Genomic DNA, 55,630 nt, shown 5'->3' with positions numbered 1-55,630 from the left:
GCGCGCCACCATGCCGGTACCGATATTGCCGCCGGCGCCGGGCCGGTTCTCGATCACCACCGGCTGGCCCAGCGCGGCGGCCAGCTTCTCGGTGACGATGCGGGCGATCAGGTCCGGCGACGAGCCCGGCGGGAACGGCACCACCATGCGGATCGGGTGCGCAGGCCACGGTTGCGCCAGCACGCCGGCGGAAGCACCGGCAGCGCAGGCGGCGGCGAGCGCGATCAGCGCGTGTCGGCGGGTAGGCATGCGGAAATTTTCTTCAGGAGGATTGGAGCGCGCGCGGTGTCATTCATCGCGCGCATCGCGCTGGAGCAACTGCGCGACCGCATCGGCGGCACCCAGGCCCTCGAACAGAACGGCGCACACCGCGCGCGCGATCGGCATCTCGACGCCGTGGGCGGCGGCCAGCTCGGCCACGGCCTGCGCGCAGCGCACGCCCTCGGCGACGTGGCCCAGGCCGGCCAGGACCTGGTCCAGGCTCTGCCCGGCGGCCAGTTGCTGCCCGACCTTGCGATTGCGCGACAGGTCGCCGGTCGCGGTCAGGATCAGGTCGCCCACGCCGGCCAGCCCCATGAAGGTCTCGACCCGTCCGCCCAGCGCCAGCCCCAGCCGCGTCATCTCGGCCAGCCCGCGCGTCACCAGCGCGGCCCGCGCGTTCAGGCCGAGGCCAAGCCCGTCGCTGGCCCCGGTGGCGATCGCCAGCACATTCTTGACCGCGCCGCCGACCTCGACGCCGGTCAGGTCGTCGCTGCCGTAGATGCGCATGGCGTGGTGGTGGAAGGCCCGCTGCGCCCGCTCCGCCACCGATGGCACGCTGCCCGCCACCGTCAGCGCGCACGGCAGGCCCTGCGCGACTTCGCGCGCGAAGCTGGGACCGGTCAGCACGCCATAGTCGAAGCCTTCGGTGCGGCCGGCGGCGTCCAGTTCGGCGCGCACCATCTGGTGCGGCAGCAGGTGCGTGCCGGCCTCGAAACCCTTGCACAGCCACAGCATCGACACCGGCCGCGCGCTGCGCGTGGCCAGCCGGCGCGTCATTTCGCGCAGCCCGGAGACCGGCGTGGCCACCACCACGATGCCGTCCGGGTCGTCCGCGGCATGGGCCACCGCTTGCTCGAAATCGGCTTGCACCGCCAGCCGCCCGGACAGCTTCACGCCAGGCAGGTAGGCCGCGTTTTCACGCGTGGCGGCGATGGCCGCCAGTTGCGCGGCATCGCGTCCCCACAGCACCACGTCATTGGTGGCCGCGGCATGGCTGGCGAGGGCAGTGCCCCAGGCACCGGCACCGAGAAAGGTCAGTTTCATGGCAGCTCGATCGGAGAGATATCAGGCGCTGGAACATGCGCACAAACAAAACGGGGCCGCAGCCCCGTTCCGTAGCATGGCGCGGCAGGCCGCTCGCTTAGTGGCGAGCCTGGCTGCCGTCGGGCATCACGATGCCGCTGTTGCCGCCTTCGGCCGCCTGGGCTTCCTGCATGGCCGCCTGCAGGCGTTGCTCGTACAGCGCCTGGAAATTGATTTCCGACAGGTGGATGGCCTGGAAGCCGGCGCGGGTGATCACGTCGGCGATATTGCCGCGCAGGTACGGGTACAGGATGGTCGGGCAGGCAATGCCCAGCAGCGGGTCCAGCTGCTCCACCGGCACGTTGCGGATATCGAAAATGCCGGCCTGGTGCGCTTCCACAAGGAATGCCACCTTGTCCTGCACCTTGGTCGTCACGGTGCCGGTCACGACCACCTCGAAGATGCCTTCCTGCAGCTGCGAAGCGCCGACGTTGACCTGCACTTCCACCGACGGGGCTTCCGATTCCAGGAAGATGCCGGGCGAATTGGGCTGCTCCAGCGACATGTCCTTCAGGTAGACGCGCTGGATGTTGAAGAAGGGTTGATCGTCCTGCTGGGTGTTTTGCTGGTCGCTCATGAAAGGCTTCCGGGAGGATGGGCGTTGGGCGCGGCGGCGGCAGCGCCCGCGAGGCGCAAGGACTGGCCGGTGCCCGGTTGGAAAAGTGGAAAGCGCATATGGTACATGACGCGGGTGGCGATTTCACCCGCGCCGGCGCCCGGCCGGCCAGGAATCAGAGAGTTCTGACCGGCAACGCGATCAGGCCGCCAGCAGCGACACCAGGCCGCCCTTGCGGTCCAGCGCCGAAAGGTCGTCGAAGCCGCCCACATGGGTCTCGTCGATGTAGATCTGCGGCACGGTACGGCGCCCGGTGCGCGACATCATCTCTTCGCGCTTGCCCGGTTCGCGGTCGATCAGGATCTTCTCGATCGTCTCGACCCCGCGGGACTTGAGCAGGCGCTCGGCCATGTTGCAATACGGGCACACCATGGTGCTGTACATGACGACGCGGGCCATGCGGGTTCTCCTTCAATACGAATGCGGCGCGCCTGGCGAACCGGGCGCACTGTGATGGATGCGGCGGAATTGCCTGCGGGATCCGGGGCTTGCTTAGCCGGGCTTACTTGACCAGCGGCAGACCTGCCTGCTGCCAGGCGGCGATGCCGCCCTCGAGCGCATAGATCTCACTGTAACCGGCTTCCTTCAGCGCTGCCTGGGCCTTGCCCGAGCGCTGGCCATTCTGGCATACCACGATGATGGGGGCCGTCTTGTCCTTTGCAAGACCCGCTGCGCGCGACGCCAGGTCGGCCAGCGGGGCGCTCTTGGCCTGCGGCAGGTGGCCCTTGGCATACTCGGCGGGCTCGCGGATGTCGACCACGACGGCGCCACGCTTGTTGATCAGCTGCGTGGCGGCGGCCGTATTGACGGACTTGGCGCCGGTGCTGCGCGAGATCGCAGGCCAGGCCAGCAGGCCGCCGGAGACCACGGCCAGGGCGATCAGGGCGAGGTTGTTGTAGTCGGCAAAGAAATTCACGTTGGCTTTCCGGTAGGTTGGGTCGGCGGCATTATAAAATACGCGGTTTGGCGTCCGGGCCCCTGCCGCAGCGGGCCACCCGTCATTGTCGCCTGTCCGAGACATGGGACACCCATGGAGAACTTCGGCGCACTTCGGACCAGGTGACGGCGCGGACGCACGCAGGTTACCTACTCTCTGGAAGCAGCAGCATGTACAAGCTCGTCCTTATCCGCCACGGCGAATCCACCTGGAACCTTGAAAACCGCTTCACCGGCTGGGTCGACGTCGACCTGACCGAAACCGGCGCCGCCCAGGCCCGCCAGTCCGGCAAGCTGCTCAAGGAAGCCGGCTTCGACTTCGACATCGCTTACACCTCGGTGCTCAAGCGCGCCATCCGCACCCTGTGGCACGTGCAGGACGAAATGGACCTGATGTGGATCCCGGTGCGCAACGAATGGCGCCTGAACGAACGCCACTACGGCGCGCTCGCCGGGCTGAACAAGGCCGAGACCGCCGCCAAGTTCGGCGACGAGCAGGTGCTGGTGTGGCGCCGCAGCTATGACACGCCGCCCCCGGCGCTGGAGCCGGCCGATCCGCGTGCCTCGTTCGACGATCCGCGCTACGCCAATGTGCCGCGCAACGAGATCCCGCTGACCGAGTGCCTGAAGGACACGGTTGCCCGCGTGATGCCGCTGTGGAACGAATCGATCGCTCCCGACATCAAATCCGGCAAGCGTGTGGTCATTGCCGCGCACGGCAACAGCATCCGCGCGCTGGTGAAGTACCTGGACCAGATTTCGGATGACGATATCGTTGGACTCAACATCCCCAACGGCACCCCGCTCGTGTACGAGCTGGACGCCGACCTGCGCCCGATCCGCCACTACTACCTGGGCGACCAGGAAGCCATCGCCGCCTCGCTGGCGGCCGTGGCCAACCAGGGCAAGGCGCGCTGACGCCCGCCCGGGCAGCCGTGCCGGTGCTGGTGCGCCGATGTGCGGCCGCCCACCCTGAACCGGGACGTGGCAGGTCCGTTTCCCCGCACGCCCTTATACTGTCGGACACAGGCGCCCCGCTAACCCGGTCTCCCCGGCGCCGGGCGCCCGCAGCCGGCATAATCCCCATACGTACAATCCGTACACGTTCAGGCAGCCCTCATGCGCAAGACGCTCAAGAACATCAGTCTAGTTTCTGTCGGCCTCGTCGCCGGCGTGCTCGCCACGCTGCAGATCTCGGCGACCGCACAGAACTCATCGGGCCCCCTGCCGCTGGACCAGTTGCGGCTGATGGCCGATATCTTCGGGCAGATCAAGCGCGAATACGTCGAGCCGGTCGATGACAAGAAGCTGCTGACCGAGGCCATCAAGGGCATGGTCGCCAGCCTCGACCCGCATTCGTCCTACCTGGACGAGAAGGATTTCAAGGAACTGCAGGAAGGCACCCGCGGCCGCTTTGCCGGCCTCGGCATCGAGATCTCGCAGGAAGAAGGCCTGGTCAAGGTGATTAACCCGATCGAGGACACGCCCGCGTTCCGCGCCGGCATCCAGCCGGGCGACCTGATCACCCGCATCGACGACAAGCCGGTGCGCGGCCTGCCGCTGGAGCAGGCGGTCAAGCGCATGCGCGGCGAACCGGGCACCAAGGTCACGCTGACCATCTACCGCAAGAGCGAGGAACGTACCTTCCCGGTCTCGATCACGCGCGCCGAGATCCGCGTGCAGTCGGTCAAGGCCAAGATGCTCGACAACAATATCGGCTGGGTGCGCCTGACCAGTTTCCAGGAACGTACCGTTGCCGACCTGTCGCGCAAGCTGGCCGAACTGGCGCAGAAGAACCCCAACATGAAGGGCCTGGTGCTGGACCTGCGCAACAACGGCGGCGGCGTGCTGCAGGGCGCGGTCGGCGTGGCCGCGGCCTTCCTGCCGGAAGACTCCACCGTGGTCTCGACCAACGGCCAGGTGCCCGATGCCAAGCGTACCTACAAGGCGTCGTACAACAACTACCGCCTGTCGTCGCTGGAAGACGATCCGCTCAAGAGCCTGCCCGCGCTGTACAAGAAGATCCCGATGGTGGTGCTGACCAACGCCTACTCGGCCTCGGCTTCCGAGATCGTCGCGGGCGCGCTGCAGGATCACCACCGCGCCCAGATCATGGGCAAGACCACGTTCGGCAAGGGCTCGGTGCAGACCGTGCGGCCGCTGACCAACGACACCGGCATCAAGCTGACCATCGCGTACTACTACACGCCGAGCGGCAAGTCGATCCAGGCCAAGGGCATCCGCCCGGATATCCCGGTCGACCAGAACCCCGAGGGCGATCCGGACGACGCGCTGATCACGCGCGAGATCGACACCGAACGCCACCTGCACAACAAGCAGGAATCGGAAGAGCCGGAAATGACCGAGCGCGAGCAGCGCCGCGTCGAGGAACTGCGCCGCCTGGAAGAAGAGAACGCGAAGAAGTCGCCGGAAGAGCGCGAGAAGGAACGCCGCAAGAAGCCGGTTGAATTCGGCTCCGCCGACGACTTCATGCTGCAGCAGGCGATCGCGCAGCTCAACGGCCAGCCGGTCAAGCGTTCCAAGTCAAAGCTGGAAACCAACCCGCCGGCTGACAACGGCAAGGCGGCGAAGCCGAAGGGCGGCGCCAAGCCGGCCGCCAAACCCGCTGCTCCGGCCCCGGGCAAGCAGCCACCGGCGAGCGCGCCGATCGGCGAGCCGCTGGGGACGCCGACCGGCAAGGCGCCCTAAGGGGGGTTCCTCCCCTCTCCCGCTGAGGGGGAGAGGGAGAACACCTTGCTTAGGCTAGCTCGGGCGGCTTGGGAGCACCCAACACCGCGCTCCTCTTCTGCCTTGTTCCGGATTTCATCATGAGCGACGACGGCCTCAACGACGAACAGCTGCTGCGCTACTCCCGGCACATCCTGCTGGACGAACTCGGCATCGAAGGCCAGCGGCGCCTGCTGGCCGGCCACGCGCTGGTGATCGGCGCCGGCGGCCTGGGCGCCGCCGCGCTGCCCTTCCTGGCCTCGGCCGGCGTGGGCCGCATCACCATCGTCGACAACGACGAGGTCGACCTGACCAACCTGCAGCGCCAGATCATCCATACCACCGCCAACGTCGGCAGGCCCAAGGTCGACTCGGCGCGCGAAGGCATGCTGCGCATCAACCCGGGGCTGGACATTGTCACGGTGCCGGCGCGCGTGGGCGATGCGGAGCTGGAACAGCTGGTCGCCTCGGCCAGCGTGGTGCTGGACTGCTGCGACAACTTTGCCACGCGCCAGGCGGTCAACCGCGCCTGCGTGCACCACAACGTGCCGCTGGTGTCGGGGGCGGCGCTGCGCTTCGACGGCCAGATCAGCGTGTTCGACCGGCGCCAGCCCGAAGCGCCCTGCTACGCCTGCCTGTTCCCGCCGGCAGAGCCCGCGCCCGAAGTGGCCTGCGCCACCATGGGCGTGTTCGCGCCGCTGGTCGGCATGGTCGGCACGGTGCAGGCGGCCGAGGCACTCAAGCTGCTGGCCGGCGTGGGCGAGAGCCTGGCGGGACGGCTGCTGATGGTCAACGCGCTGACGATGGAATGGACCACAATGCGGCTGGCGCGCACGCCGGATTGCCCGGTGTGCGGCGGGCACTGATCGCGCGAATGGGGCTGCCGCTCAGTCTTGCGGCGCCGCGTGCGCGAGCAGCCAGTCGGTGACCGCGGCGCGGTCGCCGCGGAACACGATGCGCGGCTCGCGCTGCGCGCGCTGGTAGGCATACATGGGATCGTAGTAGTCGCGCAGCAGGATCTCGATCCAGCCGCGGTGCAGCGCCACGTCGCCTGACCCGGCCTGCCGCGCCAGCGCCTGCTCCAGCAACGCCGACAACTTGCCGTAGCGCTCACCCCCGAGCCGCGGCGCGATCGCCGCCATGGCTTCGCGCAGGCGGGCGGAATAGGCGTCGAAACCCATGCCGTCGCCATGCCCGGCGACGAATTCCGCCGCCAGGTCCTGCACGTAGTCGCGCAGCACGCGCTCCACGCGTTCCTCGAAAGACGCCTCCAGCCACACCAGCGGACTGGCCTGCATGCGCTGCGCCAGCGCCTGCGGCACATCGCGGCTGCCGATAAAGCGGCCCTCGTCTTCCACCACCAGCGCGCGGAAGCGGGCCTCGATACGGCGCAGCACATCGATCGCCAGCGCGTTCTCGAAGTCCACCTGCGGCGGCTGCGCCTGCGCGCGCCGGCCAAAGGCCGAGCCGCGGTGCCGCGCATGGCCCTCGAGATCGAGCGCGGCCGGCACGTCGGCCAGCACGTCGGTCTTGCCGCTGCCGGTCATGCCGCCCAGCACCAGCCACTGCTGTCCCGCCGCCGCCTCGTCGAGGGTCGCGATCAGGAAGGCGCGCATCGCCTTGTAGCCGCCCGTCACGCGCGGATAGTTGATGCCCGCGTCATGCAGCCATTGCTGCACCAGCTGCGAGCGCAGCCCGCCGCGGAAGCAATACAGGTAGCCGTCCGGATGCGCACGGGCAAAGTCCGACCAGCCGGCGATGCGCGCCGACTTGAGTTCGCCCGACACCAGCTGGTGCCCGAGCTCGATCGCGGCCTCCTGCCCTTTCTGCGCGTAGCACAGGCCGACGGCGTGCCGCTCGGCATCATCCATCAGCGGCAGGTTGACCGCGCCCGGAAAGGCGCCGCGCGCGAACTCCAGCGGCGCCCGCACGTCCAGCATCGGCACGCCGCTGAGAAACAGGCTGCGGAAGTCCGCGGTATCAGCACGCATGTCAGCCGGCCTCACACGACCTCGACGGCCAGCGCCGCACGCGCCACCATTTCGCCGATCGGCGTCAGCGACAGGCCGAGGCGCTGGCATTCGGCTGCGAACTCCGCTTCGCCGGCCAGCTCGACCGCCACCAGCAGCCCGCCACTGGTCTGCGGATCGCACAGCACCGCGCACTGCGCCTCCGTCAGCGGCGTGATGCGGTGGCCGTAGCTGTCGAAATTGCGCTGCGTGCCGCCCGGCACGCAGCCCTGGCCGATGTAGTCGACCACGTCGTCGAGCACCGGCACCGCTGCGTAGTCCAGCCGCGCGGTCAGGCCGCTGCCGTCGGCCATCTCGACCAGGTGGCCGAGCAACCCGAAGCCGGTCACGTCGGTCATCGCGCGCACGCCAGGCAGGCGCCCGAAGGCGCTGCCGGGACGGTTCAGCACGCACATCCAGTCGCGCGCGAGATTGCGGTTGTCGGCCCGCAGCAGGCCCTTTTTCTCGGCCGTGGTCAGCACGCCGATGCCCAGCGGCTTGGTCAGGTAGAGGCGGCAGCCAGGCGTGGCGGTGTCGTTGCGCTTCATGTGGGCACGCTCGACGATGCCGGTAACGGCCAGCCCGAAGATCGGCTCCGGCGCATCGATCGAATGCCCGCCGGCAAGGGGAATGCCGGCGTCGTCGCAGGCGCGGCGCCCGCCCGCCACCACCTCGCGCGCCACCTCGGGCGGCAGCACGTTGACCGGCCAGCCGAGGATGGCGATGGCCATCAGCGGGTCGCCGCCCATTGCATAGATGTCGCTGATCGCATTGGTGGCGGCGATGCGCCCGAAGTCGAACGGGTCGTCGACGATGGGCATGAAAAAGTCCGTCGTCGACACGACGCCCCTGCCGCTATCCGTGCCATCGAGCGCATACACCGCTGCATCGTCGCGCGAGGCGTTGCCGACCCACAGCCGCGGATCGAGATGCTGCGCGCCGCTGCCGGCGAGGATCACATCGAGCACTTTCGGGGAGATCTTGCAGCCGCAGCCAGCGCCGTGGCTGTACTGGGTCAGGCGGATGGGACCGGTGGTCATGGTGGGCTCCGTCGCAGCGCGCCGGCCGGGGAGGAGCCACTACCCGGCCAGGCACGCCTGGATGAAGAAAGGAATTGGAATGAGAAGGGTTACTGCCTACAGCCGAACAACGTGGCAGCGCCGGGTGGCGCCGCGCGGTGGGGCTGGCCGCCCTTGCAGCATACTGCAGCGGCGGCCCGGCCTGTGGGACGGACGGCTTACTGCTCGCCCGGCTCCATCTGCGACTGCAGGTAGTTCTGCAGGCCGACCTTGTCGATCAGGTCCAGCTGCGTTTCCAGGTATTCGATGTGTTCCTCGGTGTCGGTGAGGATATCGACCAGGATTTCGCGGCTGACGTAGTCGCCGACCGATTCGCAGTAGGCGATGCCTTCCTTGACGGTCTGGTGCGCGGTATGCTCCAGCTTCAGGTCGCACTTGAGCATTTCGGGCGTGTCTTCGCCCAGCAGCAGCTTGTGCAGGTCCTGCAGGTTGGGCAGGCCGTCCAGCATCAGGATGCGTTCGATCAGGCGGTCGGCATGCTTCATTTCGCCGATCGACTCCTTGTACTCGACGTCACCGAGCTTTTTCAGGCCCCAGTGGCGATACATGCGAGCGTGGAGGAAATACTGGTTGATCGCGGTCAGCTCGTTCTTGAGCTGGGCGTTCAGATGCTGGATGACCTTCTTGTCACCTTTCATTGGCGGCTCCTGTTGCATCGGGCCCGCGCAAAAACACGAAGCGGCGCCATTGGCGCCGCGAGCAGTCGGTGAGAATAGAAATGCGCAAAACGCGCCGTGAACTGACTTTCAGCTCACATGGGCGCGTTCAGGCAACCATCGCCTTGCGCCGGTCGTTCGCGACTGCCGGGTCCCGAGTGTCCATTATGGTACATGGGCCCGACACGGAACAGGAAGAAATCTCCACAACCTGGATGCTGGCGAGAGAGGCCTTGGTGACGTTGCGCACCGCTGCAACGCCTTCCTGCAACACTTGCTGCGCGCAGTCGCGGCAGCGTCCGCAGCACGTGCCGACGCCAAGCGTCTCGGCCAGTTCGTCGAGGGTCTCGACGCCCAGGTGAGCGGCACCGTGGATCTCACGATCGGTGATCTGGTTGCAGATGCAGACGTACACAAGTCCCTCCGTTGGGGCGCGTGGCACCGGCATGCCACTGCGAATGAACGTCAGAATATCAGAGATCGAAAATGATAACAATTCCCATTAGCGACGTGGGAACGTCTCTGCACATCGGGTGGTAAAACTGCCTAAGGCGCGATAAGAAGGCGGCGAAAGCGGCACTCATTAACAGGCTCAAGTGTCTTTCCTGCCGCCTTGAGGCTCGGAAAACCCTGACGTTGTCAGGGTCTGGCGATCTGGCTCAGCGCGGCCGCGAGGTCCTCGGGGTCGTAGGCATTGAGCACCTCGTCGACCAGCGGCTCCAGGTGCTCGCAATTGGCATGCAGGATCTCCTGCTTGACCCGCAGCAGCTGCGCCGGGTGCATCGAGAACTCGCGCAGGCCCATGCCCAGCAGCAGCCGCGTCATGGAAGGATCGCCTGCCATTTCACCGCACACTGCCACCGGCACGCCGGCGCGGTTGGCCTCGCGGATGGTGCGCGCCACCAGTTGCAGCACGGCCGGGTGCAGCGGATCGAACAGGTGCGCCACGGCATTGTCGGCGCGGTCGATCGCCAGCGTGTACTGGATCAGGTCGTTAGTGCCGATGGACAGGAAATCCATCTTGCGCAGGAACAGCGGCAGCAGCAGCACCGCCGCCGGGATCTCGATCATGGCGCCGACCTTCATGCCGGGGTCGTACGGCTCGCCGCGCTCGTCCAGCTGGCGCTTGGCCTTGGCGATCAGCGCCAGGGTCTGGTCGATCTCGCTGGCGTGCGCCAGCATCGGCACCAGCAGCCGCACCGGACCGAAGGCCGAAGCGCGCAGCAGCGCCCGCAGCTGGGTCAGGAACATGGTCGGCTCCGACAGCGACCAGCGGATCGCGCGCAGCCCCAGCGCCGGGTTCAGCGCCGTCTCGAAGTCATCGCCCCGCCCGTCGCCGCGGCCATCGCGTCCGTCGCGGCCGTCTAGCGGCTTGTCCGCGCCGATATCGATGGTGCGGATGGTCACCGGCAGCCCGTGCATGGCATCCACCGCGGCGCGGTAGGCCTGGAACTGCTCGTCCTCGTCCGGCAAATCGCCACGCCGGTTCATGAACAGGAACTCGGACCGGAACAGGCCGACGCCCACCGCACCCGCAGACAGCGCCGCGCCGGCGTCCTCGGCCATCTCGATATTGGCCAGCAGCTCGATCTCGAGCCCGTCCAGCGTCACCGCCGGGGTATGGCGCAGCCGCTGCAGGCGCTTCTTCTCCAGCGCGCGCTCGCTCTGCCGGTGGCGGTATTCCTCCAGGATGATGGCGGTCGGGTCGACGATCACCAGCCCGGCATCGCCATCGATGATGATCCAGTCGTCCTGCCGGATCAGCTCGCTCGCGCACTGCACCCCAACCGCGGCCGGGATATCCAGGCTGCGCGCGACGATGGCGGTGTGCGAGGTGCGCCCGCCCAGGTCGGTGACAAAGCCGTGGAACACGGTGTGGCGGAACTGCAGCATGTCGGCCGGGGCAATGTCGTGGGCCACCACGATCACGCCCGGCGCCGGCTCGCCGTCCGCCGCCAGCGCCGGCACCGGCGCGGGCACCAGCACGGGGGCGCCGGCCAGCGCCTTCAGGATGCGCTCGACCACCTGCTGGATATCGGCCTTGCGCTCGCGCAGGTATTCGTCCTCGATCTCGTCGAACTGGCGCATCAGTTCTTCGAGCCGCGTGGTGAGTGCCCACTCGGCGTTGTAGCGGCGGCCCCGGATCAGCGCCTCGGGCTCGCGCGCCAGCGCCTCGTCGTCGAGGATCATCGCGTGCACGTCGAGGAAGGCGCCCATCTCCTCGGGCGCGTCGCGCGGCAGGTCGCGCTTGAGCGCCGCCAGTTCCGCGCGCACCGCCGCGCGCGCGGCGCGCAGCCGTTCGACTTCGGCATCGAGCTGGTCTTCATCGACCAGGTAGTGCGACACGTCCAGCGCCGCGGGCGCGAGCAGGTGCGCGCGCCCGATGGCGACGCCGCGCGAGACCGGGATGCCGTGCAGGGCGAAAGGCATGTACCGCTCCGTCAGGAACGTTTAAGAATTCGAAGTTGCGGGACCGGGGCCGCCGGCCTCACTCTCCCTCACCAAACCGGTTGGCGATCAGCGCCAGCAACGCGTCCATCGCTTCCTGCTCGTCGGGTCCGTCGGTCTCGAGGGTCACCGTGGAGCCGATGCCGGCCGCCAGCATCATCACGCCCATGATGCTCTTGGCATCGACCTGGCGCCCGTTGCGGGACATCTTGACCTGGCTGACGAAGCTGCCTGCGAGCTGGGTCAGCTTGGCGGACGCGCGTGCATGCAGTCCGAGCTTATTGATGATGGTGGTGTCCCTCTGCAGCATATTTGTCGGGATGGTTGGCGGTTTGGTTCTGTACGGTGGTGGTGCCGACCTGCAGCACGCCCTGCGAGCCGCCCGCCAGCGCCTTGTTGGCGAGCTGGTCGAGCTTTTCGTTGCGGTAGCAGATGGCGCGCACGAGCATGGGCAGGTTGACGCCGGCCAGCACGCGCACGCGGCCCTGCTCGGCCAGGCGCGCGGCGATATTGGCCGGGGTCGCGCCGAAGATATCGGTCAGGACCAGGGCGCCGTTGTCTTCGCAGACGGCGGCCAGGCGGCGCCTGGCCTCGGCCAGCACCGCGGCGGGGTCCGCGTCGGGAAGGACGTCGATGGCTTCCAGCCCTTGCGGCTGGCCGCAGTAGACGTGGGCGGCGCAATCGCGCAGGGCCGAAGCCAGCGGGGTGTGCGCGATGATCAGGATGCCTGCCATGATGGTGAATCCGTTGGATTGCCCAGATTGTAGCAGGCGGCCCCCCGCGCTCCCGCTGCCAGCCGGGATGGTTCCGGTCAGCTGCCGGCGGCGCCCACGGCGTGTTCCAGCGCGTCGATGAACATCGCCGCGACGTGGAACCCGGTCTGCTGGGTGATTTCCTGGAAGCAGGTCGGACTCGTCACATTGACTTCCGTCAGGTAGTCGCCGATCACGTCCAGGCCCACCAGCAGCAGGCCCTGCTCCCACAGCCCCGGCGCCAGCGACTCGGCGATCTCGCGGTCGCGCTGGCTCAGTTCCTGGGCGCGGCCGCTGCCGCCGGCGGCCAGGTTGCCGCGCACTTCGCCGGCCATCGGCACGCGCGCCAGCGAATACGGCACCGGCACGCCGCCGATCAGCAGGATGCGCTTGTCGCCGTCCTTGATCGCCGGGATATAGCGCTGCACCATCAGGGTGCGGGCGCCGTCCTGGCCCAGCGTCTCGACGATGGCGGCCAGGTTCATGCCGTCAGAGCCCACCCGGAACACGCCCATGCCGCCCATGCCGTCGAGCGGCTTGACGATGATGTCGCGGTGCTCGGCATGGAAGTCGCGGATGCGCGCCAGGTCGCGCGTGACCAGCGTCGGCGTGATGAATTCCGGATGCTGGGCGATCGCCAGCTTCTCGGAATGGTCGCGGATCGCACGCGGCTTGTTGAACACGCGCGCGCCCTGCTGCTCGGCCAGCTCCAGCAGCCAGGTGCTGGTGACGTATTCCATGTCGAACGGCGGATCCTTGCGCATCAGCACCGCGTCGAAGGCCGACAGCGGTTCCAGCGCGCTGTTGCCTTTGCGGTACCAGGCCTTGTCGTCATCCGTCAGGTGCAGGCGCGTCGCCAGCGTCTCGACGGTGCTGCCAGACAGGCACAGCTGCGGCTGCAGGCACCAGTACAGCTCGTGGCCGCGCGCGGCGGCCTCGGTCATCATGGCGTAGGTGGAGTCCTTGTAGGTCTTGAAGGTCTCCAGCGGATCGGTGATGAAGAGGATGCGCATCAGTCAGGACTCGTCAGGGCTCGTCACAGGATCGGGTTCGGGTCAGTCTTTTCGAGTTCGATCGACGCCGCCAGCAGCGCCAGCCGCGCCACCACGCCGTACATATAGAAGCGGTTCGGCACCGCAGCGCCCGGCTTGGCATGGCTGTCGGGGATGCCGTTGGGGGCAAACGCCAGCGGCACGAAATGCATGCCCGGGGCGTTCAGGTTTTCATCGTTGCCGCGGCCCGTGTGCACGCGGTAGAAGCCGCCGACCACGTAGCGGTCGATCATGTAGACCACCGGTTCGGCCACCGCCTCGTTGACCTTCTCGAAGGTGTGCACGCCTTCCTGGATGATGACGTCGCTGACCTCGAGGCCTTCCTTGACGACGCTCATCTTGTTGCGCTCTTTCCGGTTCAGGCCCTTGACCTCGGACGGGTCGCGCACGGTCATGATGCCCATGCCGTAGGTGCCGGCATCGGCCTTGACCACCACGTACGGCGTTTCCTTGATGCCGTACTCTCGGTACTTCTTGGCGACCTTCTTCAGCACGCCCTCGACCGCGTCGGCCAGCTCTTCCTCGCCCACGCGCTCGTGGAAATTCACCCCGGTGCAGCGGGCAAAATACGGGTTGACCATCCACTGGTCGATGTCGATCAGCTTCGCGAATTTCTTGGCCACCTCGTCATAGGCGGCAAAGTGGCTGGTCTTGCGGCGGGTCGACCAGCCGGCATGCAGCGGCGGCAGCAGGTACTGCTCGTTGATGTTTTCCAGGATCGGCGGGATCCCGGCCGACAGGTCATTGTTCAGCAGGATCGAACACGGATCGAAGTCCTTCAGCCCCAGCCGGCGGCCCTTGGTGCCCAGGCGCGCCAGCGGCTCGACCACCAGGGTCTGGCCGTCGGGCAGCTCGATCGGGGTCGGCTCGGTGATTTCCTCGGACAGCGAGCCCAGGCGCACATTCAGCCCCGCCTGGCGCATGATCAGCGACAGCCGCGCCACGTTCTGCAGGTAGAACATGTTGCGCGTGTGACGTTCCGGAATCAGCAGCAGGTTCTTGGCATCGGGGCAGATCTTCTCGATCGCCGCCATCGCCGCCTGCACGGCCAGCGGCAGCATTTCCGGGGCCAGGTTGTTGAAGCCGCCCGGAAACAGGTTGGTGTCGACCGGCGCGAGCTTGAAGCCGGCGTTGCGCAGGTCCACCGAACAATAGAACGGAGGCGTATGTTCCTGCCATTCCAGCCTGAACCAGCGCTCGATCGACGGGGTGGCGTCCAAGATCTTCTTCTCGAGTTCGAGCAGAGGACCGTTCAGCGCGGTGATGAGATGCGGGACCATATCCATCCTATAGATCGTCTTTATCGTTCGCCCCGATTGTAGAGGAACGGCCAAACAGGCGCTGGCACACTCCTGATAAGGATATGCAGGCCATGGCATGAGGGATAACGATATGGGGATGCCGCGCGGGATATAAAGGGCGCTGGCGCAGCGGACAAAAAAAAGCGCGGCATCGCCGCGCCTTTAAATGGCCTGACAGATACGGGGAGCGTTCTGCAGGTGGAGGAAACTGCCTCACTGGCAATGTATGTGCCCCGCACATTAAAGACAATTGAAGCTTTTTAAGATCGGATTTAAGCACTTTGCGAAAAGCCCACGGGCGTGCCGGGGAGATCGGCCGCCAGCCCGCATCAGCATTGGACTGGCGGCTTTTGCGAGTTTTCTCCGGCCAGCCGCCCAGCGAGCCGGTGTGGCGTTGTGTGCGGTGCTAATGCCTGCTTGATAAGACAAATCGGCATAGGGGGCAGCCCATCGGGCTGCATCCCCTGCCACACCACCCGGCATGCGGGTCCGCACCGGGCGGTTCGAGAGGTTGAGGTCAGACGAGACGGGGCAGTCCCAGACTATCGAAGTAGGCAGTGGTCAGCACCCGATGAATCGCCGATAGGCTGTTGTGCCACCAGCGACGGCTTAACGCCGCCACCGACTGCGCCACCAGTAGTGAGGCCCCCAGGCGAAGCAGTTCGCGGTGGATAGTCTTGCCCCTGCGCCACTGTTTGAGCTGCAAGGCCCGAAGCCGCCGCCTTATCCAGCTGTCCAACTCACGCCAGATTCTGGAGGTCTGCGCCAGCCCGAAGTAGGCTTTCCAGCCCAGCAGGTAAGGGCGCAACTGATCGACTACGGCTTGGAGGCTGCGCCCACCATTGCGCCGCGTCAGTACCCTGACACGCTGTTTGAACGCCGCCATTGGCTTAGTAGCCACCACACGTTTGATCACACCGTCCCGGGCTTGCCATAGGCCATACCCAAGGAACTTGCGACCAAATACCGGCGCCACGGCGCTTTTGGCTTCGTTAACTTTCAGCTTGAGGCGGTCATAGAGCCTTCGTAGCAGAGCCATCACCCGCTCGCCAGCGCGACGACTGCCAACGTAGACGTTGCAGTCATCGGCATACCGCGCGAAGCAGTGACCCCGCCACTCTAACTCCTTGTCCACCTCATCTAGCAAGACGTTGGCCAGCAGCGGCGACAGGGGACCACCTTGCGGCGTTCCCTGATGCCGTTCCATGACCACCCCGCCATCCATGATTCCCGCGTTCAGGTAGGCTCGTATCAGCCGGATGATCCCGGCGTCGGCGATGCGTTGCCTTAGGCGGTCGATCAGAATGTCGTGGTTGACCCGGTCGAAGAACTTCTCCAAGTCCACGTCCACCACCACATGACGGCCCGACTGCACGAACGACTGAGCGGCTAACACCGCATCATGTGCCCGCCGTCCAGGCCGAAACCCGTAGCTATGCTTGCTGAAGGTCGGGTCAAGCAGCGGTTGCAGGACTTGCAACAGCGCCTGCTGGATCAGCCGATCCGTCACCGTCGGGATGCCAAGCTCGCGCTCGCCACCTTCCGCCTTCGGGATCGTCACCCATCGTACCGGACTGGGCCGGTACGTCCCCCGCAGCAGTTCCTCACGGATACGAGGCCACTCGGACGCCAGTTTGCGCGACGTCTGGTCAATGTCCAGCCCGTCCACACCCGCCGACCCCTTGTTCGCCCGCACCCGTTTGAACGCCTGCCGCAAGTTCTCGCGCGTCAGCGCCGCTTCCAGCAGCGCCGACCCTGTGCCGTCCGTTTCATGCCGCGGGATTTCGGCTTCGCCGCGACACACTCCATCCGGGGCTTCACCCCTGGCTTCGGTGTCCCGCCCCGCTCGCGCGGGCTTCTGGCGCCTGGCCTCCAACATCGTCATGGCTTCTGACACTTCCTCTCGTTCGGCCCTTCGCCAATAGCTCCAACCTTGCCGGTCTGTCCTCTGGCTACTACGGCCTCTGCTGACTCCTCACTCCGGCTCAACGCCGTTACCCTTTCGGGATCGAGGTGAGGTCTCCCCAGGTAAGAACGCACTCCTTCATCGCACAGCCGCCACATTTACGCTGCCTCGCCTTGATCACAAGAGCTTCGCGGTTTCTCGCCCGCTCGCCCTGCTCAGCCGCGCCTTCTATGTGGTTCTTGTTCATCGGCTCACGATTTACGCTCCACGCTTCCTCCCCACGCTCGGTCGCCCTCACGCAGTTGCGCTTCGCTTCGTTCGCTGTGATCAGCTTACGGTGGGACTTGCACCCACAAGAGTGCGCCCATGCTGGGCGCACGAAAAAAGCCCGGCACGCGGCCGGGCAAAGCTCCTGAGAGACGATTCCCAATCAGCTCTCCAGCACAACACCTTGGCGATCAGCCTTCATACGCGGTCTCGCCGTGCGAGGTGATATCCAGGCCCTCGCGCTCTTCATCTTCCGGCACCCGCAGGCCGATCAGCATGTCCACCAGCTTGTAGGCCACGAAGGAAACGATGCCCGACCACACCACCGTGGTCAGCACGCCCTCGAACTGGACCCACAGCTGGCCGGCGATCGAATAGTCTTCCGCCACCTTGTTGGCCACGTAGTCGTAGATGCCGGTGCCGCCCAGGCTAGGCGCGGCGAACACGCCGGTCAGCAGCGCGCCCACGATGCCGCCCACGCCGTGCACGCCGAACACGTCCAGCGAGTCATCCATGCCCAGCATGCGCTTCAGGCCGGTCACACCCCACAGGCACAGCAGGCCAGCCACCAGGCCCATCACGATCGAGCCCATCGGGCCGACGAAGCCGGCTGCCGGGGTGATCGCCACCAGGCCGGCCACCGCGCCCGAGGCACCGCCCAGCATCGACGGCTTGCCCTTGCCGATCCACTCGCCGAAGGTCCACGCCAGCACCGCGGCGCAGGTCGCCAGCAGCGTGTTGACGAAAGCCAGCGCGGCACCGGCGCTCGCTTCCAGGCCCGAGCCGGCGTTGAAGCCGAACCAGCCGAACCACAGCAGCGAGGCACCGACCATGGTGAAGGTCAGGCTGTGCGGACGGATCGCCTCGCGGCCGAAGCCGATGCGCTTGCCGAACAGATACGCGCCCACCAGGCCCGCCACGGCGGCGTTGATGTGCACCACGGTGCCGCCCGCGTAGTCGAGCGCGCCCTTCTGGAACAGCCAGCCCGACTTGGCGGTCGCGGCAGCGCCGGCGGCAGCGTCGGTGTAGGCGTCAGGACCCGGCCAGAACCAGACCATGTGCGCCATCGGGATGTAGGAGAAGGTGAACCACAGCACCACGAACACCAGCACGGCCGAGAACTTGGCGCGCTCGGCGAAGGCGCCGATGATCAGGCCGCAGGTGATGCAGGCGAAGGCGCACTGGAAGGCGAAGAAGCCCAGCTCCGGGATCACCACGCCCTTGCTGAAGGTGGCCGCCATGGCTTCCACCGTGAGGCCCTTCATGAAGAGCCGGTCGGTGCCGCCGAAGAAGGCGTTGCCCTCGGTGAAGGCGAAGCTGTAGCCGTAGATCGCCCACAGCAGCGCCACCAGCGAGAAGATCACCAGGCACTGCATCAGCACCGACAGCATGTTCTTGGAACGCACCAGGCCGCCGTAGAACAGCGCCAGGCCCGGCAGCGTCATCAGGATGACGAAGGCGGTGGCCACCAGCAGCCAGGCCACGTCGCCCTTGTTGGGCTGCGGCGCCGCCGGTGCGGCGGCGGCTTCGGCGGCAGCGGCCGGGGCCGCCGCCGCGGGGGCGGCAGCGGGCGCGGGTGCCGCTGCAGCGGCGGCGGGCGCGGGGGCGGCGGCCGAGGCGGCCGGGGCCGAAGCCTCCGCCGCCGGCTTGTCCTGTGCGGCGGCCGGCGCGGACATGCCCACTCCCGCCGTGCCGATGGCCAGCGCCATTGCGCCGGCCGTCAGGAATCGCTTGATCCAGGTTTTCATGTGATTAGCCTCTGTCTCTATGCTGTCTTGGGTCACAGGGCATCGCCGCCGGTCTCGCCGGTGCGAATGCGGATGACCTGCTCGATCGGTGCCACGAAGATCTTGCCGTCGCCGATCTTGCCGGTGCGGGCAGATTTCTCGACCGCCTCGATGGCTCGCTCGACCACGTCGTCGGGCACCGCCACCTCGATCTTCACCTTGGGCAGGAAGTCGACGATGTACTCGGCGCCGCGGTACAGCTCGGTATGGCCCTTCTGGCGGCCGAAGCCTTTCACTTCGGTGACGGTGATGCCGGACACGCCCACGTCCGACAGCGCTTCGCGCACTTCGTCGAGCTTGAACGGCTTGATGACTGCGATGATGAGTTTCATCCGGGTTCTCCTTGGGGCAGGCTCGCTTCAGCCTGCCCGGCCTGCAGCGGTGATTAGAAAGTCTTGGTGAGCGAGGCCCAGGCCGCCGCCTTGCCCAGGTAGCGGCCGCGGTTGGCGCTGGTGTACACCGACTCCTTGGCATTGGTGTCGACGTAGGCCACCGCCAGCGAGAAGCCCTTGCCGAGATCCTTGGTCAGGCCGATTTTCCAGTCGGTGTACGACGCGTCGCTGAAGTGCGCCACGCCCTGGTAGCCCACGTGCGCATTCAGCGTCAGGTCCCAGAAGTTCAGCGGCACGTTGGCCGTCAGGTCGACGTAGTAGCTGTTCTTGCTGTCGTTGAAGCCAAACAGGTTGGTCACCGAATGGGAGTACTTCAGGAATACCGGACCCCAGCCGATGCCGGCGTACAGCTCGGTCGTATAGGGACGCGGGTTGTTGTAGCCGCCCGGGTAGTAGTAGGTCAGCACGCCCAGGTCGTAGTTGAATTCGAGGTCGGACACCTTGAAGGTGTTCTTGAAGCCACCGTAGAAATCCATTTCCACCGGTGCCGACACCGAGGGGTTGGCGTCCTCGAGCCAGCTGATGCTCGAGTTCCAGTTGCCCACGTAGAAGCCGCTCGAATGGGCGTAGTCGAAGCCGCCCTGGATGGCCGGGCGCAGGTTGGTCTGGCTGATGCCGCGATAGCGGTAGTCAGAGACCAGCGACACGTTGGCCGTAAAGGTATGCGGCGATGCCGGCTCGGCAGCGGCGGCGGCGGCGGGCGCTGCTGCCGCGTCGGTGCTTTGGGCATACGCGGTGGCGGCGGCGCCGGACAGGACGACCGCGCTGACTGCAAGGGCCAACTTCTTCATGAATTTCTTCTCCTTTTCCCGGGATGGCTCGGATTTCGTTTGTTGGATTTTGGTGAGGCAGGCGCGATCACTACTGCAACTGCCGTGCCAGCCGCTGCGAAATCGGTGAACCGAAACCCCATCCTGGCCGCGCCGGTGACCCAAGCCGCGCTTCAATCTGCCTTGCGACAAAGCCTGATCGGGTGAAAAGGTGTGAAGGCAGGCACGCCGGAGCTTTCCCCCACGTGCCGCACCGGCGATAATTGAGACCTGACGGTGGCAGCGTGCGCCCGCACCAGGGAATTCCGCCCGCATTCAGGGCGCCCAAAACCAGTGCGAAAGCGCGCGATACGCCAGATGCCTACCGGGATTGGCACCAGTTAGGTGCGCAAAGGAGAAACCATGAAACCGACCGATCTCTTCAACGACCTGCAGAACAAGGTCAGCGAGGCGCTGCGCAATTCGCCGGCAAGGGACATCGAGAAGAATGTGCGCAGCATGATGACGCAGGGCTTCGCCCGGCTCGACCTGGTCACCCGCGAGGAATTCGACGTGCAATCGCAGGTGCTGGCCCGTACCCGCGCCCGGCTGGAAGAGCTGGAAGCCCGCGTGGCCGAACTCGAGCGCCGCGCCGGCATCCCGCCCGGCGCCGGTGCGGTGGACTCCACCGGAGGCGCGTGAGACCGCCAGTCCGCGCTGACCACACCAGCCTGCCTGAAGGCCGCCAATCCTGGCGGCCTTTTTCGTTAACGATTCGATGACATGGAGGGCCTGACATGAGTCTTGCCGTCCTGCGCAGCCGCGCGCTGACCGGCATCGCCGCGCCCCCGGTGCGCGTGGAAACGCACCTGGCCAACGGCCTGCCGGTGTTCACCATCGTCGGCCTGGCCGACACCGGCGTGCGCGAGAGCCGCGAGCGCGTGCGCGCCGCCATCCTCAACAGCGGCTACGAATTTCCCAACCGGCGCATCACCGTCAACCTGGCCCCGGCCGACCTGCCCAAGGAATCGGGGCGCTTCGACCTGGCCATCGCGCTGGGCATCCTCGCCGCCAGTGGCCAGATCCCGTCCGAGGCGCTCGACGCCCACGAATTCGCCGCCGAGCTGTCGTTGTCGGGCGAGCTGCGGCCGGTGCGCGGCGCGCTGGCCATGGCGATGTGCCTGGCGCAGGACAACGCCGCATGCCACGCGGCCGGCGCCGCCCCACGCGCTTTCCTGGTGGCCCGCGACAATGGCCCCGAAGCGGCATTGATCGAAGACCTGGCCGTCCACGCCGCAGCCACGCTGCGCGAGGTATGCGAGCACCTCGGTGGCCAGCCGGACGCGCGCCTGCCGCGCGCCGCCCCCGCCGCGCTGCCGAAGTCGAGCGCCAGCGGACCCGACATGCGCGACGTGCGCGGCCAGGCGCAGGCGCGCCGGGCCATGGAAGTCGCCGCCGCGGGACAGCATTCGGCCTTGCTGGTGGGCCCGCCAGGCACCGGCAAGTCGATGCTGGCGCAACGGCTGCCGGGCCTGCTGCCGCCGATGTCGCTGCAGGAGGCGCTGGAATCCGCGGCGGTCATGAGCCTGACGCCGGGCGGCTTCCGCACCGAACTGTGGGGCCGGCGCCCCTGCCGCGCGCCGCACCACACCGCGTCGGGCCCGGCCATGGTTGGCGGCGGCGGCAACCCGCGGCCGGGCGAGATCTCGCTGGCGCACCACGGGGTCCTGTTCCTGGATGAATTGCCCGAATTCGACCGCCGGGTGCTCGAAGTCCTGCGCGAGCCGCTGGAGTCCGGTCGCATCACCATCGCGCGCGCCAATGGGCACGCCGACTTTCCCGCGTGCTTCCAGTTCGTGGCGGCGATGAACCCGTGCCCGTGCGGCTACCTCGGGCATCCCGACCGGCCATGCCGCTGCACCCCCGACCAGGTGCGCCGCTACCAGTCGCGCATTTCCGGGCCGATGCTCGACCGGATCGACCTGCAGATCGAAGTGCCCGCCCAGGACCAGGGCGAGATGCTCGACGGCCCGCCGGGCGAGCCCAGCGCCGCGGTGCGCGAGCGCGTGCTGGCGGCGCGGGCGCTGCAGCTGTCGCGGCAAGGCAAGCCCAACAGCGAACTGGGCGGCCGCGAGATCGAGCAGCACTGCGTGCTGGAGCCGCAGGCACAGGCGCTGCTGCGCGGCGCGATGACTCGGCTGGCGTGGTCGGCGCGCTCGTACTTCCGCGTGCTGAAGGTGGCGCGCACGGTTGCCGACCTCGATCGCGCCGAGGTGCTGACCGCCAGCCACGTGGGCGAGGCGATCCAGTACCGGCGGGCGCTGCGGATGGCCGGCTAGCGCCAGCCGCGGCGAAGCGGCGGGGACAGCCTCGATCCGGACGACCGGCGCGCCGGTCCGCAGTTGGCGGTGGCGGCGGCGGTCAGGCTTCCTCCGACCACTGCACGCCCTCGCGCGCCATGAACGCCGAAGACGCCGCCGGCCCCCAGGTGCCGGCGGTGTAGGGCCGCGGGCCTTCGTCCTGGTGCCGCCAGGCTTCCAGGATCGGATCGACCCAGGTCCACGCGGCCTGCAGCTCGTCGCGTCGCACGAACAGCGCCAGCCGGCCCCGGATCACGTCGAGCAACAGCCGCTCGTAGGCTTCGGCGCGGCGCGTGGTGAAGGCCGAGTCCAGGTTCAGCGCCAGGCTCAGCGGCTTGAGCTTCATGCCTTCGCCCGGCTGCTTGACCATCAGCATCAGCCGCACCGACTCTTCCGGCTGCAGCCGGATCACCATGCGGTTGGCGCGCAGCGTGCTGCCGGGATCGAAGATCGAGTGCGGCACCCCGGCAAACTGGATCACCACCTCGGTCACCCGTTCCTGCATGCGCTTGCCGGTGCGCAGGTAGAACGGCACCTTGTTCCAGCGCCAGGTACCCAGCTCCGCGCGCATCGCGACGAAGGTCTCGGTGCGGCTGTCCGCCGGGATGCCGTCTTCCTGCAGGTAGCCGGGCACCAGCTCGCCGCCGATGGCGCCCGCGGTGTACTGGCCGCGCACCGTGTTGCGGCGCACGTCCTCGGGCGACATCGGGCGCAATGAGCGCAACACCTTGAGCTTCTCGTCGCGCACGGCGTCCGAGTTCAGCGATGCGGGCGGCTCCATGGCCAGGATGCTGACCAGTTGCAGCAGGTGGTTCTGGATCATGTCGCGCATGGCGCCGGCCTCGTCGTAGAAGCCGCCGCGCGAGCCCACGCCGACCGTCTCGGCCACGGTGATCTGCACGCTGCACACGAACGGCGTGCGCCACAGCGGCTCGAAAATCGAATTGCCGAAGCGCAGCGCCATCAGGTTCTGCACCGTCTCCTTGCCGAGGTAGTGGTCGATCCGGTAGGTGCGGTCTTCGCTGAAGTAGCGCGTCACTACCTCGCTGATGGCAATGGCCGAGGCGAGGTCGACCCCCAGCGGCTTCTCCAGCACCAGCCGGGTGTCGTCGGCAATCAGGCCGTGCCCGGCCAGGTTGTCGCAGGTCTGGGCGAACAGGCCCGGCGGCATCGCCATGTAGTAGATGCGCAGCGCTTCGCTGCGCAGCGCCTTCCCCAGCGTCTCGTAGTGGCCGGGCTGCGAGGCATCGACCCGGACGAAGTCGAGCCGCTGCAGGAACGCGCGCCACTTGTCGGGATCGAGGTAGCGCGCATCGACGAACGGCTGCGCGCGCTCGTCGGCAAAACGCGCGAAGGCTGCGGCATCCCATTCATGGCGGCCCACGCCGATGATGCGCGTGCCCTCGGGCAGGTTGCCGTCGCGATGGCACATGTACAGCGAGGGCAGCAGCTTGCGGGCCGACAGGTCGCCGGTGCCGCCGAAGATCACAAGATCCACCGGCCGTGGATCGGGCGTGCCGAAGGAGGAAGCTGAAAACGCGGAACGGGCGGTAGGCATGGCGGGCTCCTTGCTTGCCGGGAACACCGGCGCGATGTGGGTCGGGCAGCGCGAGCCCGGCCGGCACGCGCGGCAAGCCGCATGAACCATGCCAGTGAGCACGCTGGCCCCCACCCCGGCGCAGGCACAGGCGCGGGTCACAGCGCGCCCGGCACGATGCCGCGGCATGGACCGCCATACTTTGCGCCCCCAGCGTGACAGGCGAACCATGCCGGGCGCCGCGCCGCAGCGACGAAAGGGAGGAAGGCCTAAAGCGGCCCCGGCGGGCCGCGGCGATCCCTACGCGCGTTTTCCGATTGGCGTCGCCACCGGCGGCTCGACCGGCGGCGGCACCGGATCTTCTTCCGGCGGCAATGGCAAGTCGGGAGGCACGCCCGGCGGCGACGGTTCTTCCACCGGAGGCACGGTGTGGCGCGGCAGCATGCGCGCGCCGGCGCGGGGAATCGGCGAGGCTGGCATTTGGGGCTCTCCGTGGCCGGGGGGTTCCCCTCATTGAAGCAAACCCCGAGGGTTGGCGCCAGTGCCGGCGCTCAGGCGTGCTGCCGGCGCACGAAGAACAGCGCCGCGCCAACCGCCATCAGCACGCTGCCGAAGAAGCGGTTCTGCCAGCGCACCGCGCGCGCGTTGCGGAACAGGCCCTGCATGCGCGAGGCCAGCAGCGCGTAGCCGTGCATCACCACCAGGTCGACGCAGCACATGGTCAGCGCCAGGATGGCCAGCTGCGGCGCCAGCGGGTGGTTCGGGTCGATAAACTGCGGTAGCACCGCGACCATGAAGATGATGCCCTTGGGATTGGTCACGTTGGTCAGCAGCCCGGTGGCGAAGCGCCGGCGTGGGCTCATCACGGCCACGCGGGCGGGACCCTCGCTGGCGCCTTCGCTGCTTTGCACCTTCGCGCGCCACTGCTGCAAGCCCAGGTAAATCAGATACAGCGCGCCCACGGTCTTCACCACCATGAAGGCCTGCTCCGAGGCCAGCAGCAGCGCGCCCAGCCCGCCGCCGGCCACCAGCAGCACGATTACCAACCCCGTCTGCAGGCCGAAGATCGTGGTGGTGGTCTTGCGCAGGCCATACGACAGGCCGTGGCTCATCGACAGCACCGCCCCCGATCCCGGCGACACCGCAATCACCCAGCACGCCGCGAAATAAGCCAGCCACACTTCCCAACGCATTTCGATTCTCCTAGACGACAACTGCCCGACAACTGCCGCCGCCGCACTGACGCGGCCCGGCGCAAACCCTGTATTCCTGCGGCGTCCTGCGGGACCTCAGAACGGGTGGAAGCCGCCGAGGAACTGCTCCACCTGCTCGGCCTGGCGCTGGTCGCGCGCGGCGTCGCCGGACTCCAGCACCACCGCCTGGTAGGCGCGCGCGCCCACCGCCACCAGCCGCGCGGTCAGCCGCCGCGGCGACTGGTCCTGCGGCGACACGCCGCTGGCCTGCACTTCCACGCCGGCCAGCGGCCGCCCCGGCTTGTCGGCGGTCGTGATCGTGACCGGGCGCGTACGCGCCGGCTCGCCCGACGACGTGCCCAGGTTGGCCAGCAGGCCCGCCTGCATCGCCGCCAGCGCCTCGCGCCGCAGCGCTTCGTCGTCGGCAGGCAGCGTGACCACGCCCACGGCGAATAGCGTGTCGTCGACGCGCGCCGCCTCCATCGTCATCGGCAGCTTGCGGCCGGCGATGGTGACGTCGCGCGCGGCGCTGCTGGGCTTGCCGGGGTAGAGCGCGGCGTAGGCGCCCTCGCCGGACTGGATCGTGCGCCAGTCATAGCGGGGCGAACAGGCGCAGAGGGCCAGCGCCGCGCATACGGCGGCGCGGCGCAGCATGGGACTGCGGGCCAGGGCGGCCAGGCTCGACGACTGGGGCGAAAGAGGACGCATGGGGAAGCGTGTGGCGGACAGCGCGCGCAGGCCATGGAGCGGCTCTGGCGGCCGCCGTCGCCTGCGGGCGGAAACCGGTATTATCGCGGAAGTGGCGCCCCGGTGCATGGTGCGCCGCCTGACAGTGTTTCCCGACCGCATGCCTGTTCCCGCCCTGCCCCGCCTCGCCGTACCAGCCCGGTCCGCGCTGCTCCGACTAGCGCAACTGGCGCGACTGGCCGCCTGCACGCTGCTGGCAACGGCCGCCGGCGCGGCGCTGGCCGCGGGCACGGCGCACCTGCCTGCCGCCACCGACCTGGCCGCGCATGGCGCCGAGGCCGCGCAACGTGGCGAGCCGCTGGTGCTGCTGGTGTCGATGCCAGGATGCGGCTATTGCGACGCGGTGCGCCGCAACTACCTCGGCCCGCAGGCCGCCGCCGGCGAGATCGCGGTGCGCGAGCTCGACCTGACCGCCGCCACGCCGCTGCGCGATGCCGACGGCAGCATGACCACCGCGCGCGACTGGGCGCGGGCGCACCAGGTGCGGGTGGCGCCGACGGTGCTGTTCCTCGATCGCCAGGGCCGCGCCGCCGCCAGTCCGCTGCGCGGCATGCAGCCCGATTTCTACGGCGCCTACCTGGAGCAGGCGCTGGACCAGGCACGCGCCGCCATCGCCACACGGCGCTGAACCGCGCGGTGGCGCCGGCATTGCGACAGATTGACGCAAGCAGACCGCGCGCAACACCGCGGCGCCCGCGGCATTAGAATGTGTCGTTGCCCGAAGAGAATTCGCCTTCCTCCGCCTCCCATGACCACTTCCACTTCCGCCAAGTCCTCCCGCAAGCCCTGGCCCATCGTCGCCGCAGTCGTCGTACTGGCGCTGCTGGGCTGGTTCGGCTACCGCGCGCTGGCGCCCTCCAACGCCGCGCCGGCCGCCACGTTCACGCTGCTGTCGGGCGAGAAGGTCAGCACCGCCGACCTGAAGGGCAAGGTCTACCTGGTCAATTTCTGGGCCACCAGCTGCGCCACCTGCGTCAAGGAAATGCCCGACATGGTCAAGACCTACGAGCAGTTCAAGGGCAAGGGGCTGGAGTTCGTCGCCGTGGCGATGAACTATGACCCGCCGATGTACGTGATGAACTACGCCAAGACGCGCGGGCTGCCGTTCAAGGTCGCGATGGATTCGGACGGGTCCGCCGCCAGGGCCTTCGGCAATGTGCAGCTGACGCCGACCACCTTCGTGGTCGACAAGGACGGACGCATCCTCAAGCGTTATGTCGGCGAGCCCGAGTGGGATGCGCTGCACAAGCTGCTGGACGGCGCGCTGGCAAAGTCTGCGTAACGCTGTCACCCGCCGCCGCCCGCAACATTCAGGAAAAGGTGCTCATCGAGCACCTTTTTTATTGGTTCGTGCCCCATCCCGCGCAAAGCGGCTTGCACTGCCGGGCTGTATGGATATACAGTTAGCGCCAGCTTTTTTTGCCCGCCCCATTCCTCTTTCCTGCCTGTGTCACTCGACCTTGCCCCCGCCGCGGACCTCGAATCCGCCCTTGCCCCCGATGCGGCCGACGCAGGCCCCGCCTACCTGTCCAGGCTCAACCCGGAGCAGCGCGCCGCGGTCGAGCACGGCAGCGACGGGCCGCTGCTGATCATCGCCGGCGCGGGCTCGGGCAAGACCAACACGCTGGCGCACCGGGTCGCGCACCTGGTGCTGGGCGGCGCCGATCCGCGCCGCATCCTGCTGCTGACCTTCTCGCGCCGCGCCGCCGCCGAAATGGGCCGGCGCGTCGAGCGCATCGTCGACCAGGCGCTGGGCACGCAGACCGGCGCGGGCCGCGCGGCGCTGCAGTGGTCGGGCACCTTCCACGCCATCGGCGCGCGCCTGCTGCGCGAGTACGCCGAGACGCTGGGCCTGTCGCCCGCCTTCACCATCAGCGACCGCGGCGATGCGGCCGACCTGATGCACGTGGTGCGCCACGACCTGGGCCTGTCCGAGACCGCGAGCCGCTTTCCCAAAAAAGAGACCTGCCTGTCGATCTACTCGCGCGTGGTCAACACGCAGGCGCCGCTGGAGGACGTGCTCAAGCAGCAGTTCCCGCGCTACGCGATGTGGGCCGATGCGCTGCGCACGCTGTTTGCCGGCTATGTCGAGGCCAAGCAGAAGCAGCACGTGCTCGACTACGACGACCTGCTGCTGTACTGGGCGCAGGCCATGGCAGAGCCGGCCATCGCGCAGGACATCGGCGCGCGCTTCGACCACGTCCTGGTCGACGAATACCAGGACACCAACGCACTGCAGGCGTCGATCCTGCTGGCCATGCGGCCCGATGGCCGCGGCCTGACCGTGGTCGGCGACGATGCGCAGTCGATCTACGCGTTCCGCGGTGCGACCGTGCGCAATATCCTCGATTTCCCGCAGCAGTTCACGCCGCCCGCGCAGCAGGTGACGCTGTCGCGGAACTACCGCTCGACGCAGCCGATCCTGCAGGCCGCCAACGCCGTGATCGGACTGGCGGCCGAGCGCTATACCAAGGATCTCTGGTCCGAGCGGCTGTCGGCCGAGAAGCCCGGCATCATCGTCGTCAACGACGAGGCCGACCAGGCGCGCTACGTGGTCGAGCAGGTGCTGGCGCGGCGCGAGGCCGGCCTGGCGCTGATGGCGCAGGCGGTGCTGTTCCGCGCCGCCGACCACAGCGCGCAGGTGGAGATCGAGCTGGCGCGGCGCAATATCCCGTTCGTGAAGTTCGGCGGGCTCAAGTTCCTGGAATCGACGCACGTGAAAGACGTGCTGGCCGTGGTGCGCTGGCTGGAAAACCCGCGCGACCGCATGGCAGGCTTCCGCACGCTGCAGCTGCTGCCGGGCATCGGCCCCAAGACCGCGGCACGTGTGCTCGACGCGCTGGCGCTGGCCACCGAGCCGCTGTTCTCGCTGCAGGAATTCGAGCCGCCGCCGGCCGCTGCCCCCGCGTGGGCCGACCTGCTGACGCTGGCGCGCGCGCTGATGGCGCCGGCCTCGCCGTGGCCGTCGGAGTTCGAGCAGGTGCTGGCCTGGTACACGCCGCACCTCGAACGCCTGCACGACGACGCCGCCGCGCGCCAGGCCGACCTGCAGCAGCTGGAACGCATCGCCGCCACCTACGGCGCGCGCGAGCGCTTCCTGACCGAGCTGACGCTGGACCCGCCCAGTGCGTCGAGCGATGAATCCGGCGTGCCGTCGCGCGACGAGGACTACCTGATCCTGTCGACCATCCACTCGGCCAAGGGGCAGGAGTGGAAGGCAGTATATGTGCTCAATGCCGTCGATGGCTGCATGCCGAGTGACCTGGCGACGGGAACGACCGAAGAGATCGAGGAAGAACGGCGGCTGCTGTATGTGGCGATGACGCGCGCCAAGGACCATCTGGACGTCGTCGTGCCGCAGCGCTTCTACGTGCACCAGCAGGTGGGCTTTGGCGACCGGCATGTGTATGCGTCGCGCACGCGGTTCATCCCGAATCGCGTGATGCCGAATTTCCACAGCCGGGCATGGCCGCCGCCGCCGATGCCGGGCGAGGGGAAGGCAAAGCCGGCGCTGGCGCCGGTGGACCTGGCCAGCCGGATGCGGAATATGTGGCGGTAGTCTCGTCGCGCCGTTTTTCTCCCCTCTCCCGCGCGCGGGATAGGGGAGAAAACAAGCGGCGCGCTAGGGCTGTCGCCGCTTCCGGATCGCAGCGTTACCCCACCTTCTCCAGCAGCAACCCCTTCAGGTACTCCCCTTCCGGGAACGCCGCCAGCATCGGGTGATCGGTGCCGGCCGACAGCCTGCGCAGGATGCGCGCATCCGCCCGCGCATCGGTCATTGCGCCCGCCACGATCTTCTGGAACAGCTCCATGCTGATCGCGCCCGAGCACGAGTACGTGAACAGCAAACCGCCTGGCCGCAGCAGCTGCGTGCCGACCAGGTTGATCTCCTTGTACGCACGCGCGGCACGGTCGATATGCTGCGCCGACGGCGCGAACTTGGGCGGGTCCAGCACGATCAGGTCGAACTGACGCCCTTCGGCGCGGAATTCGCGCAGCGTCTTGAACACGTCAGCGTCGAGCCAGGTCGCGCGCTCCGGATCGAACCCGTTCAGGGTGACGTTGCCCGCGGCAATCTTCAGCGCCTCGCCCGACGAATCGATCGACGTCACCGACTTGGCCCCGCCGCGCAGCGCGGCCAGCGAGAAACCGCCTGTATAGCAGAAGCAGTTCAGCACCTCGCGCCCTTCGGCCAGGTCGCCCACCAGCTTGCGGTTGTCGCGCTGGTCGACGTAGAAGCCGGTCTTGTGGCCGTTGCGCACGTCGACGTAATAGCGCACGCCATGCTCGGTCACCGACAGCGCCGGATCGGGCTCCGCGCCGGCCAGCACGCCGGTCACCAGCTCCAGCCCCTCGCGCTGGCGCACGGCGGCGTCGGAGCGTTCATAGACGTTGGGGCAGCCAGTCTCCTTGACCAGCGCCTGCACGATCGCGGTCTTCCAGTGCTCCACGCCGGCCGCATTGAACTGGCACACCAGCTGGCCCGTTTCCCCACTGCCGTAGTAGTCGACGATCAGCCCCGGCAGCCGGTCCGATTCGCCGAAGATCAGGCGCACCGCATCGCTGTCCTTCACCCACTGGCGCCGGTAGGCGATGGCCGCGGCCACGCGGCGCTTGAACAGCGCGTGGTCGACCGGCTCGTTTTCGTCGAAGGTCCACACGCGCGCACGGATCTGCGATTCGGGGCTGTAGGCGGCCTTGGCCAGGAAGCGGCCGTCGGCGGCGCGCACGGTCACGGTCGAGCCCGGCTCGCAGCGGCCTTCGGTGGTGGCGATGCCGGTGGCATAGATCCACGGGTGGCGGCGCAGCAGCGATTTTTCCTTGCCGGGTTTCAGGGTGATGGTGTTCATGTCGGTATGGGGAGGATGCGTGCCGCAGCCGCGGTGTTTGGCTCCCTGCGGTGCGGCTCCCCTCTCCCGCCTGCGGGAGAGGGGTTGGGGGAGAGGGCGGGAGTGTCAACAAAGTGACGGGCGTCGGCATTGCCAGCGCCTGCCCTCTCCCCCGGCCCCTCTCCCGCGCGCGGGAGGGGGGAGCAAACAATCAGGAAAGATACGTCAGCGGTTACAGCACCACCTTCACCATCGGATGCGAAGTCAGCGCCCGGTACAGGTCGTCCAGCTGCTCGCGGCTGGTCACCCACACCGTCACGGTGAGTCCGAGATAGTTGCCCTTGCTCGAGGGCCGCATCTCCATCTTGCCCGCATGGAAGTCCGGATCGAACTCCTGCACCAGCGTGACGATGGCCTCGGCAAAGCCGTCCTGCATCGAGCCCATCACCTTGATCGGGAAATGGCTCGGGTATTCGATCAGCGACTGCTCCGGCGGGATATCGCCGGGCTTGTTGCCGCTGCCCTGGTTGTCGGAAGTCATGTCGTTTTCTCCGGCGCGGCCCGGCAAATCTCCAGGCCGCGCGTGCCAATCACTTGCGCTTGAACCACAGGCGGATGGTGTCCCACAGGCGGCCGAAGAAACCGGCCTCGGGCACTTCTTCCAGCGCCACCACGGGGAACTCGGCCACCTTGTTGGCGCCGTCCATCAGCTTGACCATGCCCACCTGCTGGCCCGCCGCGATCGGCGCGATCATCAGTTCCTGGCGCTCCAGCACCGGCTTCAGGCGACCGCCGGTGCCCTTGGGCACGGTGACGAAGGTCTCGTGCTGCACGCCGATCTTGACCGTGCCGGCCTTGCCCTTGTAGATCTCGGGCGTGGCCAGCACCTGCCCCTTGTCGTACAGGCGCAGCGTGTCGAAGAACTGGAAGCCGTAGTTGAGGATCTTCAGGCTTTCCTGCGTGCGCACCTGTTCGGTGGTGGTGCCGATCACGATCGAGATCAGGCGGCGCTGGCCGTTGGGCACGTTGGCCAGCGGACGCTGGGCCGACGAGATCAGGCAATAGCCGGCGGACTTGGTGTGGCCGGTCTTGACGCCGTCCACGGTCGGGTCGATGTACAGCAGGCGGTTGCGGTTGGGCTGCCTGATCTTGTTATAGGTGAACTCCTTCTGCGAGTACATGGCGTAGTACTCGGGGAAGTCCTTGATCAGGTGCGTGGTCAGCGTCGCCAGGTCCACCGCGGTGGTGTAGTGGTTCGGGTCGGGAATGCCGTCGGTGTTGGTGAAGTGGGTGCTCTTCATGCCCATGCGCTGGGCCTCGCGGTTCATCATCGCGACGAAGCCCTCTTCCGAGCCGCCCACGGCCTCGGCCAGCGCCAGCGCGGCATCGTTGCCCGACTGCACGATCAGGCCCAGCAGCAGGTCCTGCACGCTGACCGGCTTGTTGGGCTCGATGAACATGCGTGACTCGTCGCTTTTGACCTTGAGCACGAGGTTGGTCGGCACCACGGTCTGTTCCAGCGTCAGGCGCTTTTCCTTGAGTGCCTCGAACGCCAGGTAGGCGGTCATCAGCTTGGTCAGCGAGGCCGGCTCGATGCGCTGGTCGGCATTCTGCGAGGCCAGCGCCTGGCCGCTGGTCACGTCATACAGCATCCACGACTTGGCGGCGACCTGCGGCATCGGCACGCCCTGCGCAAGGACGGCGGCGGGCGCGGCGGCCAGCGTGGCCGTGGCGACGGCAGCGACGATGGCGGCGGGTGCAAAGGCGGAGGAAAGGCGTGTCGTGGCTCTATTCAGCATTGTTTCTGTTTCCGACAAGAAAGGGATCGTGCGGGACGGGATGGCGCGGTGACGAAGCTGCGCCGCTCACCGGTCCCACGCGTTGACGACGAGCTGCTTGATCAGGTGCAGCTTGCGGTGAAAGAAATGGTCGGCGCCGGGGATGACGATCACCGGCAGCTCCTGCGGGCGCGCCCAGTCGAATACGCTGGCGAGCGGCACGGTGTCATCCTGCTCGCCGTGTATGACGATGGTGTCGGCGGGCACCTCGGCCACCTGCCAGCGGCTCGCTGCGGTGCCGACCAGCACCAGGCGCTGCGCCGGCGTGCCGGCCTCGGCCAGGCGCCGGGCCACGTGCGTGCTGACAAAGCTGCCGAAGGAGAAGCCGCCCAGCGCCAGCGGCAGCGTCGCGGCCTGCGCCGACCACGCGGTCTGCTCGCGCATCCAGGCGACGACTGCCAGCAGGTCGTCCTGCTCGCCGACGCCATTGTCATGCTCGCCGGCGGTCGCGCCGACGCCGCGGAAGTTGGGGCGCACGGTGGCATAGCCCAGCTGCACGAAGGCGCGCGCCAGCGTCTGCGCGACCTTGTTGTCCTTGGTGCCGCCGAACAGCGGATGCGGGTGGGCAACCAGCGCCAGGCCCCGTGGCTCGCCTTGCGGCAGGTCCACCGAAACGTCGATCGCGCCGACGGGGCCGGCGATGGAAAGTACCTGGGTATGCGCGTTCATAGGACGGTCAGGGCAATCAGGAGGCAATCAGGAGGCGGTCAGGATGGCGCTTCAGGATGGTGATACGCCGGCTGGCTCTACCCGGAAATCCCGGGGCAAGAAATGAAAAAACCGTCCGGCGTGCGGGCGGCGGGGTCTGGCATCGGCGCTGCGGCATCGGCAGCGCCTTGGGCTTCGTTCCCGTTCAGCGGTCCACCATCAGCCGCTCGACCGGCTTGCCGTTGAGCAGGTGGCTGTCGATGATTTCATCGATGTCGTGCTCGTCCACATACGTGTACCAAATTGCCTCGGGGTAGACCACCAGCACCGGCCCGAGTTCACACCGGTTCAGGCAGCCCGCCTTGTTGATGCGCACGCGGCCTTCGCCGCCGGCGATGCCGAGTTCCTTGCAGCGCTTCTTGGCGTATTCCTGCATGGCCTTGGCGTTGAAATTGGCGCAGCAGTTCTCGCCGGCCTCGCGCTGGTTCAGGCAGAAGAAGACGTGGTGCTGGTAGTAGCTGCTCATGCGATGCGGTGACAAGGAGGGCGGGCCCGCGCGGCGGCACGACCGCGGGACGTTGAACGGAAGCTCGGAATTATACGGCGTCACGGCGGCACGCCCGCGCCTTCCGGCACCCGCGCAACGCCATTGACCGCGCATGCCGGCCGCGCAGGTGGCGCCTCGGCCACCTTTGCCCGCGCCGGCATTCCGAATCCCCGGAAGCCGGGATTCCGGATTTCCGGAATCCCGGAGGCCCCGCGTCTTGGCAAGACCCGCGTTTCCTTGTGAATCAATCAGTTAACGATACCGGTTGGACTGGCATGCCGGTTGCAAATTCCCGTCCCTGAACGCGCCGCAACCGTGACGGCGCGCGCCCGCGGCGCCATCGCCCCGGGTACGGTCAACACCGAGGACGACACCATGAAGAAACCCTTCTACAAGATCCTGTATGTGCAGGTGCTGTTCGCCATCCTGGTCGGCATCCTGCTGGGCCACTACTGGCCCGATACGGGCGTGGCCATGAAGCCGCTGGGCGATGGCTTCATCAAGCTGATCAAGATGATCATCGGCCCGATCATCTTCTGTACCGTGGTGACCGGCATGGCCGGCATGAGCGACATGAAGAAGGTCGGCCGCGTCGGCGGCAAGGCGCTGCTCTACTTTGAAGTGGTGTCGACCTTCGCGCTGCTGATCGGCCTGGGCGCCGCGCACCTGCTCAAGCCGGGCGTGGGCTTCAACATCGACCCGTCGACGCTGGACACCAAGGCGATCGCGCAATACGTGTCGAAGGCGCACGGCCAGAGCACGGTCGAGTTCTTCATGCACATCATCCCGGAAACGGTCTTCAGCGCCTTCGCCAACGGCGACATCCTGCAGATCCTGCTGGTGTCGCTGTTCTTCGGCGCCGCGCTGGCCACGCTCGGCGAACGCGCCCGCTTCGTGGTGCAGCTGATCGAGCAGGTCTCCAAGGTGTTCTTCCACATCGTGCACGTGATCACCAAGGTGGCCCCGATCGGCGCCTTCGGCGCGATGGCGTTCACCATCGGCAAGTACGGCCTGGGTTCGCTGGTGCCGCTGCTCAAGCTGATCGGCACCTTCTACTTCACGGCCATCATCTTCGTGCTGGTGGTGCTGGGCACGATCGCGCGCATGACCGGCTTCAGCATCGTGCGCTTTATCTCGTACATCAAGGAAGAGCTGCTGATCGTGCTTGGCACCAGCTCGTCCGAGGCCGCGCTGCCGCACATGATGGAGAAGCTGGAGAAGCTGGGCTGCTCCAAGTCGGTGGTGGGCCTGGTGGTGCCTACCGGCTATTCGTTCAACCTGGACGGCACCAACATCTACATGACGATGGCGGTGATCTTCATCGCGCAGGCGACCGGCATCGAACTGACGTGGATGCAGCAGCTGACCATCCTGGCGGTGGCGATGATCACCTCCAAGGGCGCCAGCGGCGTGACCGGATCGGGCTTCATCACGCTGGCCGCGACGCTGGCGGTGGTGCCGACCATCCCGGTGGCCGGCATGGTGCTGATCCTGGGCATCGACCGCTTCATGAGCGAGTGCCGCGCGCTGACCAACATCATCGGCAACGGCGTGGCCACGGTGGTGGTGTCGGCGTGGGAACGCGAGCTTGACCGCAAGCGCCTGGCGCAGGTGCTGCAGGGCGGCGGCGATGCCGGCGATCTGGCCCAGGCCGGCCAGGGCGCCCGCTAAGTACACCGCTGCGCGGGCGGCTGCATCGGCGTCTGCCCCGGCCGCCCGCCAGCGGGTATCATCGGCACGACAGCCCTTGCGCGCGCCGATGCCCCATTCCGACGATTTCCTAGCCGTGCATGATCCTGCCGCCACCCGCGCGGTGCATGCGCCGGACACCGGCAGCAGCCGGTGGTGGGTCTTCGCCGCCGCACTGGCGGCCGGGCTGCTGCTGTTGTGCGGGCTGACCTGGCTGGTGTCGTTCCAGCGCGGCCTGGCCGCGCTGCAGCAGAGCACCGCGACGCGTGCCGACCGCTACGCCGCCACCCTCGAAAGCACCCTCGACCGCTACGAATTCCTGCCCGCGCTGGTGTCGCTGCACCCCTTCGTGCGCGGGCTGCTCGAATCCCCAAACGACCCGACGCGCGTCGCCGCCGCCAACCAGTACCTGGAAGAGGTCAACCGGCGCGCACATGCTTCGGCCACGTACGTGATCGCGGCCAACGGCATCGCGCTGGCCGCCAGCAACCATGGCCAGCCCGGCAGCTTCGTCGGCACCGACTACCGCTTCCGTCCCTACTTCCAGATCGCCGCGGGCGGCAGGATGGGCCGCTTCTACGCCATCGGCATCACCAGCGACGAACCCGGCTATTACCTCGCGCAACCGGTGGAATCCAATGGCAAGGTCGTCGGCGTCACCGTGGTCAAGCTCAACCTGGAGTGGTTCCAGCGTGCCGGCAGCGGCGCCGAGCCGCTGATGGTCAGCGACGACCACGGCGTGATCTTCCTGTCATCGGTGCCGGCCTGGCAGTACCGCACGCTGCAACCGCTGCCGCCGGCATTGCAGGCCGAGATGGAAAACACGCGCCAGTACCACGGCCGCGCCGTCACGCCGCTGCCGCTGGAGCCGCTCGACTCGCTCGTCACGCGCTGGCTCGCGCAGACCACGCTGGGCGCCAACGCGCGGCTGGTGCGCGTGCGTGACGACTCGCCCGCCGCCCGCACCACTTTTACCCCCGACGCCACCGCGCGCGCCGACCGCTACCTCGAACTGGGCCGCACCGTGGGCCCGGCCGACTGGACCATGCAGGTGATGGCGCCGCTGGAGCCGGTGCTGGCCAACGCGCGCAACGCCACCGTGGCCGCGGCGCTGGCCTATGCCTGCATCTGCCTGCTGCTGGTCAACTGGCGCCAGCGCCGCCAGCGCGCGCGCGACGTGCAGTACAGCCGCCGGCTGCTGGAAGCGGCCTACGACGAACTGGAGCGCCGCGTGGAAGCGCGTACCGCCGACCTGATGGCGATCAACGAGAAGCTCGAGGAACAGGTTGCCGAGCGCACCCGCGCCGAAAGCGAGCTGCGCGCGGCGCAGGACGAACTGGTGCAAGCCAGCAAGCTGGCCGCGCTGGGACAGATGGCGGCCGGCATCACGCACGAGCTGAACCAGCCGCTGGCGGCGCTGCGCACCTTCTCGGACAACACCCGCGTGCTGCTGGAGCGCGGCCAGCTGGCCGCGGCAGAAGGCAACCTGGCTGCCATCGCCGACCTGACCGAGCGCATGGGCAAGATCACCAGCCAGCTCAAGCTGTTCGCCGGCAAGGCGCGCCCGGTGCGGCGGCCGGTGGTGGTGCGCACGGCGCTCGACCACGTGCTGGCGCTGCTGGCGCCGCGGCTGGGTGCGGTGAAGGTCAACGTGGCCGGCCTCGACGAACAGCCCGGCCTGTCCGTGCGTGCCGACGAACTCAAGCTTGAGCAGGTGCTGCTGAACCTGATCGGCAATGCGCTCGACGCCATCGCCTCGGCGGCGCCCGCGCAAGGCCGCATCGACATCGAGGTGCAGACCAATGCCGGCACCAACGGCGGCACCAACAGCGGCACCATCACCCTCGCCGTGCGCGACAACGGCACCGGCATCGCGCCGGAAGCGCTGCCGCGCCTGTTCGAGCCCTTCTTCACCACCAAGGAAACCGGGCAGGGCCTGGGGCTGGGGCTGGCGATCTCGTCATCGATCGTGCGCGAGTTCGGCGGCCAGCTCAGCGTGGCCAACATGCCCGGCGGCGGCGCGCAATTCACGCTGGTGCTGGCAGGCGCGCCGGCCAGCTCCGGCGCGAACGAGGCGCTGCCGGTTTCCACTCCCCAATGAGCATTGCCATGCAAGACGGTCTGCGTGTCCTGTTTGTCGAAGACGAGCCGCTGGTGCGGCAGGCTACCGCGCAAAGCCTGGAGCTTGCGGGCTTTACCGTGCTGGCGCTGCCTTCGGCAGAAGCCGCCATGCCGCATCTGCATGCGGGCTTTCCCGGCGTCGTGGTGACCGACGTGCGCTTGCCCGGCGCCAGCGGGCTTGACCTGCTGCAGCACTGCCGCAATGCGGCGCCAGGCGTGCCGGTGGTGCTGGTGACGGGGCATGGCGATATCACGATGGCCGTGCAGGCGATGCGTGAAGGCGCCTATGACTTTATCGAGAAGCCGTTCGGAGCCGACCGGCTGACCGACACCGTCCGTCGCGCACTCGAGCGGCGCGCGCTCGAACTGGAGAACCAGGCGTTGCGGCGCGAGCTGGCTGGTCCCGCGGCCGGTACGCGGATCATCGGGCGTTCGCCGGCGATCGAGCAGGTGCGGGCTCTGGTTGCCAACGTGGCCCCGACCGACGTGCCGGTGATGATCAACGGCGAGACCGGCACCGGCAAGGAGCTGGTGGCACGCAGCCTGCATGCGCTGTCCGGCCGCGCCGAGGGGCCTTTTATCGCGCTGAACTGCGGGGCGGTGCCTGAGGCCATCTTCGAGAGCGAGATGTTCGGACATGAAGCTGGTGCCTTCACCGGCGCAGGCAAGCGACGTATCGGCAAGCTGGAGCATGCTTCGGGCGGCACGCTCTTCCTCGACGAGATCGAGAGCATGCCGCTGGCGCTGCAGGTCAAGCTGTTGCGGGTGCTGCAGGAAGGAACGCTGGAGCGGCTGGGGTCGAATGCGTCGGTGAAGATCGATGTGCGGATCGTGGCGGCGGCTAAGGGGGATATGGATGCGCTGGTGGCGCAAGGTTCGTTTCGTGAGGACCTCTATTACCGGCTGAATGTGGTCACGATTGCGCTGCCTCCGCTGCGGGAACGGCGCGAGGATATCGTGGCGTTGTTCGAGCATTTCATGCTGGTGGCGGCGGTACGTTATCAGCGGCCGGCGCCGATTTTGTCGGAGGCGCAGCGGCAGGGGCTGCAGCAGCGGCCTTGGCCTGGGAATGTGCGGGAGTTGCGGAATGCGGCGGACCGGCTGGTGCTGGGGGTGCCTGAGGGCGGGCAAGCGGGTGCGCATGCGGCGACTGCGGACGAGACCGCGCCGCTGCGGGAGAGGATGGAGCGGTATGAGCGGGCGGTGATTGCCGATGCGCTGGCGCGGACGGGGGGTGCTGTCAGTCAGGCTGCTGATTTGCTGCAGGTTGGCAAGGCTACGCTGTATGACAAGATCAAGCGGTATGGGCTTTGATGTTGGCTTGTCATTGGCTGTTCACCTTGTTGCCATGTGGGCGTCACATTGGTTTTCTATGCTTCGTGGGCGGTTGTGGCATTGGCAGGTGCCCTGCCGGCTGTATCAGTCTTCGTGGTAATTGATGGCCCCGCGGTTTATGCGGGGCGTTTTTTTGTGGGCTTATTAGGTGCATGTCGCTGTTGATGACATGCTGTCGGCGGTTGAACCGCCTGGTTCCGCCCTCCTGGGCGGGTCACTTTTTGTCCGAGCGACAAAAAGTAACCAAAAAGCGCGTTTACGGCCCTGCGGGCGGCCACTCTTATCGTAGTATGCGGCGGTTTTCGTACGGGGCTTTGCTTCGTTGCAGGGCAGGACTGCCTGACGCCCTGGTGCGCCACGATGGCTCGGGATAGCAGCGATGTTTGAACGAGCCCAGAGCTGGGCGTGGCCCCTGCTGCGGGCGGCATGGTAGGAACGCCTTCGGCTGCGCTGCGCGCCGGCCCTAAGGGCAAGGCCGCCGCCCCACGTCCTCGCCCGGGCTTCGGGCCCGGCGTCATTCACGACGGCGCTGTGCGAGCGCAGCGACGCACTCCGTGCCCGAGCCCTAAATCACAGGTACTGCCGGCGCGCAGCGCAGCCGAAGGCGTTCCTGTGTTGACGCCGGCAGCAGGCGGCCTACGCCCGGCATGGGGATTGTCCAATAGTGGGTCGACGCAGCCACTATCCCAGACTCACCTGGCGTAGCAGGTCCGAACCACCAGCCACATCGAACGGAAATCACCACCGCCCGACCCACCCACGCCGCCAAATTGATAGCCAGCCGCTCAGGCGACGCGTTTTTTGGTTACTTTTTGTCGCTCGGACAAAAAGTGACCCGCCCAGCAGGGCGGAACCAGGCGGTTCAACGGCCACAGCATGTCATCAACAGCGACAGCGGACGCTTAAACAGCCGCCAGCATGTCACCAACAGCAAGCCACCGCCCCCAATAACGCCAACGACTTCACAACCACCCCACATTCCCCTCACCCAGCAGGACAACACTGGAGAACCCTTCATCCAGAAGCACCTCCAAAGATGCCATCCTTCGACTACGACCTAGTAGTATCCGGCGCCAGCTTCGCCGGCGCAGCCTGCGCCCTGGCGGCCGCCCGCGCCGGCCTGCGCGTCCTGGTCCTCGAACGCAAACCCGACCCCGGCGAAAAACTCCACACCACCGGCATCCTCGTCAAGGAAGCCATCGAACAAACCTGGCTGGGCCGCGCCCCCCGCCGACTGCATACACCGCGTTGAACGCGTGCGACTCTATTCTCCACGCTTGCGCAGCCTCGACCTGGCCGCCCCAGGCTACTACTTCCACACCACCGATACCCCCAACCTGATGCGCTGGCTGGCCAACGAGCTGGTGCGCCACGGCGCCACGCTGCGCCTGGGCCAGTCGTTCGTCCGCGCTACGCCACGCCATGGCGGCTGGCACGTGACCGGCGTCGGCACCACCCGCTACCTGGTCGGTGCCGACGGCGCCAAATCGCGCGTGGCGCAATGCGCAGGTCTCGGCCGCACCCACGATTTCCTGTATGGCATCGAATACGAATTCCCGGGAATATCCCTGCCCGATCCCGTCATGCTCCATTGCTTCATCACCCGCCGCTTCGCGCCCGGCTACATAGGCTGGATCGCACAGAATCCCACCGGCGTCCAGGCCGGCCTGGCGCTGCGCTACTTGCCCCGTCACGGCCGCGCTCCCGACCTCGACGGCCTGCTCGCCCATGTACGCGCCCGCGCCGGACTGCCTGAACTGACGCAGCCCGCCGCCACGCGCGCCGGCCTGATCCCGTGCGGCGGTCCCGCCATGCCACTCGCGCGCGACGGCGTGATCCTGACCGGCGACGCGGCCGGCATCGTCTCGCCGCTGACCGCCGGCGGCATCCACTACGCCTTCGCCCATGGCGAATCCGTTGGCAAAGCCATCGCCGAACACCTGCTGCACAACGGCCCGGCGCCGGAAGCCGTCGCCACCGGCAGCGCGCCACGCTTTCGCGGCAAGCGCGCGCTGCGCTGGATGTTCGACCGCTTCCAGTGCGACTGGCCCTTCGACCTGATGCTGTATTCACCGCCGCTGCGCTGGGCCGCCGAGCAGATCTACTTCCACAAGCGCGGCGGCGACCAGGCCGCGCCGCCGCCGCGCACCGTGCCCAGCCTCTGACGTGGACTAGAATGCCGGGCATGGGACAACCGCGCATCCTGGTGGTGGAAGACGAGCAAGCCATCGCCGATACCATCCTCTACGCCCTGCGCACCGATGGCATGCAGGCCGAGCACTGCACGCTGGGCAGCGCCGCGCTGGCGCGGATGCGCGCCGATGCGGCCGACCTGGTGATCCTGGACGTGGGCCTGCCCGATGTGAACGGCTTCGAGGTCTGCCGCACGCTGCGCACGTTCTGCGATGCGCCGGTGATCTTCCTGACCGCGCGCCACGAGGAGATCGACCGCATCGTCGGTCTGGAAATCGGCGCCGACGACTACGTGGTCAAGCCGTTCTCGCCGCGCGAGCTGGCCGCGCGCGTGCGCGCCATCCTGCGCCGCGCGCGCGGCGTGGCCGCACCCGCTGCCGCCGATTCCGGCTTCACCCACGACGCCGACGGCGCACGGCTGGCCTACCGCGGCCGCTGGCTGGACCTGACCCGCTACGAATACCTGCTGCTGGCACTGCTGGTGGCACACCCGGGCCGCATCTACACCCGCGCCCAGCTGATGGAACTGGTCTGGCAGGACGCGCTCGACACGAGCGACCGCACCGTCGACACCCATGTCAAGACGCTGCGCGCCAAGCTGCGCGACGCCACTCCGCAAGGCGAAGGCGCGGAGCGCATCCGCACCCACCGCGGCATGGGCTATTCGCTCGATCCCGTGCAGGCCTGAGCGCGCATGCGGATCGGCCTGCGCATCTTCTTTGGCTTCTTCTTCATCGTCGGCCTGGCGACGGTGCTGACGCTGCGCGTGTTCGTGCAGGAGGTCAAGCCCGGCGTGCGGCAGGCGATGGAAGACACGCTGATCGACACCGCCCACGTGCTGGCCGCGCTGGCCGCTGACGACATGAAGGCCGGCCACATCGCCGACGGCGACTTCGCGCGGCGCATGGCGGCGCTGCGCCAGGCGCCGGTCAATGCCGACGTATGGGGCCTGCACAAGGACAGCATCGGCTACCGCGTCTATGTCACCGACGCCGGCGGCATCGTCCGCTACGACTCCACCGGCACCGACGTGGGCCGCGACTACTCGCGCTGGAACGATGTCTACCTGACGCTGCGCGGCCAGTACGGCGCGCGCAGCACGCGCAGCGATCCGGAGGACGAGGCCAGCACCGTGATGTACGTGGCCGCTCCCATCCGCGACGGGGACCGCATCGTCGGCGCGCTCACCGTGGCCAAGCCCAATGCCGCGATGGCGCCCTTCATCGCGCGCAGCCAGCACCGCATCCTGCTGTACGGCGGGCTGCTGATCGGGACCGCGTGCGTGATCGGCCTGGCCTGCACGCTGTGGCTGGTGCATGGCCTGCGCCGGTTGCGCGGCTATGCGCGCGCGGTGGCCGCCGGCGAGCGCGCCGAGATGCCGCTGCACGGCACCAGCGAGCTGGCCGAACTGGGCCGCGCGGTGCAGGGCATGCGCGAGCGGCTGGAAGACAAGCAGTATGTCGAGCACTACATCCACACGCTGGCGCACGAGATGAAGAGCCCGCTGGCGGCGATCGGCGGCGCCGCCGAGCTGCTGCAGGAAGACATGCCGGCAACGGACCGCGAGCGCTTCGTCGCCAATATCCGCGCGCAATCGGGCCGGCTGGAAACCATGATCCGCAAGCTGCTGGCGCTGGCGGAGGTGGAACAACGGCAACGGCTGGAAACCCGCGAGCCGGTGCGATTGGGCGAGCTGCTGGCCCAGCTGTGCGCCGAGCTGGAACCGCGCGCGCGGCAGCGCGGCGTGGTGCTGCGGCTGGAGTCGCCGCCGGGTCCCGACGTGGCGGCGGGCGACCCGTTCCTGCTGCGCCAGGCCGTCGCCAACCTGCTGGAAAACGCCATCGACTTCGCCCCCCGGGACAGCGCCATCGCGGTAGCGCTGGAACGGCGCGGCGCGCAGCTGGCGATCACCGTGGCCGATCATGGCCCCGGCATCCCCGAATACGCCCTGCCGCGCGTGTTCGAGCGCTTCTACTCGCTGCCGCGCCCGCAGGGCGCCGACAAGAGCACCGGCCTGGGCCTGTGCTTTGCGCGCGAGGTGGCGGCGCTGCATCATGGCAGCGTGATGCTGGCCAACCGGCCGGGCGGCGGCGCGCTGGCCGAACTGACGCTGCCCGCCGGCTGACCCGCCTGCCATGGCGCGCAGGATCGGCATAGACTTGGGCTTCTAGCGACGCACGCCAGAAACTCCCTATAATCGAACGACCGTTCATTTAGGGCACGACCAGCGTGCCCACCAGTGGTTCAGGAGACACCATGCCCGCCGCCAAGCAACTGCCCCAGGCCCTGCAGAACCTGGCCCTGCCCGTGATTGCCTCGCCCATGTTCATCGTCAGCTATCCCGAGTTGGTGCTGGCGCAGTGCAAGGCCGGCATCGTCGGTTCGTTCCCCGCGCTCAATGCGCGCCCGGCGGAGCTGCTCGACGAGTGGCTGACGCAGATCGAGCAGGAGCTGGCCGCCTTCAGGGCCGCCAACCCCGGCGCGCCGGTGGGACCGGTCGCGGTCAACCAGATCGTGCACGGGTCCAACGCGCGGCTCGAGCATGACATCAAGGTCTGCGTCGAGCACAAGGTGCCGATCTTCATCACCTCGCTGCGCGCGCCCCCCAAGGAGCTGATCGACGCGGTGCATAGCTACGGCGGCATCGTGCTGCACGACGTCATCAGCCTGCGCCATGCCGAAAAGGCGATCGAATCCGGTGTCGACGGCCTGATCCTGGTCGCGGCCGGCGCCGGCGGCCATGCCGGCATGCTGTCGCCGTTCGCGCTGGTGGGCGAGGTGCGCAAGATCTTCGATGGCCCGATCGCGCTGTCGGGCTCGATCGCCACCGGCGAGGCAGTACTCGCGGCGCAGGCCATGGGCGCCGACTTCGCCTACGTGGGCACGCGCTTCATCGCCTCGCAGGAGGCGCACGCGGCCGAGACGTACAAGCGGTCGATCACCAGCTCGGCCGCCGCCGATATCGTCTACACCAACCTGTTCACCGGCGTGCACGGCAACTACATCCGCGAGAGCATCAGCAACGCGGGCCTGGACCCTGACAACCTGCCGGTGGCCGACAAGACCAAGATGGACTTCTCCAGCGGCAGCTCCAAGGCCAAGGCATGGAAGGACATCTGGGGCGCCGGCCAGGGCGTGGGCCAGATCCACGACATCCCCAGCGCTGGCGAAATCGTCGCGCGCATGAAAGCGGAGTACGATGCGGCCAAGGCGCGACTCGGGATTTCGCGCTGACCGATCCATCACCGGGGCCGCTTAGCGGCCCTTTGTTCGACCATTGCCCCCTTCCGCCCCTGACCTTTCGCCCGATCCTGAAGCCGTGCTGAGCCACCGCCAGCGCGTGCTGCGCGCCGTCTGGGTGGCGCTGGGCGGGCTCTTCCTGCTGCTGGGCGTGATCGGGATCTTCCTGCCGGTACTGCCGACCACGCCGTTCGTGCTGCTGGCCGCGGCGTGCTTCGCGCGCGGTTCGCAGCGCTTCCACGGCTGGCTGATGGGGCATCCGCGCTTCGGGCCGCTGGTCAACGACTGGCAGCGGTATCGGAGCATTCCGTTCAAGGCGAAATGCCTGGCGCTGTCGATGATGTGGGTGTCGATGGGAACGACGGCATGGCTGCTGCGCGGGCGGCCGGTTGCGTCGGCCGCCTTGCTGGCTTGTGCGGTGGGGGTGAGCGTGTGGATGGTCCGGTTGCCGACGCGGCCTGCGGAGGGGGGAAAGTCTTGAGGCGTTTGGTCTGTCGACGCCTATCACCCCGTTGACGCGCCGGCCAGCGCTTCAACGAAGTCAGACCCTCGCAAGGCAAGCCCTTCACTCATACCGCCGCGCATCCTCAATCACCTTCCCGTCCTGCGGCAACGACCCCGCCGCCACGAACGCCACCTCCCCGCGCAGGCGCATCACCTCGCGCAGCGACTCGGCCACCGCGCGCTGCAGTTCCGCATCCTCGCGCGCTGCCTCGCAGCGCAACGTCATCACGTCCGCGCCGGGATCGCCGGTCACCACCAGCCGCGCGGCGCGGATTTCCGGATGGCGGCGCAATACGTCGGCCACCTGCCCCGGATGCACGAACATGCCCTTGACCTTGGTCGCCTGGTCCGCGCGTCCCAGCCAGCCCTTGAGCCGGATATTGGTGCGCCCGCACGGGCTCGGCCGCTGCGAGGACTCCGCCACCACCGCCGACAGGTCGCCGGTGCCGAAGCGGATCAGCGGATAGTCGCCGTTGCCCAGCACCGTCACCACCACCTCGCCGGTCTCGCCTTCAGGCATGGGCCGCGTGCCGCCCGGCTCGACGATCTCGACCAGCACGCCCTCGTCCACCACCCAGCCGTCGCCGCCCTCGGTCTCGTAGGCGATCAGCCCGAGATCCGCGCTGCCGTACATCTGCTGAACGCGCACCCCGCGTTGCTGGAACCACGCGCGCAATGACGGCGGCAGCGCCTCGCCGGAGACCAGCGCCTTCGTCAGGCTGGTGCAGGGAAGTCTCATCTCGTCGCCCCGTTCCAGCAGCAGCTTCAGGAACGATGGCGTGCCAGCGTAGGCCGCAGGCTGCAGGCTGGCCAGCGCCTGCACCTGCGACTCGGTCTGGCCGACGCCCGCCGGGAACACGCAGCAGCCCAGCTTGTGCGCGCCGGTCTCCATCATCATGCCGGCCGGCGTGAAGTGGTAGGAAAAGGTGTTGTAGACCAGGTCGCCGGCACGGAAGCCCGCGGCGTGCATGGCGCGCGCCGTGCGCCACCAGTCGGCGTCGTGGCCGTCGGGCTCGTGGATCGGGCCCGGTGACTGGAACACATGGCGCAGCCTGCCCAGCGGCGCCGCATTGAGGCCGCCCAGCGGCGGCAGCGCGCGCTGGCGTGCGGTCAGGTCGGACTTGCGCGTCACCGGCAACGCCGCCAGCGCCTCGCGCGAGGTCAGCGAGCGCGGGTCCACGTCGCGCAGCAGTTCGGCGAAATACGGCGCATTGTCGCGCGCGTGGGCCACCTGTCGTGCCAGGGCGGCAAGAAGCGCCTGCTCGCGGACTGCCGGCGCGCGGGTTTCGAGCGAATCGAAGTATTCGGGCATGGTGCTGTTGCGTCAGGGAAGGATGCGGATTGCCGCCGCGCCGGTGGCAGCCCGCCACGGCGCGTCGGCAAAGCCAGGGATAAACCGCGCGGCGCTATGCCAGCCAGCGCTTGCGCCGGCGATAACTCTTCACGTCGCGGAAGGACTTGCGCGCGCCACCATCCGCGTCGTTGGCGGCCACGCCCAGGTAGAACTCCTTCACGTCCTCGTTGGTGCGCAGCGACTCGGCGTCGCCGTCCATCACCACGCGGCCGTTTTCCAGGATGTAGCCGTAGTCGGCATAGCGCAGCGCCACCATGGTGTTCTGCTCGGCCAGCAGGAAGCTGACCTTCTCGCGCGAATTCAGGTCTCGCACGATCTCGAAGATCTCCTCGACGATCTGCGGCGCCAGGCCCATCGACGGCTCATCGAGCAGGATCATCGCGGGCTTGGCCATCATGGCCCGGCCGATCGCGCACATCTGCTGCTCGCCGCCCGAGGTATAGCCCGCCTGCGACTTGCGGCGCGTCTTCAGGCGCGGGAAGTAGTTGTAGATCTTCTCCAGCTCGTCGCGCGTCTGCGAGCGCGACAGGCCGCGCGTATACGCGCCGGTGAGCAGGTTTTCCTCGATGGTCAGGTGCGCGAAGCAGTGGCGCCCTTCCATCACCTGGATCACGCCGCGGCGCACCAGGTCGTTGGGGGTGAGCTGGTCGACGCGGTCGCCGCGATACTCGATGGTGCCCTTGGTGACGTCGCCGCGCTCGGCGTGCAGCAGGTTGGAGATCGCCTTCAGCGTGGTGGTCTTGCCCGCGCCGTTGGCGCCGAGCAGCGCCACGATCTTGCCTTCCGGCACTTCGAGCGAAACGCCCTTGAGCACCAGGATCACGTGATCGTAGATGACTTCGATGTTGTTGATGGACAGGAGGCTCATGGTGCGGCTCGGGTTGGTGTTGCGGTAGCTCCGGATTTCACATCCGTGTCGGCTTACCCCCCTCTCCATTTGGGAGAGGGGAGCAAACCTTCAGGATTCAAAGGGCATCAAGACTTCGAGCACCCCGGCGTAATCCCCTTCTCCTTCGCGTACTGCGCCGCCGTGGCCTTGAACAGCGGGTGGATCAGTCCCTTGTTGCCCTCGATCCAGTCCGACACCACCACCCACTTGCTGCCGTCCCATTGCTGGATCTTTACCTTGCCCGAACCCTCGTGGTTTTCGCAGCTGGTCTTGATCTCGGGCAGCAGGCCGGTGGCACCCAGTTGCTGCAGGCGCGCGTTGGTCAGGTTCAGGTTCTCGAACGCCCAGCGCATCTGCTCGCCGGTCATGGGCTTGCCCTTGCCGAACTTGGCCTGCGCCACGCGCACCGCTTCCACCGTTACCACCGCCGCGGAAACGCCGCGGTTGTACAGCACCGAACCGATCTTGCTCTTGTCCTGCATGTTCCCCTTGCCGGCGCCGTACACGACCTTCTCGATGTCGGAAATCAGCGGCACGCTCTTGCCCGCGACGTTCCAGGTCGCGCTCATGTAGCCCTTGGAGGCATCGCCCGCCGGCACCGTGTCTTCCTCGGAGCCCGCCCACCACGAGCCGATCATCTTCTCGCGCGAGAAGCCCACCTTCTGAGCGGCCTTCAGCGCGGTCTGGTTCATCACGCCCCAGCCCCAGAAGATCACGTAGTCGGGATTCTCCTGGCGGATCTTCAGCCACTGCGCGCCCTGCTCGTTGCCCGGGTGCGCCACCGGGATCTCGACGAGGTTGAACTTGTTGAGCCTGGCCTCGGCCTGCAGCGCCACGATCGGCTCCTTGCCATAGGCCGAGTCGTGGTACAGGTAGACGATCTTCTTGCCGGCCAGCGAGCCTCCGCTCTTGCTCGCCAGGTACTTGACGATGGCCGAGACCTGCATCTGGTACGTGGTCACCAGCGGGAACGCATACGGGAACACCGAGCCATCCACGGCGTCGGTGCGGCCATAGCCCATCATCACCAGCGGCACCTTGTCGGCGGCGGTCTTGTCGACCAGCGCGTAGGAAATGCCGGTGGACATGGCGTGGTACGCGGTGCCCTTGGTGGTCGCGTTCTTGGCCTTCAGGCGTTCATAGCACTCCACGCCCTTGGCGTTGTTGTACTCGGTCTCGCACTCTTCCCAGCTCAGCTTGACGCCGTTGACGCCGCCGTCCTTCAGGTTGACGTAGTTGAGGTAGTCGATGAAGCCGCCATACCACGACTGACCGTTGGCGCCATATGGCCCCACGCGATAGCTCGGCAGCGCGACGAACTGCTCGTTGCTTTGCGCCAGTGCCGGCACCGCCGGCGCCAGCAGTGCAGCCGCGGCGCTGACCACCAGGGCGGCGCGTTGCACGTTACGGATCAGGTTGGTCATGACAGTCTCCTTCGCCCTCGGTGGGGCGTTTCGTTATGCGTAGGCTTCAGTACTTCACTCAGGACCTGCGTTCAGACAATAAGACCCCGCTCCGTCAGTGCGGGAACGGCCACAGCCTCAGCTTCTCCTTGGCGATCTGCCACAGCCGGGCCAGCCCGTGCGGCTCCACGATCAGGAAGAAGATGATCAGCCCGCCGAATACCATCAGCTGGATGTGCGACACGGTGGCGTTGGTAAAGGGAAGGTGCAGCAGCGACGCCAGCGGCGGCAGCACGTTGTCCAGGAAGATCGGCAGCAGCAGGATGAACGCCGCGCCCAGGAACGAGCCCAGGATGCTGCCCACGCCGCCGATGATGATCATGAACAGCACGCGGAACGACAGGTCCAGCGAGAAGCCGTCCGGCTCGACCGAGCCCAGGTAGCAGAACGCATACAGCGCGCCGGCCACGCCGCAGTAGAACGAGCTGACCGCGAACGCCATCAGCTTGGTGCGCATCAGCGGGATGCCGATCACCTCCGCCGCCACGTCCATGTCGCGCACCGACATCCAGGCGCGGCCCGTCGCCGAGCGCACCAGGTTCTTGGCCACCAGCGCCAGCACGGTGACGATGGCTAGCACGAACAGGTACTTCTTCACCGGCGTATCGATGGCGATGCCGAATAGGTCCAGCCGCTGCGCCGTAATCACGCCCGACGAGCTGTTGTTGGAGAACCAGGGGAACTTGGTCAGCGCCCACACCACGAAGAACTGCGCCGCCAGCGTCGCCACCGCCAGGTAGAACCCCTTGATGCGCAGCGACGGCAGGCCGAACGCCACGCCCACCAGCGCCGCCGACAGCCCGGCCAGCAGGAACGACAGCAGCACCGGAATGCCTTCGATGCGCAACTGGAAGTTGTAGGCCGCGTAGGCCCCCACCGCCATGAAGGCCGCGGTGCCGAGCGACAGCTGCCCGGCATAGCCGGTCAGGATATTGAGCCCCAGCGCCGCCAGCGAAAAGATCAGGAACGGGATCAGGATGGCCGAGAACCAGTATTCCGATCCAACGAACGGGATCGCCACGAAGGCCACGGCCATCAGCACGGCAAAGCCGATGCGGTCCTGGCGGATCGGGAAGATCTGGCTGTCGGCAACGTAGCTGGTCTTGAACTGGCCGGCTTCACGATAAAACATGGCAAGTCTCCTGTGCGAAGTCGGTCAGACGCGGTCGATATGTTTCTCGCCGAACAGCCCTTCGGGCCGCACCAGCAGGAACAACAAGGCAAAGACATACGGGAACCACCCTTCGATGCCGCCGAAATTGCCGCCGAACACCGACTGGAACACCGGCGGGATGTAGATCTCGGCCAGCTTCTCCGACGCGCCGATGATCAGCCCGCCGACGATGGCACCGGGCACCGAGGTGAAGCCACCCAGGATCAGCACCGGCAGCGCCTTCAGCGCGGTCAGCGTCAGCGCGAACTGCACGCCATTGCGCGAGCCCCACAGCATGCCCGCCACCAGCGCGACGAAGCCGGCCACGCCCCACACGATCGCCCAGATGTTCTGCAGCGGGATGCCCAGCGACAGCGCGGCCTGGTGGTCGTCCGCCACCGCGCGCAGCGCGCGGCCGACCTTGGTGTACTGGAAGAACAGCGCCAGCGATCCCACCAGCAGGCCGGCAATGGCGGCTGCCGCGAGGTCGAACTTGGAGATGACGATGTTGAAAGTGGTCAGGATCGATTCGATCGGCTCGTCGACGATGCCCAGGTTGATCGGGCGCACTTCATTGCCGAACAGGAGCGGCCCCAGCCCTTCCAGGAAGAACGACAGCCCGATGGTCGCCATGAACAGCGTGATCGGCGGCTGGTTGACCAGCTTGCGCAGCACGAAGCGCTCGGTGCTCATGCCGACCAGGATCATCACGACAAAGGCGCCGATTACCGCCGCCCACATCGGCATGCCCTTGTCCATCAGCCCCACCACCGCCAGCGCGGCAAAGTAGACCATCGCGCCCTGCGCGAAGTTGAACACGCCCGAGGCCTTGTAGATCAGCACGAAGCCGAGCGCCACCAGCGAGTACATCAGGCCGGACAGCAGGCCGCCAAGCAGGATTTCAAAGAAGAACGTCATGGTGGAAAACCCCTCAGTGCGATGTGCCCAGGTACGCCTTGATCACGTCCGGATTGCCCTTGACCTCCTCGGGCGTGCCGTCGCCGATCTTCTTGCCGTAGTCGAGCACCACCACGCGGTCGGAGATATCCATTACCACGCCCATGTCGTGCTCGATCAGCACGATGGTGGTGCCGAACTGCCGGTTCACATCGAGGATGAAGCGGCACATGTCCTGCTTCTCTTCCACGTTCATGCCGGCCATCGGTTCGTCGAGCAGCAGCATCGACGGCTCGGCGGCCAGCGCGCGCGCCAGCTCCACGCGCTTCTGCAGGCCATACGGCAGGCGTCCCACCGGGGTCTTGCGGATCGACTGGATCTCCAGGAAGTCGATCACCTCCTCCACCTTCTGGCGGTGGCGCATCTCTTCATTGCGTGCCGGCCCCCACCACAGCGCATGCGCGAACAGCCCGGTGCGGAACTGCGTGTTGCGCCCGGTCATGATGTTGTCCAGCACCGTCATGCCCTTGAACAGCGCGATGTTCTGGAACGTGCGCGCGATGCCCTGCCGCGCGGCGGCGGTCGGGTGCATCTGCTTGCGCTCCTCGCCGCGGAACACGATGCGCCCCTGCTGCGGGTGGTACACACCGTTGATCACGTTCAGCATCGAACTCTTGCCGGCGCCGTTGGGGCCGATGATGGCGCGGATCTCGTGCTCGCAGACATCGAACGAGATATCGGTCAGCGCCTTCACGCCGCCGAACGACAGCGAGATATGCTGCAGGTCCAGGATCACCTCGCCGCCGGTGCGGGCGTGCTCGCCGGTGCGCTGCGCGTGCTGCGTGCCGGGTTGCGCGCCGCTGTCGTCCGCCAGTCCCGCCGGGGACAGCGGGCCCGCGGGCGCCATCGCGCCGCTGCCGCCGGCCGCACTTGCGTCGGTACGTGCGGTGCCGGTCCATTCCGGCTTGCCGCCGCCTTGCCAGGCCACTTGCGTCATGTTGATGCCTCCGCCCTATGCTCTTATGCCGCGCGCGCCGCCGTGGGCAGCCGCTTCGCATCGACCAGCTTCAGCGTGGCCGACACGCTGCCCTCGCGCCCGTCTTCGAACTTGACGCGCGTCTCGATGAACTGCTCGGACTTGCCCGCATAGAGCGCATCCACCAGCACGCCGTATTTCTCGGCGATGTAGCCGCGGCGCACCTTGCGCGTGCGCGTCAGCTCGTCGTCGTCGGGGTCCAGTTCCTTGTGCAGGATCAGGAAGCGCGCGACCTGCGAGCCGGCCAGCATGGGATCGTTGGCAAGGTCGGCATTCACCTGGTTCACGCATTCGCCGATCATCTCGATCACGTCCGGCTGCGCGGCCAGGTCGACATAGCCCGCATACGGCAGGTGGCGGCGCTCGGCCCAGTTGCCCACTGCCTCGAAATCGATGTTGATGAAGGCGCAGACCTGGTCGCGGCCATTGCCGAAGGCCACGGCTTCCTTGATGTACGGGAAGAACTTGAGCTTGTTCTCGATGTACTTGGGCGCGAACATCGCGCCGTCGGCCAGCTTGCCCACGTCCTTGGCGCGGTCGATGATCTTCAGGTGGCCGTCGGCGTCGATCACGCCGGCATCGCCGGTCATGAAGTAGCCCTCGTCGTTGATGGCCTCGCGCGTGGCGTCGTCGCGCTTGTAGTAGGACTTGAGCAGGCCCACGCCGCGCACCAGCACCTCGCCGTTATCGGCGATGCGGATCTCCATGCCCGGCGCGGCCGGCCCCACGGAATCGAACTTGACCTGCCCGTCGGGCTGCAGGCAAACGTAGGCGCAGGTTTCGGTCTGGCCGTAGAACTGCTTCAGGTTCACGCCGATGGAGCGGTAGAAGCGGAACAGGTCCGGCCCGATGGCCTCGCCGGCGGTATAGCCCACACGGATGCGGCTCATGCCGAGCACGTTGCGCAGCGGACCGTAGACCAGCGCTTCGCCCAGCGCATAGCGCGCGCGCTCCATGACGGACACCGGGCGCCCGTCGAGGATATCGGCGCCGCAGCGGCGCGCCACGTCCATGGCCCAGTGGAACAGCTTGCGCTTGATCCAGCCCGCATCTTCCATGCGGATCATCACCTGCGTCAGCAGGCCTTCATAGATGCGCGGCGGTGCGAAGTAATAGGTCGGGCCGATCTCGCGCAGGTCGGTCATCACGGTCTCGCGCGATTCCGGGCAATTTACCGTGAAGCCCGCCACCATCGCCTGCGCGTAGGAGAACAGGTTGTCGCCCACCCACGCCATCGGCAGGTACGACAGCACGTCGTCCTTCGCGGTTAGGCCGTCGAACGCGCAGCCGTTGCGCGCCGAGCCGATCAGGCCCGCGTGCGAGTGGCACACGCCCTTGGGCTTGCCGGTGGTGCCGGAGGTGTAGAGGATGATCGCGGTGTCGTCAGGCTGGCCCGCGGCAATCGCTTCGTCATAGAAGCCCGGATGCGCCTGGTCGTATTCGCGGCCCAGCTCCTGCAGCCGCTCGTACGACATCAGCGAGGGATGCTCGTAGTCGCGCAGGCCGCGCGGGTCTTCGTAAATGACATGGCGCACGGTGCGGCCGGACTCGGCCAGCTGCGCCTCGACCTCCAGCAGCTTGTCGACCTGCTCCTGGTCCTCGACGATGGCGAAATCGATCTCCGCATCGTTGAGCACGTACACCATCTCATTGGCGATGGCGTCCTGGTACAGCGGCACCGGCACGCCGCCCAGCGCCTGCGCCGCGGTCATCGCCCAGTACAGGCGGGGGCGGTTGTCGCCCACCACCGCCAGGTTCATGCCGCGCCTGAATCCGAGCGCGGCCAGACCACATGCCAGCGCCCTCACCTGCTGTGCCGCCTGGGCCCAGCTGTATGTCTGCCAGATGCCGAGATCCTTCTCGCGATAGGCCGGATGCTCCGGCCGCTGCTGGGCGTGTGCCAGCAGCCATCGCGGGAAGGTCGTCGCCGACGATTCCTGCATCGCTGTCTCCTGTCCCTCCGGCGTGGGGGTCCACGCCCGGTGTCAAGCGCCGGTCCGGTCGTTATACTTGGCTTGCTTTGCCCGGCGGCATCTGCCGCATCGCATCAAGCCCGTCTGTGCCTGGTCTGGAGGGGCCGGGGGAAGCGCCTTCTGCCTTCCCGGCGTGCCCTCTCTGGCACCCGCGGTTCCGTTGTGATCGTACGATAGCCCATGCCAACCACCCGGGTTGTCACGCCGGTGACAATTCCGGGTTAATCCCTACCGGAGCTTCTGCAGGCCATGCTGAACGATTTTGTCGACCGCTGCGTGTGGGCAGCAGACCTGAGCCCCGAGCAGCGCGAACGCGTGCGCCGCGCGATGTGCGTGCATGAATACAGCCAGGGCGATTACGTCTGCCACAAGGGCGACAGGGCCGAGCACTGGATGGGCGTGCTGGAGGGCATCGTCAAGATCACCACGGTCTCGCCCTCGGGCAAGTCGGTGACCTTTACCGGCGTGCCCACCGGCGGCTGGTTCGGCGAAGGCGCGGTGCTCAAGTCGGAGATCCGCAAGTACGACGTGATGGCGCTGCGCCGCTCGACCATCGCCTTCCTGCCGCTCGAGACTTTTCAGTGGCTGCTGGACACCAGCCTGCCGTTCACGCGCTTCCTGTTGACGCAGCTCAACGAGCGCCTGGGCCAGTTCATCGCCGCGGTGGAATACGAACGCTCGCTCGATATCGATTCACGCGTGGCGCGCGCGGTGTCGTCGCTGTTCAACGAGCACCTGTACCCTGGCATCGGCAAGACGCTGGAAATCTCGCAGGAAGAGATCGGCCTGCTCGCCGGCATCTCGCGCCAGCGCGCCAACCAGGCGCTCAAGGTGCTGGAGCAACAGAAGCTGGTGCGGGTGGACTACGGCGTGATCGAAGTGCTGGACCTGGACGGGTTGCGGCAGTACGGGGAGTAGCAGTGGCCACGGTCATCGACGCGGCCACGCTGCAGGCCTATCGCGAAACGCACTATCGCGTGCTGGGCGGCACGCCGATGACCTTGCGGGTAGACCAGGCCAGTGCGCCGCTGGCAACGCTGCACCAGGCGCTTGGCGTAGCGTGCAGCGGCTTCATTACGGCGGCCAACCCCTTCAGCCAGCGTTGCGACGACAACGCCAACGCGGCGCGCCAGCAGGCGCTGGCGCAGGACTTGGCGCAAATGGGATTGCGTGCGATCGAGGCCGCCGGCGAGCATCCCGCCAACGGCTGGCCGGCCGAGCCCAGCTTCCTGGTGCCGGGCCTGTCGCTTGAGGGGGCGCGCTCGCTGGGCGGGAAATACGGGCAGAACGCGGTGGTGTGGAGCGGCGCCGACGCGGTGCCGCGGCTGGTGCTGCTGCGCTGAGCGGCGGCACCTCACCCCCGCGGGCGCTCAGTGGCGATGGCCGTGGTGGCCATGACCGTGGCCGTGGCCGTGGCCGTGGCCGTGCCCATGGCGGTGGCCATGACCGTGGCGATGATGGCGGTGCCCATGCCACTCATGTCGCCCATACCAGCGGCGCCCGTCCCAGTAGCGGTCGCCATGCCAGCCGTGATAGCGCGGCGCATAGACCACCGGCGGCGGCGGCGCCACGTAGACCGGCGCAGGAGCAACATAGACCGGCGCGCCGATCTGCACGCCGACATCGACATGGGCCATGGCGGAACGGGCGGCAAGCAGCGACATCGCGCCCGCCAGCAGGGCGGCAACAAGAACCGGAGGCAGCATTGGATGTTTTGTCGTAATTGGAATGGGTGCACTGTACCCGGCATTCCTGTTACTGGATGCGGCGGAGTGTTTCCATTTATAACGAGGTGTAAGCGGGATTTGGCCAAGAGGTGGCCGATCCGGGCATGACAAGGGGCCGCACGCGGCGGCCCCACGGTGGTACGGCCAGCGTCACGCCAATACGGCGCAACGCGTCAGGTGCAGTAAATGCCGCCTGAATTACTTGCTGTAGACGTAGACGCCGCGGCCGGTCTTGCGGCCCAGGTAGCCGGCAGCCACCATCTCGCGCATCAGCATTGCCGGACGGTACTTCGGATCGGCGAATTCGGTGTACAGCACTTCCATCACGGCCAGCAT

The 55,630-nt window shown here is 67.5% G+C and carries 55 protein-coding genes (1 of these 55 cut by a window edge); 19 read left to right on the top strand and 36 right to left on the bottom strand.

All coding sequences use genetic code 11. The features are described 5' to 3' along the window. The 5 genes from IPF36_RS22855 to IPF36_RS22835 all read right to left on the bottom strand — a co-directional run. Nucleotides 1-249: the beginning of a tripartite tricarboxylate transporter substrate binding protein gene (locus tag IPF36_RS22855; RefSeq protein WP_195430468.1), read on the bottom strand. It extends 729 nt beyond the left edge of the window; 249 of the gene's 978 nt are visible here — the first part of the coding sequence; its start codon is at nucleotides 247-249; its stop codon lies off the left edge, out of view. Nucleotides 250-288: 39 nt separating this feature from the next. Next, entirely contained in the window at nucleotides 289-1,305 is a 1,017-nt protein-coding gene (locus IPF36_RS22850; RefSeq protein WP_195430464.1) for an NAD(P)H-dependent glycerol-3-phosphate dehydrogenase, read from the bottom strand. A 97-nt stretch (nucleotides 1,306-1,402) separates the two neighbouring features. Continuing rightward, entirely contained in the window at nucleotides 1,403-1,921 is a 519-nt protein-coding gene (gene secB / locus IPF36_RS22845; protein WP_029046730.1) for a protein-export chaperone SecB, read from the bottom strand. A 180-nt stretch (nucleotides 1,922-2,101) separates the two neighbouring features. Next, nucleotides 2,102-2,359, bottom strand: coding sequence for a glutaredoxin 3 (gene grxC, locus IPF36_RS22840; RefSeq protein WP_133093599.1), 258 nt, complete (start codon nucleotides 2,357-2,359; stop codon nucleotides 2,102-2,104). 103 nt (nucleotides 2,360-2,462) lie between these two features. Next, nucleotides 2,463-2,876, bottom strand: a complete 414-nt coding sequence (locus tag IPF36_RS22835; RefSeq protein ID WP_133093598.1) for a rhodanese-like domain-containing protein — start codon at nucleotides 2,874-2,876, stop codon at nucleotides 2,463-2,465. Nucleotides 2,877-3,067: 191 nt separating this feature from the next. Here IPF36_RS22835 and gpmA point away from each other — a divergent pair, with 191 nt between their 5' ends. From gpmA to IPF36_RS22820, 3 genes are all read left to right on the top strand, one after another. Then, nucleotides 3,068-3,814, top strand: coding sequence for a 2,3-diphosphoglycerate-dependent phosphoglycerate mutase (gpmA, locus tag IPF36_RS22830; RefSeq protein WP_133093597.1), 747 nt, complete (start codon nucleotides 3,068-3,070; stop codon nucleotides 3,812-3,814). 201 nt (nucleotides 3,815-4,015) lie between these two features. Then, nucleotides 4,016-5,605 carry a S41 family peptidase gene (locus IPF36_RS22825; RefSeq protein ID WP_133093596.1) on the top strand — a complete coding sequence of 530 codons (1,590 nt, stop codon included), beginning with the start codon at nucleotides 4,016-4,018 and terminating at the stop codon, nucleotides 5,603-5,605. A gap of 119 nt (nucleotides 5,606-5,724) precedes the next feature. Further along, nucleotides 5,725-6,489 (top strand): molybdopterin-synthase adenylyltransferase MoeB, encoded by a 765-nt coding sequence (locus IPF36_RS22820; RefSeq protein WP_133093595.1) that lies wholly within the window; start codon nucleotides 5,725-5,727, stop codon nucleotides 6,487-6,489. 21 nt (nucleotides 6,490-6,510) lie between these two features. Here IPF36_RS22820 and mnmH read toward each other — a convergent pair whose 3' ends face one another. The 13 genes from mnmH to IPF36_RS22755 form a co-directional block, all read right to left on the bottom strand. Beyond that, on the bottom strand, nucleotides 6,511-7,614 hold the full coding sequence (gene mnmH, locus IPF36_RS22815) for a tRNA 2-selenouridine(34) synthase MnmH (protein WP_195430455.1): 1,104 nt from the start codon (nucleotides 7,612-7,614) through the stop codon (nucleotides 6,511-6,513). Nucleotides 7,615-7,625: 11 nt separating this feature from the next. Beyond that, complete coding sequence (selD, locus tag IPF36_RS22810; protein WP_195430453.1) at nucleotides 7,626-8,672, bottom strand: selenide, water dikinase SelD; 1,047 nt, start codon at nucleotides 8,670-8,672, stop codon at nucleotides 7,626-7,628. Between the two features lie 197 nt (nucleotides 8,673-8,869). Next, nucleotides 8,870-9,349 (bottom strand): bacterioferritin, encoded by a 480-nt coding sequence (gene bfr, locus IPF36_RS22805; RefSeq protein ID WP_133093592.1) that lies wholly within the window; start codon nucleotides 9,347-9,349, stop codon nucleotides 8,870-8,872. Between the two features lie 127 nt (nucleotides 9,350-9,476). Continuing rightward, nucleotides 9,477-9,782 (bottom strand): bacterioferritin-associated ferredoxin, encoded by a 306-nt coding sequence (locus IPF36_RS22800; RefSeq protein WP_195430451.1) that lies wholly within the window; start codon nucleotides 9,780-9,782, stop codon nucleotides 9,477-9,479. A gap of 224 nt (nucleotides 9,783-10,006) precedes the next feature. Beyond that, nucleotides 10,007-11,797: a phosphoenolpyruvate--protein phosphotransferase gene (gene ptsP / locus IPF36_RS22795; RefSeq protein ID WP_135704323.1), complete on the bottom strand. Its 1,791-nt coding sequence runs from the start codon at nucleotides 11,795-11,797 to the stop codon at nucleotides 10,007-10,009. A 58-nt stretch (nucleotides 11,798-11,855) separates the two neighbouring features. Further along, on the bottom strand, nucleotides 11,856-12,125 hold the full coding sequence (locus IPF36_RS22790) for an HPr family phosphocarrier protein (protein WP_029046719.1): 270 nt from the start codon (nucleotides 12,123-12,125) through the stop codon (nucleotides 11,856-11,858). Beyond that, a complete protein-coding gene (locus IPF36_RS22785) occupies nucleotides 12,094-12,549 on the bottom strand; it encodes a PTS sugar transporter subunit IIA (RefSeq protein ID WP_133093589.1) in 456 nt (151 codons plus the stop codon). Before IPF36_RS22785 ends, IPF36_RS22790 begins: the two co-directional genes overlap by 32 nt. A gap of 77 nt (nucleotides 12,550-12,626) precedes the next feature. After that, nucleotides 12,627-13,580, bottom strand: a complete 954-nt coding sequence (gshB, locus tag IPF36_RS22780; RefSeq protein ID WP_133093588.1) for a glutathione synthase — start codon at nucleotides 13,578-13,580, stop codon at nucleotides 12,627-12,629. A 23-nt stretch (nucleotides 13,581-13,603) separates the two neighbouring features. Then, entirely contained in the window at nucleotides 13,604-14,899 is a 1,296-nt protein-coding gene (gene gshA / locus IPF36_RS22775; protein ID WP_133093587.1) for a glutamate--cysteine ligase, read from the bottom strand. A gap of 538 nt (nucleotides 14,900-15,437) precedes the next feature. Continuing rightward, on the bottom strand, nucleotides 15,438-16,805 hold the full coding sequence (gene ltrA / locus IPF36_RS22770; RefSeq protein WP_195430687.1) for a group II intron reverse transcriptase/maturase: 1,368 nt from the start codon (nucleotides 16,803-16,805) through the stop codon (nucleotides 15,438-15,440). 479 nt (nucleotides 16,806-17,284) lie between these two features. After that, entirely contained in the window at nucleotides 17,285-18,841 is a 1,557-nt protein-coding gene (locus IPF36_RS22765; RefSeq protein ID WP_135704321.1) for an ammonium transporter, read from the bottom strand. A 32-nt stretch (nucleotides 18,842-18,873) separates the two neighbouring features. Further along, nucleotides 18,874-19,212 (bottom strand): P-II family nitrogen regulator, encoded by a 339-nt coding sequence (locus IPF36_RS22760; RefSeq protein WP_010814843.1) that lies wholly within the window; start codon nucleotides 19,210-19,212, stop codon nucleotides 18,874-18,876. A gap of 53 nt (nucleotides 19,213-19,265) precedes the next feature. After that, nucleotides 19,266-20,063 carry a TorF family putative porin gene (locus tag IPF36_RS22755; RefSeq protein ID WP_135704320.1) on the bottom strand — a complete coding sequence of 266 codons (798 nt, stop codon included), beginning with the start codon at nucleotides 20,061-20,063 and terminating at the stop codon, nucleotides 19,266-19,268. A 381-nt stretch (nucleotides 20,064-20,444) separates the two neighbouring features. Here IPF36_RS22755 and IPF36_RS22750 point away from each other — a divergent pair, with 381 nt between their 5' ends. Continuing rightward, the gene (locus tag IPF36_RS22750; RefSeq protein ID WP_133093584.1) at nucleotides 20,445-20,723 is read left to right on the top strand and encodes an accessory factor UbiK family protein; all 279 of its coding nucleotides are present in this window, start codon (nucleotides 20,445-20,447) and stop codon (nucleotides 20,721-20,723) included. A gap of 95 nt (nucleotides 20,724-20,818) precedes the next feature. Continuing rightward, nucleotides 20,819-22,360, top strand: coding sequence for a YifB family Mg chelatase-like AAA ATPase (locus tag IPF36_RS22745; RefSeq protein WP_135704318.1), 1,542 nt, complete (start codon nucleotides 20,819-20,821; stop codon nucleotides 22,358-22,360). An 82-nt stretch (nucleotides 22,361-22,442) separates the two neighbouring features. Here the strand turns inward: IPF36_RS22745 and zwf are convergent, their stop codons facing one another. The 4 genes from zwf to IPF36_RS22725 form a co-directional block, all read right to left on the bottom strand. Continuing rightward, nucleotides 22,443-23,939, bottom strand: a complete 1,497-nt coding sequence (gene zwf, locus IPF36_RS22740) for a glucose-6-phosphate dehydrogenase (protein WP_133093582.1) — start codon at nucleotides 23,937-23,939, stop codon at nucleotides 22,443-22,445. Nucleotides 23,940-24,218: 279 nt separating this feature from the next. Then, entirely contained in the window at nucleotides 24,219-24,398 is a 180-nt protein-coding gene (locus IPF36_RS22735) for a hypothetical protein (protein WP_133093581.1), read from the bottom strand. Between the two features lie 71 nt (nucleotides 24,399-24,469). Then, entirely contained in the window at nucleotides 24,470-25,111 is a 642-nt protein-coding gene (locus tag IPF36_RS22730) for a LysE family transporter (protein ID WP_063236625.1), read from the bottom strand. Nucleotides 25,112-25,207: 96 nt separating this feature from the next. Then, on the bottom strand, nucleotides 25,208-25,819 hold the full coding sequence (locus tag IPF36_RS22725) for a hypothetical protein (protein ID WP_135704314.1): 612 nt from the start codon (nucleotides 25,817-25,819) through the stop codon (nucleotides 25,208-25,210). A 139-nt stretch (nucleotides 25,820-25,958) separates the two neighbouring features. Between IPF36_RS22725 and IPF36_RS22720 the strand changes: the two genes are divergently transcribed. The 3 genes from IPF36_RS22720 to IPF36_RS22710 all read left to right on the top strand — a co-directional run bounded on the left by IPF36_RS22720 (nucleotide 25,959) and on the right by IPF36_RS22710 (nucleotide 29,417). Then, entirely contained in the window at nucleotides 25,959-26,486 is a 528-nt protein-coding gene (locus tag IPF36_RS22720) for a thioredoxin family protein (protein ID WP_255519879.1), read from the top strand. 120 nt (nucleotides 26,487-26,606) lie between these two features. Continuing rightward, nucleotides 26,607-27,140, top strand: a complete 534-nt coding sequence (locus IPF36_RS22715; RefSeq protein ID WP_133093579.1) for a TlpA disulfide reductase family protein — start codon at nucleotides 26,607-26,609, stop codon at nucleotides 27,138-27,140. A gap of 165 nt (nucleotides 27,141-27,305) precedes the next feature. After that, the gene (locus IPF36_RS22710; RefSeq protein ID WP_195430448.1) at nucleotides 27,306-29,417 is read left to right on the top strand and encodes an ATP-dependent helicase; all 2,112 of its coding nucleotides are present in this window, start codon (nucleotides 27,306-27,308) and stop codon (nucleotides 29,415-29,417) included. Nucleotides 29,418-29,511: 94 nt separating this feature from the next. On the opposite strand, the gene IPF36_RS22705 is transcribed toward IPF36_RS22710, so the two are convergent. From IPF36_RS22705 to IPF36_RS22685, 5 genes are all read right to left on the bottom strand, one after another. Next, complete coding sequence (locus tag IPF36_RS22705; RefSeq protein ID WP_135704310.1) at nucleotides 29,512-30,708, bottom strand: class I SAM-dependent rRNA methyltransferase; 1,197 nt, start codon at nucleotides 30,706-30,708, stop codon at nucleotides 29,512-29,514. Between the two features lie 211 nt (nucleotides 30,709-30,919). Further along, nucleotides 30,920-31,228: a YbeD family protein gene (locus tag IPF36_RS22700; RefSeq protein ID WP_133093576.1), complete on the bottom strand. Its 309-nt coding sequence runs from the start codon at nucleotides 31,226-31,228 to the stop codon at nucleotides 30,920-30,922. 49 nt (nucleotides 31,229-31,277) lie between these two features. After that, nucleotides 31,278-32,486: a D-alanyl-D-alanine carboxypeptidase family protein gene (locus IPF36_RS22695; RefSeq protein WP_133093575.1), complete on the bottom strand. Its 1,209-nt coding sequence runs from the start codon at nucleotides 32,484-32,486 to the stop codon at nucleotides 31,278-31,280. 66 nt (nucleotides 32,487-32,552) lie between these two features. Continuing rightward, nucleotides 32,553-33,194, bottom strand: a complete 642-nt coding sequence (locus tag IPF36_RS22690; protein WP_133093574.1) for an alpha/beta hydrolase — start codon at nucleotides 33,192-33,194, stop codon at nucleotides 32,553-32,555. A gap of 184 nt (nucleotides 33,195-33,378) precedes the next feature. Then, nucleotides 33,379-33,699 (bottom strand): ferredoxin, encoded by a 321-nt coding sequence (locus IPF36_RS22685; RefSeq protein ID WP_133093573.1) that lies wholly within the window; start codon nucleotides 33,697-33,699, stop codon nucleotides 33,379-33,381. Nucleotides 33,700-34,095: 396 nt separating this feature from the next. On the opposite strand from IPF36_RS22685, the gene IPF36_RS22680 reads away from it, so the two are divergent. The 9 genes from IPF36_RS22680 to IPF36_RS22645 all read left to right on the top strand — a co-directional run bounded on the left by IPF36_RS22680 (nucleotide 34,096) and on the right by IPF36_RS22645 (nucleotide 44,779). After that, the gene (locus IPF36_RS22680; protein WP_133094194.1) at nucleotides 34,096-35,391 is read left to right on the top strand and encodes a dicarboxylate/amino acid:cation symporter; all 1,296 of its coding nucleotides are present in this window, start codon (nucleotides 34,096-34,098) and stop codon (nucleotides 35,389-35,391) included. Nucleotides 35,392-35,479: 88 nt separating this feature from the next. After that, nucleotides 35,480-37,510 carry an ATP-binding protein gene (locus IPF36_RS22675; RefSeq protein WP_133093572.1) on the top strand — a complete coding sequence of 677 codons (2,031 nt, stop codon included), beginning with the start codon at nucleotides 35,480-35,482 and terminating at the stop codon, nucleotides 37,508-37,510. Between the two features lie 8 nt (nucleotides 37,511-37,518). Further along, entirely contained in the window at nucleotides 37,519-38,844 is a 1,326-nt protein-coding gene (locus IPF36_RS22670; protein ID WP_133093571.1) for a sigma-54 dependent transcriptional regulator, read from the top strand. A gap of 1,057 nt (nucleotides 38,845-39,901) precedes the next feature. Further along, the gene (locus IPF36_RS35130; RefSeq protein ID WP_368671183.1) at nucleotides 39,902-40,117 is read left to right on the top strand and encodes an FAD-dependent oxidoreductase; all 216 of its coding nucleotides are present in this window, start codon (nucleotides 39,902-39,904) and stop codon (nucleotides 40,115-40,117) included. Between the two features lie 4 nt (nucleotides 40,118-40,121). Further along, on the top strand, nucleotides 40,122-41,030 hold the full coding sequence (locus IPF36_RS22665; protein ID WP_368671182.1) for an NAD(P)/FAD-dependent oxidoreductase: 909 nt from the start codon (nucleotides 40,122-40,124) through the stop codon (nucleotides 41,028-41,030). An 11-nt stretch (nucleotides 41,031-41,041) separates the two neighbouring features. Continuing rightward, a complete protein-coding gene (gene creB / locus IPF36_RS22660; protein WP_276609602.1) occupies nucleotides 41,042-41,746 on the top strand; it encodes a two-component system response regulator CreB in 705 nt (234 codons plus the stop codon). A gap of 6 nt (nucleotides 41,747-41,752) precedes the next feature. After that, nucleotides 41,753-43,183: a two-component system sensor histidine kinase CreC gene (gene creC / locus IPF36_RS22655; protein ID WP_135704302.1), complete on the top strand. Its 1,431-nt coding sequence runs from the start codon at nucleotides 41,753-41,755 to the stop codon at nucleotides 43,181-43,183. Between the two features lie 131 nt (nucleotides 43,184-43,314). Then, nucleotides 43,315-44,292, top strand: coding sequence for a nitronate monooxygenase family protein (locus tag IPF36_RS22650; RefSeq protein WP_135704300.1), 978 nt, complete (start codon nucleotides 43,315-43,317; stop codon nucleotides 44,290-44,292). An 85-nt stretch (nucleotides 44,293-44,377) separates the two neighbouring features. Continuing rightward, the gene (locus tag IPF36_RS22645; protein ID WP_368671181.1) at nucleotides 44,378-44,779 is read left to right on the top strand and encodes a YbaN family protein; all 402 of its coding nucleotides are present in this window, start codon (nucleotides 44,378-44,380) and stop codon (nucleotides 44,777-44,779) included. 84 nt (nucleotides 44,780-44,863) lie between these two features. Here the strand turns inward: IPF36_RS22645 and IPF36_RS22640 are convergent, their stop codons facing one another. From IPF36_RS22640 to IPF36_RS22610, 7 genes are all read right to left on the bottom strand, one after another. After that, nucleotides 44,864-46,114 (bottom strand): phenylacetate--CoA ligase family protein, encoded by a 1,251-nt coding sequence (locus IPF36_RS22640; protein ID WP_133093564.1) that lies wholly within the window; start codon nucleotides 46,112-46,114, stop codon nucleotides 44,864-44,866. Between the two features lie 94 nt (nucleotides 46,115-46,208). Next, complete coding sequence (locus tag IPF36_RS22635) at nucleotides 46,209-47,024, bottom strand: ABC transporter ATP-binding protein (protein WP_029046690.1); 816 nt, start codon at nucleotides 47,022-47,024, stop codon at nucleotides 46,209-46,211. A 107-nt stretch (nucleotides 47,025-47,131) separates the two neighbouring features. Beyond that, complete coding sequence (locus tag IPF36_RS22630) at nucleotides 47,132-48,469, bottom strand: ABC transporter substrate-binding protein (RefSeq protein WP_133093563.1); 1,338 nt, start codon at nucleotides 48,467-48,469, stop codon at nucleotides 47,132-47,134. A 94-nt stretch (nucleotides 48,470-48,563) separates the two neighbouring features. Next, complete coding sequence (locus tag IPF36_RS22625; RefSeq protein ID WP_133093562.1) at nucleotides 48,564-49,640, bottom strand: branched-chain amino acid ABC transporter permease; 1,077 nt, start codon at nucleotides 49,638-49,640, stop codon at nucleotides 48,564-48,566. Nucleotides 49,641-49,664: 24 nt separating this feature from the next. Further along, nucleotides 49,665-50,579: a branched-chain amino acid ABC transporter permease gene (locus IPF36_RS22620; protein WP_133093561.1), complete on the bottom strand. Its 915-nt coding sequence runs from the start codon at nucleotides 50,577-50,579 to the stop codon at nucleotides 49,665-49,667. A 13-nt stretch (nucleotides 50,580-50,592) separates the two neighbouring features. Next, the gene (locus tag IPF36_RS22615) at nucleotides 50,593-51,555 is read right to left on the bottom strand and encodes an ABC transporter ATP-binding protein (RefSeq protein WP_133093560.1); all 963 of its coding nucleotides are present in this window, start codon (nucleotides 51,553-51,555) and stop codon (nucleotides 50,593-50,595) included. Nucleotides 51,556-51,578: 23 nt separating this feature from the next. Further along, the gene (locus tag IPF36_RS22610) at nucleotides 51,579-53,537 is read right to left on the bottom strand and encodes a long-chain fatty acid--CoA ligase (protein ID WP_135704296.1); all 1,959 of its coding nucleotides are present in this window, start codon (nucleotides 53,535-53,537) and stop codon (nucleotides 51,579-51,581) included. Between the two features lie 279 nt (nucleotides 53,538-53,816). On the opposite strand from IPF36_RS22610, the gene IPF36_RS22605 reads away from it, so the two are divergent. After that, entirely contained in the window at nucleotides 53,817-54,485 is a 669-nt protein-coding gene (locus IPF36_RS22605) for a Crp/Fnr family transcriptional regulator (protein ID WP_133093558.1), read from the top strand. 2 nt (nucleotides 54,486-54,487) lie between these two features. Beyond that, entirely contained in the window at nucleotides 54,488-54,910 is a 423-nt protein-coding gene (locus IPF36_RS22600; protein ID WP_135704294.1) for a DUF3293 domain-containing protein, read from the top strand. A 27-nt stretch (nucleotides 54,911-54,937) separates the two neighbouring features. On the opposite strand, the gene IPF36_RS22595 is transcribed toward IPF36_RS22600, so the two are convergent. Next, nucleotides 54,938-55,273: a hypothetical protein gene (locus IPF36_RS22595; RefSeq protein ID WP_135704292.1), complete on the bottom strand. Its 336-nt coding sequence runs from the start codon at nucleotides 55,271-55,273 to the stop codon at nucleotides 54,938-54,940. 219 nt (nucleotides 55,274-55,492) lie between these two features. Continuing rightward, a partial coding sequence (locus tag IPF36_RS22590; RefSeq protein ID WP_255519881.1) for a 3-hydroxyacyl-CoA dehydrogenase family protein occupies nucleotides 55,493-55,630 on the bottom strand: 138 nt, incomplete at its 5' end.

Source organism: Cupriavidus sp. IK-TO18 (assembly GCF_015549295.1).
Lineage (GTDB): Bacteria > Pseudomonadota > Gammaproteobacteria > Burkholderiales > Burkholderiaceae > Cupriavidus > Cupriavidus oxalaticus_A.
Note: the sequence above shows the minus strand (reverse complement) of the source record. Positions and strands in the feature narration are given on the sequence as shown.

What these genes read in the sequence shown, in the direction of transcription:
- IPF36_RS22735 (WP_133093581.1), bottom strand. Translation starts at nt 24,398, where the DNA reads ATGCCAGCCTCGCCGATTCCCCGCGCCGGCGCGCGCATGCTGCCGCGC.
- ptsP (WP_135704323.1), bottom strand. Translation starts at nt 11,797, where the DNA reads ATGCCTTTCGCCCTGCACGGCATCCCGGTCTCGCGCGGCGTCGCCATC.
- IPF36_RS22730 (WP_063236625.1), bottom strand. Translation starts at nt 25,111, where the DNA reads ATGCGTTGGGAAGTGTGGCTGGCTTATTTCGCGGCGTGCTGGGTGATT.
- IPF36_RS22650 (WP_135704300.1), top strand. Translation starts at nt 43,315, where the DNA reads ATGCCCGCCGCCAAGCAACTGCCCCAGGCCCTGCAGAACCTGGCCCTG.
- IPF36_RS22630 (WP_133093563.1), bottom strand. Translation starts at nt 48,469, where the DNA reads ATGACCAACCTGATCCGTAACGTGCAACGCGCCGCCCTGGTGGTCAGC.
- IPF36_RS22680 (WP_133094194.1), top strand. Translation starts at nt 34,096, where the DNA reads ATGAAGAAACCCTTCTACAAGATCCTGTATGTGCAGGTGCTGTTCGCC.
- IPF36_RS22850 (WP_195430464.1), bottom strand. Translation starts at nt 1,305, where the DNA reads ATGAAACTGACCTTTCTCGGTGCCGGTGCCTGGGGCACTGCCCTCGCC.
- gshA (WP_133093587.1), bottom strand. Translation starts at nt 14,899, where the DNA reads ATGGTCCCGCATCTCATCACCGCGCTGAACGGTCCTCTGCTCGAACTC.
- IPF36_RS22745 (WP_135704318.1), top strand. Translation starts at nt 20,819, where the DNA reads ATGAGTCTTGCCGTCCTGCGCAGCCGCGCGCTGACCGGCATCGCCGCG.
- IPF36_RS22760 (WP_010814843.1), bottom strand. Translation starts at nt 19,212, where the DNA reads ATGAAACTCATCATCGCAGTCATCAAGCCGTTCAAGCTCGACGAAGTG.
- mnmH (WP_195430455.1), bottom strand. Translation starts at nt 7,614, where the DNA reads ATGCGTGCTGATACCGCGGACTTCCGCAGCCTGTTTCTCAGCGGCGTG.
- IPF36_RS22595 (WP_135704292.1), bottom strand. Translation starts at nt 55,273, where the DNA reads ATGCTGCCTCCGGTTCTTGTTGCCGCCCTGCTGGCGGGCGCGATGTCG.
- IPF36_RS22640 (WP_133093564.1), bottom strand. Translation starts at nt 46,114, where the DNA reads ATGCCCGAATACTTCGATTCGCTCGAAACCCGCGCGCCGGCAGTCCGC.
- IPF36_RS22720 (WP_255519879.1), top strand. Translation starts at nt 25,959, where the DNA reads ATGCCTGTTCCCGCCCTGCCCCGCCTCGCCGTACCAGCCCGGTCCGCG.
- IPF36_RS22825 (WP_133093596.1), top strand. Translation starts at nt 4,016, where the DNA reads ATGCGCAAGACGCTCAAGAACATCAGTCTAGTTTCTGTCGGCCTCGTC.
- zwf (WP_133093582.1), bottom strand. Translation starts at nt 23,939, where the DNA reads ATGCCTACCGCCCGTTCCGCGTTTTCAGCTTCCTCCTTCGGCACGCCC.
- IPF36_RS22610 (WP_135704296.1), bottom strand. Translation starts at nt 53,537, where the DNA reads ATGCAGGAATCGTCGGCGACGACCTTCCCGCGATGGCTGCTGGCACAC.
- IPF36_RS22620 (WP_133093561.1), bottom strand. Translation starts at nt 50,579, where the DNA reads ATGACGTTCTTCTTTGAAATCCTGCTTGGCGGCCTGCTGTCCGGCCTG.
- selD (WP_195430453.1), bottom strand. Translation starts at nt 8,672, where the DNA reads ATGACCACCGGTCCCATCCGCCTGACCCAGTACAGCCACGGCGCTGGC.
- IPF36_RS22635 (WP_029046690.1), bottom strand. Translation starts at nt 47,024, where the DNA reads ATGAGCCTCCTGTCCATCAACAACATCGAAGTCATCTACGATCACGTG.
- gpmA (WP_133093597.1), top strand. Translation starts at nt 3,068, where the DNA reads ATGTACAAGCTCGTCCTTATCCGCCACGGCGAATCCACCTGGAACCTT.
- ltrA (WP_195430687.1), bottom strand. Translation starts at nt 16,805, where the DNA reads ATGACGATGTTGGAGGCCAGGCGCCAGAAGCCCGCGCGAGCGGGGCGG.
- IPF36_RS22700 (WP_133093576.1), bottom strand. Translation starts at nt 31,228, where the DNA reads ATGACTTCCGACAACCAGGGCAGCGGCAACAAGCCCGGCGATATCCCG.
- IPF36_RS22615 (WP_133093560.1), bottom strand. Translation starts at nt 51,555, where the DNA reads ATGACGCAAGTGGCCTGGCAAGGCGGCGGCAAGCCGGAATGGACCGGC.
- IPF36_RS22765 (WP_135704321.1), bottom strand. Translation starts at nt 18,841, where the DNA reads ATGAAAACCTGGATCAAGCGATTCCTGACGGCCGGCGCAATGGCGCTG.
- IPF36_RS22685 (WP_133093573.1), bottom strand. Translation starts at nt 33,699, where the DNA reads ATGAGCAGCTACTACCAGCACCACGTCTTCTTCTGCCTGAACCAGCGC.
- IPF36_RS22750 (WP_133093584.1), top strand. Translation starts at nt 20,445, where the DNA reads ATGAAACCGACCGATCTCTTCAACGACCTGCAGAACAAGGTCAGCGAG.
- IPF36_RS22725 (WP_135704314.1), bottom strand. Translation starts at nt 25,819, where the DNA reads ATGCGTCCTCTTTCGCCCCAGTCGTCGAGCCTGGCCGCCCTGGCCCGC.
- IPF36_RS22755 (WP_135704320.1), bottom strand. Translation starts at nt 20,063, where the DNA reads ATGAAGAAGTTGGCCCTTGCAGTCAGCGCGGTCGTCCTGTCCGGCGCC.
- secB (WP_029046730.1), bottom strand. Translation starts at nt 1,921, where the DNA reads ATGAGCGACCAGCAAAACACCCAGCAGGACGATCAACCCTTCTTCAAC.
- grxC (WP_133093599.1), bottom strand. Translation starts at nt 2,359, where the DNA reads ATGGCCCGCGTCGTCATGTACAGCACCATGGTGTGCCCGTATTGCAAC.
- IPF36_RS22605 (WP_133093558.1), top strand. Translation starts at nt 53,817, where the DNA reads ATGCTGAACGATTTTGTCGACCGCTGCGTGTGGGCAGCAGACCTGAGC.
- IPF36_RS22715 (WP_133093579.1), top strand. Translation starts at nt 26,607, where the DNA reads ATGACCACTTCCACTTCCGCCAAGTCCTCCCGCAAGCCCTGGCCCATC.
- IPF36_RS35130 (WP_368671183.1), top strand. Translation starts at nt 39,902, where the DNA reads ATGCCATCCTTCGACTACGACCTAGTAGTATCCGGCGCCAGCTTCGCC.
- IPF36_RS22705 (WP_135704310.1), bottom strand. Translation starts at nt 30,708, where the DNA reads ATGAACACCATCACCCTGAAACCCGGCAAGGAAAAATCGCTGCTGCGC.
- IPF36_RS22695 (WP_133093575.1), bottom strand. Translation starts at nt 32,486, where the DNA reads ATGCTGAATAGAGCCACGACACGCCTTTCCTCCGCCTTTGCACCCGCC.
- IPF36_RS22820 (WP_133093595.1), top strand. Translation starts at nt 5,725, where the DNA reads ATGAGCGACGACGGCCTCAACGACGAACAGCTGCTGCGCTACTCCCGG.
- IPF36_RS22675 (WP_133093572.1), top strand. Translation starts at nt 35,480, where the DNA reads ATGCCCCATTCCGACGATTTCCTAGCCGTGCATGATCCTGCCGCCACC.
- IPF36_RS22785 (WP_133093589.1), bottom strand. Translation starts at nt 12,549, where the DNA reads ATGGCAGGCATCCTGATCATCGCGCACACCCCGCTGGCTTCGGCCCTG.
- creC (WP_135704302.1), top strand. Translation starts at nt 41,753, where the DNA reads ATGCGGATCGGCCTGCGCATCTTCTTTGGCTTCTTCTTCATCGTCGGC.
- bfr (WP_133093592.1), bottom strand. Translation starts at nt 9,349, where the DNA reads ATGAAAGGTGACAAGAAGGTCATCCAGCATCTGAACGCCCAGCTCAAG.
- IPF36_RS22625 (WP_133093562.1), bottom strand. Translation starts at nt 49,640, where the DNA reads ATGTTTTATCGTGAAGCCGGCCAGTTCAAGACCAGCTACGTTGCCGAC.
- IPF36_RS22790 (WP_029046719.1), bottom strand. Translation starts at nt 12,125, where the DNA reads ATGCTGCAGAGGGACACCACCATCATCAATAAGCTCGGACTGCATGCA.
- IPF36_RS22670 (WP_133093571.1), top strand. Translation starts at nt 37,519, where the DNA reads ATGCAAGACGGTCTGCGTGTCCTGTTTGTCGAAGACGAGCCGCTGGTG.
- IPF36_RS22690 (WP_133093574.1), bottom strand. Translation starts at nt 33,194, where the DNA reads ATGAACGCGCATACCCAGGTACTTTCCATCGCCGGCCCCGTCGGCGCG.
- gshB (WP_133093588.1), bottom strand. Translation starts at nt 13,580, where the DNA reads ATGCGCATCCTCTTCATCACCGATCCGCTGGAGACCTTCAAGACCTAC.
- creB (WP_276609602.1), top strand. Translation starts at nt 41,042, where the DNA reads ATGCCGGGCATGGGACAACCGCGCATCCTGGTGGTGGAAGACGAGCAA.